Raw genomic sequence first — 48,085 nt, forward strand, 5'->3', positions numbered from 1 at the left:
GGCCACAAACGGCGCGCCCAAGTGTTTTGGCGGAATTGGCAGGCGATGGTAGGGCGCGGCACCTTGACATATACACGCACGATTGCGGGTCGAGGCGTGCTGCAAACGGCGCGATTAAAGAGTGCTGGGCATCAGTCTGAGACACACCTGCTTTGGAGATAACCTCTCTCATCGGTGCATCGGCTCGACACCGCTCGGTGGCGGGATAGTCATTCATCTTACTTGGAGGTTTCTATCTTTGAAAATCCGCAAGATGGGTAATTCCCCCATTTTTGCCCGTCCAGCCCGGCTCACCACAATAGACCCTCTACGAAGTTGGTCGTTTGCCGCAGTGGCATACCGGACGCACCTTCAGTACCGAGCAGGTCTGGATCGCGGCATCGCTGAACCGGTACTGGCGTCCACGCCTACCGCTTGGGGGCGGCATCCAGACGATCTCGGGATCAAACCAAACCGAAAGCGGTCTGTGCTGCTTCAGCGATACACTATACGAAGGCCAGTTCTTGGTCTTGTCGTTCGTCGGGGGCCAACTGCTCATGTCTTCCAGCTATCATGCTGGATTCATACAGTGAATCCCCGGCGCAATTCGTGCAATAAAGCCCCTTCGGGAGAAAAGGTCTATGATTGGCGTGTAATGTACCTCAAACATCCAGCTCTTCCACGAACTTCGCATTCTCCTGAATATACTGAAAGCGCAGTTCGGGTTTCTTGCCCATCAGGCGCTCGACCAGATCGCCGGTCTCGCCGGGTTCGTCCTCGTCGATGGTGACCCGGATCAACTTGCGGGTCTTGGGGTCCATGGTGGTCTCTTTCAAGTCCTTGGCGTCCATCTCGCCGAGACCCTTAAAGCGGCTCACGTCGATCTTGCCTTTGCCGCCCAGACCCTTCTCCAACCACATGTCGCGCTCGGCCTCGTCGAGGCAATAAACACGCTTGGCACCTTGGGTCAGGCGGAACAGGGGCGGGCAGGCCAGATAGAGGTGACCACCGTCAATAAGCGGGCGCATCTGGGTAAAGAAAAAAGTCATTAGCAGCGAGGCAATATGGGCGCCGTCGACATCCGCATCGGTCATAATGATGATCTTGTCATAGCGCAGATCGTCGAGGTTGAACTTGGTGCCGAGTCCCACGCCCAGTGCCTCGCAGAGATCGCGGATTTCGGCGTTTGACGTGAGCTTACCCGACGCTGCACCGAGCACGTTCAGGATCTTACCCTTGAGGGGCAAAAGCGCCTGATATTCACGGTGGCGCGCACCTTTGCCAGACCCGCCCGCCGAGTCGCCCTCGACGATGAACAATTCAGTGCCGGCGCGATCCTTGGAGGTACAGTCAGTGAGCTTGCCGGGCAGGCGCAGCTTCTTGGTGGCTGATTTGCGCTGGGTCTCTTTTTCTTGCTTGCGGCGCAGGCGTTCCTCGGCGCGCAGGATCAGGAAATCGAGGATGGCGCCGGCGGATTTGGTGTCGGCGGCGAGCCAGTTGTCGAAATGGTCACGCACCGAGTTTTCGACCATCTTGGCCGCGCCCTCGGAGGAGAGGCGATCCTTGGTCTGGCCGACGAACGCGGGATCAGCGATAAAACACGACACCAGAGCGCAGCCGCCCGCCATCAGGTCGTCGCGGGTGATATTTCCGGCCTTCTTATTGCCGACCAGTTCGCCGTAAGCCTTGATGCCCTTGAGGATTGCGGCCCAGAACCCGGCGACATGGGTGCCGCCCTCGGGTGTGGGGACGGTGTTACAGTAGCTCTGGGTGAACCCGTCGCGTGAGGGCGTCCAGTTGATCGCCCATTCCACATAACCCGGCTCGCCGAATTTTTCGCGGAATTCGACTTTGCCCGCAAAGGGCGCATCGGCATAGACAGAGGATTTGCCCAATACTTCAGTCAAGTAGTCGCGCAGACCACCGGGAAAATGGAAGGTGGCCTCTTGTGGAGTTTCCCCATCCGTGATGGCGGATTTCCAGCGGATCTCGACGCCCGAGAACAGATAAGCCTTGGAGCGCACCAGTTTGAACAAGCGTGCGGGCTTGAAACGGTGAGAGCCAAAGATCTCCTCATCCGCATGAAAAGTTACGGTGGTGCCGCGCCGGTTGGGGGCCGCACCGATTCTTTCCACACCGCCCAAGGGCTTGCCGCGTGAAAATCGCTGCTCAAACAACTCCTTGTTCTTGGCGACCTGAACCACCAGCGAGTCCGACAGTGCATTCACAACGGAAGACCCCACACCATGCAGACCGCCCGAGGTCTGATAGGCCTTGCCGGAGAATTTACCGCCTGCGTGCAGAGTACAGAGGATCACCTCTAGCGCGGATTTGTCGGGAAACTTTGGGTGCGGATCGATCGGGATGCCGCGCCCGTTGTCGCGCACGGTGAGCGAGTAATCCTCGTGCAGTTCGACCTCAATCCGGTTGGCATGACCTGCGACGGCCTCGTCCATCGAGTTATCGAGGATTTCGGCAACCATATGATGCAGCGCGCGCTCGTCGGTGCCGCCGATATACATACCGGGGCGTTGACGCACAGGTTCGAGACCCTCGAGGACTTCGATGGAGGAGGCGTCATAGGTGTCAGACGAGGACGGGCTCAGGAGATCGTCGGCCATGTGCGGGTCGCTGCTCTTATCGTTGGGTTTGATTGTCGTTCATTATGACGCATGTGGTCCGGCGGGGGAAGAGGCCAGCGTGCCCTTGTGGATAAGGGAGAGAAAGGCATTTGTGACCGCTGACGATAGGGTCACGGTCGCAGGGTTTGAACAGGAGGCTGTCTCAGAAGACCCATCTCTCCTTCAGGTATGGGTAGCGGTGGCGGATGATTCAAAGAGAATGTGTGGTTGATGGCCAGGGTTGGCGACAAACCGGTGCATACGTGGCGATATTGGCCTTGTGCTCACAAAAACTCTACAACTTGGCAGACCCTTAACAATTGAAATACCTCGTGATGGTAATAGCATGACTGCAGTATGCATGGGGGACACGATGGCTTGGATCGAGACTGTTGCGCTTAACGAGGCAACTGGAAAATTACGCAAGCTTTTTGATCGCGTGAGCGGCCCGGATGGGAGTGTCGACAATATTATGATGGCACATTCCTTGCGACCTCATTCGATGGAAGGGCATATGGCGCTCTATAAAAACGTCTTGCACCACAGCGGGAATGCGCTGCCCAAATGGGTGCTGGAAATGATCGGCGTTTGGGTGTCTTCGCTGAACGGGTGCGAATACTGCGTTGAACATCATTACCAAGGTCTGAGACGATTGATGCAGGACGATACACGCGCAGAGGCGATCCGGGCGGCTATCGAGGCGCGGGACATGAATGCGCTGCCCAAGAGCAAGCGAAAGAGCGGCGATGAATTATGCGCGTAAGCTCACAGAACAACCCGCCGATATGGATGAGGCAGATCTACGACCGCTCCGTGACGCTGGATTGAGCGATGGCGAAATTCTCGAGATCAATCAGGTTGTGGCCTATTTTGCCTATGCCAATCGCACGGTGTTGGGCCTTGGCTGTTCCACTAAGGGGGATGTTCTGGGGCTTAGTCCCGGCAATGGTGATGACCCGCAAGATTGGGGGCATCAATAGGGAAAACCAAGATCCAGATGGCGGAAATTGGCACAGCTCTGAAACCCGGCGTTTTGTTCTCTTGAGCGGCGGCAGAGCCTTGGCTAGGGTCCGGATATGCTGAAGCCTGTCGCCACTTTACTTGCACTTGCCGCCCCACTGCCGGTGTTGGCGCATCCGCATATTTTTGTTGATAGCGGCCTGAAGCTTGAGGTGGACGCAGAAGGCATAGTGCAAGCCGCCGAGGTGACGTGGGTCTACGACGATTTCTACACGCTTCTGGTCTTTGAAGATATGATGCTCGACAATGATCTGGATGGTGAGTTGACCCCGGCAGAGCTTGAGCGGCTCAAAGGGTTTGATTTGAACTGGGTCGAGGGGTTCGAGGGTGATCTTTACCTAAGCCAACAGGATCTTAACCTCCATCTTGGTGCGCCGGAGCATTTGAGCACTGAAGTGCGTGATGGGGTCATCATCACACGTCATCGGCGGTTGGTCACCGAAGAGACACCGGTGAAGGCTGAAGGCGTGACCGCACGGATGTATGATCCGACATATTATACTGCATATGATCTGAGCCAGGGAGTTGAAGTCACCGGACCATGTTCGGCGTCGATCACGCCGCCCAATCTCGATCAGGCCTATACGCTTGTCGAAGAGCTGCTCTATGCGATGCCAACGCAACAGGCCGAGGATGCTTTCCCTGAGGTCGGCTCGGCATTTGCGGCAGTGGTTTCACTGGATTGTGAGAGCTGAAGAAATGACACGCCACCTGCCGGGAATTATCGCAGCGATCACGCTGGTTGCCGTTGCTGTGCTGGCGATTTGGCTCTGGGGACTGGGCGGCGCGGATCAGGTTTTGCGCGCGGCTGCTGAGGCGCAGCGGGAGGCTCAGAACGCGATGGCGCGGGGGCTGCGGGCGCTCAAAGGTGGCCAACCCGGGGCATGGTGGGGCCTGATGGGCGTGTGTTTCGCCTATGGGTTTTTTCATGCTGCAGGTCCGGGCCACGGCAAGCTCGTGATCGGTGGGTATGGTCTGGGGCGTGCGGTGACACTATGGCGCCTGTCGGCGCTTGCAGTGGCGTCGTCACTGGTGCAGGCCGCAACTGCGGTACTGCTGGTTTTGGCTGGTGTGTGGATGTTCGACTGGGGGCGCGAGCGGCTGACTGCAACAGCTGAAAACCTCCTGGCACCGGTCTCATACGGGTTGATGGCGCTATTGGGGCTCTATCTGCTGTTACGGGGGCTGCGGCGCGGCTGGCGGCTCTGGGATGCGAGGCGGCACAGCCATGATCATCATGGCGATCATGGGCATCACGATCATCATCACACTCATGCGGATCACCACCATGATCATGGTCCGGGTGAGGTCTGCTCCAGTTGCGGTCATCGCCATGGTCCGACGCTGAGCGAGGCCGAGAACCTCAGATCATGGCGCGAGGCGGCGGCGATCATCTTCAGTATCGCGGCACGTCCCTGTACAGGTGCCGTTTTCTTATTGCTTTTGACATGGCGGCTCGACGTGCTTGGGGCCGGTGTGGCGGGCGCTTTTGCCATGGGGCTCGGCACCGCCAGTGTGACTCTCTGTGTGGCGCTTCTGGCGGCGGGAGTTCGGGGCGGACTATTGGCGCGTATGATGTCAGGAGATGGCACTGGAGGCGCGCGCATTGCCGCAGCCCTGGAGGTCTGTGCCGGTGGCTTGGTCTTGGCGCTTTGTTTGCAGCTCCTCTTGCGGAGCATCTGACCCTTTCTAAACGGACAGAACCGCTGAGCAGCCGCTATAGGCGGGCTCTCGCCGGTTTTCAGACTGCCTGATCTTTGTGCAATTGTATCGGTACGAAAAGCTGTCTTGTCGATACAGGGCACGCGTCCTAATGGCTGTGTCTCATGAAGGAGGCCGATACAATGGCAAGTACACAACCTGCAGATCAGATGAGCTATGGCGGGCATGTTCGCGCGCTGTCGATCCTTGGCCTGCCGCTGATTGGTGGCCACTTGGCGCAGTTTGCCATTGGTTTGACCGACACCGTCATGCTGGGTTGGTACGGTGTGAATGAGTTGGCGGCGGTGACGCTGGCGCAGTCGTTCTTCTTTGTATGGTTTATCCTTGGTGCTGGTTTTGCCTTTGCTGTGATGCCTATGGTCGCCTCTGCCGTGGCGACGGATGATCATCGCCGTATTCGCCGCTCCACCCGTATGGGGCTGTGGTTGTCAGTGGTCTATGGCGTGCTGTCGATGCCTTTGATGTGGTATTCGGAAGCCATCCTTCTGGCGGCAGGACAAGAAGCACAGGTTGCTGCGGATGCTGGTACCTATCTGCGGATCGCGGGTTGGGGGATTTTTCCAGCACTATTGGTGATGGTGCTGAAATCCTATCTGGCGGGACTGGAACGCACGCAGGTGGTGCTTTGGATCACGGTGATGGCTGCGGTGGTCAATTCAATCGTGAACTACGTGCTGATCTTTGGTCATCTCGGCTTGCCGGAGATGGGCCTGCAAGGTGCAGCACTTGCTTCATTGGCGACACAATCCGTTTCGGTTGTTGCTGTGGTGGCCTACGCCCTGTGGCGCTTGCCGGAACATGACCTGCTGCGCAATCTGCAACGCCCTGACTGGGAGATGATGCGTGAGATTGTGCGCCATGGTCTCCCCATCGGTTTGACAACTCTGTGCGAAGTCAGCTTGTTCTCCGCCTCTGCCCTGATGATGGGGTGGCTCGGCACGGTGCCACTGGCCGCGCATGGCATCGCGGTCTCAGTCGCTGGTCTTACATTCATGGCACATCTTGGGCTCTCCAATGCGGCGACCATTCGTGTGGGCAATGCGTTGGGCCGTGGGGATAAAGCGCATATGGTACGCGGAGCAATTGTCGTAACGGTGGCCTCTCTGGTGATCGCGGTGGCAACAGCGTTGGTGTTCTTTCTTGCGCCGGAACCTTTGATCCTGCTGTTCCTTGATCCAGATGATCCACAAAAACCCGAGATCCTCGCAATTGGTGTGTCCCTTTTGGCCATGGCCGGGCTGTTTCAGCTGATGGATGGCATGCAGGCGATTGCGCTGGGGCTGTTGCGCGGGTTGCTGGATACAGGCGTGCCAATGGTGATGGCAGCACTCAGCTATTGGGCGGTAGGGGTTCCGACCTCCTACATCCTCGGGTTTCGCGCGGAAATGGGCGGGGTCGGTGTCTGGATCGGGTTGATCCTCGGCCTCAGCACGGCGGGTGTTCTGCTATTGCTGCGTTTTTGGCTCCACGCACTACGGCGCGTCCAGACCCCTCCATCGGGGAATGTACCGCCGAGCGATGCGATGGCCGGCTCCGCCTAACGCGTGCTAGGCCGCTCAGCGTATTACGTACGTCTTTCATGAAAGGCCGATCGTGTGCGGCAGGGTTATCGATCCTGCTCCAGACGGTCGGCTTTTTTGCGCACCAGCACATTGCGCAGATCATGCATCGCCAACAGCAGCGTGTCGGTCACCGCATCAAGTTGATCGTCGCTGGCCCGTGATTGCGCCCACTGAGTGGTCAGGTTGAGGTGGTCTACCGTGCGCAGAATGTCATCAACCTCCCGATGCAGCAGCAGTTCTGTGCGTTCAATGACCCATGCTTCAATTGCGGCTTCATCTTCAGCGCTCAGGACAGTGTCGCCGTGGGGCTTTATCTCGCCTTTCCTGAGATTCACCACCGCGATTTGGTCCATTTCAATACGACGATTGCGGTTCTCGGTGTCGAGACGGAACACGATTGCACCGTTCTCGCGGATGCGAAAATAGTAGTCGGGTAAGGCAGTTGTCATGAAAACCCTGAAAGAGATTGGACAGTCGATTTAACGTATCAGGCCCGAGCTCTAGGGCAAAGGGGGCTAAAAATCGAAAAGAGGAATGGTTTTTGAGCGCCACTTGTTCGGGAGAGCTCCCGCCCATGCATGTCCCTTACCCAAGGGTAAGCGACATTGGCCCGGTTGGGCCGGGCGGCGGCCGCGCCGCAGGCGCGGCCGCCGCCCCACCGCGGTGCGCGAAGCGCAGCGCAAAACCTCATATGGTTCAAAATTTGAGGAATAGCCCGCGCAACCGAGCGCTGCCACGCAGCACTCGGTCCACGCAAAATCAGCTCAGCGCAGCACAGAACCGTTGAATGCGGCTACAGGCTTCTTTGAGCGCCTCGTCAGAGGTTGCGTAGCTCACGCGGAAATTTGGTGACAGGCCAAAGGCTGCGCCAAAGACCACCGCGACATCAGCTTCTTCCAGGAGGGCGCTTGCAAAATCCTCGTCGGTATTGATGACCACGCCTTTTGGGGTTGTCTTGCCGATAAGGCCAGCAATGGAAGGGTAGACGTAAAACGCTCCCTCCGGCACTGGGCAGGTGAGCCCCTCGATCTCAGACAACATCGACACCACAAGATTGCGGCGGCGTACAAATATCTTGTTGTTGCTTTCAAGGAAATCCTGCGGACCCGTCAATGCTTCCAGCGCTGCATATTGGCTGACGGAACAGGGATTTGACGTAGATTGCGATTGCACTTTACGCATGGCGGCAATCAGCGCCTCTGGTCCTGCGGCATAGCCAATCCGCCAGCCCGTCATTGCGTAGGCCTTAGAGACACCGTTGCATGTGAGCGTCCGGTCATAAAGGCCGGGTTCCACCTGCGCCGGGGTGCAGAACTCAAAGTCGTCATACGCAAGATGCTCATACATATCGTCGGTCATCACCCAGACATGCGGATGGCGCATCAGCACATCCGTCAGCGCCTTCAGTTCGGTACGAGAATAGCCGGCACCGGTTGGGTTGGACGGAGAATTAAAGATGAACCACTTGGTCTTATCAGTGATTGCAGCGTCGAGCTGATCTGGCGTCAGCTTGAAATTGGTCTCAAGGCTGGCCTCAACTGCCACGGGCGTGCCCCCGGCGAGAAGAACCATATCGGGATAGCTCACCCAATAAGGCGCGGGGATGATGACCTCATCCCCCGGATTTAGCGTCGCCATCAATGCATTATAGAGCGTCTGCTTACCACCCGAGTTCACGGTGACCTGCTCGGGGCGATACTCGAGACCATTGTCACGCTTGAACTTCTCGCAGATGGCTTGCTTTAGTTCCGGGATACCGTCGACGGCTGTGTACTTGGTTTTCCCCTCAGCGATGGCCCGCACCGCTGCGTCTTTGATCGATTGCGGCGTGTCAAAATCGGGTTCACCTGCGCCGAGGCCGATCACATCACGCCCCGCCGCCTTCAATTCGCGTGCTTTGTTGGTGACGGCAATGGTCGGAGAAGGCTTCACGCGGGAAAGTGTCGCAGAGAGAATGGACATGTCGGACCTCGGTTTGAATGTCATCTTCAAAACTCTTAGGGTGGCGCCAAACGGCAATCAAGTCGTCCACTTAGGAGAGACCGCATGACCGACATTATGAATGACTGGTATGGCCCCGATGCTGCGACTTTTGGCGATCGCGTTGCTGCCGCACGCGAAAGTGCAGGGATGACCCAAGGGCAGCTGGCCCGCCGCATGGGTGTGAAGAAAACCACACTGATCGGTTGGGAGCAGGATCTGTCTGAACCACGCGCCAATAAGCTCTCGATGCTGTCTGGCCTGTTGAATGTGTCGATGAGCTGGCTTTTGACTGGTGAGGGCGATGATCTTTCGGCACCAAGCGAGGATACGCTTGGGGAAGATATGGCAGCAATTGCACGAGAATTGCGTAGCTTGCGCGAAGACTTGCGCCAACAGGCCGAACGTGCCGGGCGTCTTGAAAAGACGTTGCGCCGTCTCGTCGCCACGCAGGAGTCCGCAGAATGATCGAGGCGCAGGCTGATCTGGAAGAGAGCCGTGAAATTCGCATCAAACGCTTGACGATGCGCTCCATGAGACGCGGCATCAAAGAGATGGATATCTTGCTGTCTGGTTTTGCCGCTGCGAATCTGGCTGAAATGACCGACGCGCAACTGGGTGAATACGATCACCTTTTGCGGGAAAACGATCAGGATCTTTACCAATGGGTAACGGGTCAGGCACCGGCACCGGAACGGTTTAACGCTCTGATCGATGAAATCTCTAGAACATACCAAAAATAAAAGAGAAATCCGGTTTAACGCATTTTCAGGAAATTCCAGTCACATTTGTCATGAAGCAATTTCGATTCGGAGATGCTGAATGAGTATGGAACGACCAATCAGCCAGCTGGACCGCAAAGGGTTCATGACTGGTTATCTTGATGCACTTGCACTGGTGGAGCGTCTGCACCGCTTGTTGTTGGATGTAATCAAGGACGAGTTTGAACGCGTGGGTGTCCTTGACATCAACGCGGTGCAGGCTCTGTTGCTGTTTAACATCGGCGACAATGAAGTGACTGCGGGGGAACTCAAAACCCGTGGCTACTATCAGGGTAGCAACGTCAGCTACAACCTGAAGAAACTGGTGGAGATGGGCTATATGCACCATCAACGCTGCGAAATCGACCGTCGGTCGGTTCGCGTTCGCCTGACCCCCCGTGGTCGTGAAATTCGCGACATCGTTGCGTCGCTGTTTTCACGTCATGCTGAGGGTCTGGAAAACAAAGGCGTAATCAGCGCCGAAGGGATCGAGGATATCACTGGTTCCCTCAAGCGTATGGAGCGGTACTGGTCTGACCAGATTCGCTACATCTATTAAAAACCGTTTTTCGGGCCGCAAGGTTCGTGGAACATGTAAGACAGTTTTACGTCTGCTCCTTTTGCCAATTTCGGCTCTGCCGAAAACAGCCAATTGGATTAAATCAGAAGGTAAATCTGTCAACCCGGTCAAACCAAACGCCGTGATACGGTTCAAATGGTAAGATGGGGGCGGTTGCAGAAGCAACCGAGGTACTGCCGAAGCCGGAGAATTCGGCAATCTGTCAGTTAAGAATGTAATACGTTGCTACCCATTGTTTCGGGTATGCTGCGACGGTGACCCCATGGGACACCCGACCAGTGCAGGAATGGTGCTGCAATACTGTTACTGAAGTTGCGCTCTCTCTTCTCGCGAGCGTGATTTGAACTGGGCGGTCCGTGATATTTGTCGCGGACAAGTCAGGTCTTTCAGCGAAAGCTGTCAATCAGCCCGGACTGGCATGAGCCAGATCCGGGCTGTTTTTACATCGGTTTAGAAAAGAACTCAGCGATCTCGTGCTGCACCTCGAAAGTGCGATCAGCCGAATATCTCAATAGGCGGCACACGCTTACCAGTGACCGGTGTTTTCCATACTTGCCCATGGCTCGGCAGCGGCAAGCGCCTCTCCTGCCTGCAGCAACTCGATAGAGATATTGTCAGGGGAGCGGACAAAAGCCATACGCCCATCGCGCGGCGGGCGGTTGATGGTGACGCCATTGTCCATCAGGTGCTGGCACATCTCATAGATATTATCGACCTCATAGGCGAGATGGCCAAAGTGACGGCTGTCCGAGGGCAGTTCATCATCGCCATCCCAGTTCCACGTCAATTCAATAGGAGCCTCTTCCTGGCCTGGAGGTGCCATGAAGATCAGCGAAAAACGTCCGCCTTCACTGTCGTGGCGGCGAATTTCCTTCAAACCCAGAAGTTCATAAAAAGCCATGGATTTTTCGAGATCTTTCACTCGGACCATGGTGTGCAGATACTTGAGCGGCATGGGACGTCCTTCTTTCCAGCAGTCAAAATAATACGGTGTCGTGGGTCAACCTAAGTTCTGAGGCTGGAATGTCGAGGGTGGCAGGGTAAACTGCTTGGAACTGTCCAGTTGGCGCGGTATCACCGGAGGGCAAACAGGAGGCCCGCGCCATGCAGCAATATCACGACGCCTTGCAGCATATCCTTGACCACGGGGTCGAGACGACGGACCGCACCGGTACGGGCACTCTGTCGTGTTTCGGCATGCAACAGCGGTATGATCTTGCCGATGGCTTCCCGCTGGTCACCACGAAAAAGCTGCACCTGCGCTCCATCATTCACGAGCTTCTGTGGTTTTTGTCCGGTGATACCAACATCAAATACCTGAAAGACAATGGTGTTTCGATCTGGGACGAGTGGGCGGATGAAAATGGCGACCTTGGGCCGGTCTATGGTTACCAGTGGCGCAAGTTTCCGCGACTTGAACTGGCAGAGGGCACTTTGGGGGATGAGCCGCTGTATCGTGCGGGCACGGTGGATCAGATCAGCGATCTGGTGGAAATGATCCGCAATAGCCCCGACAGCCGCCGCCTGATTGTGACTGCATGGAACCCTGCCGACGTTCCCGATATGGCGCTGCCGCCCTGTCATAGTCTCTGGCAGGTACGCGTATTGGGCGGAAAAATGCATCTGCAGCTTTATCAACGCTCCGCGGACATGTTCCTTGGTGTTCCGTTCAACATCGCGTCTTATGCGCTGCTTTTGCAGATGCTTGCGCATGTAACCGGCTATGAGGTTGGGACATTTGTGCACACCATGGGGGATGCGCATATTTACTCAAACCACATGGAACAAGTGAAGCTGCAACTGTCGCGCCGCCCGAAACAGCTGCCACAAATTCGCATCGCGCGGAATGTGACGTCGCTTTTTGATTTCAAATACGAGGATTTTGAGGTCATCGGCTATGATCCTGATCCCACCATCAAAGCGCCCGTCGCGGTTTGAACGCTCCAGATACATACAGGTACTTTCATGATCACACTTATCGTCGCTCGGGCTCGAAACGCGGCCATCGGCAAGGACAACGATATTCCGTGGCACGCGCCCGAAGATTTAAAAGCCTTTCAGCGCGAAACGCTGGGCGGGGCTATCATTATGGGGCGCAACACCTGGGACAGTTTACCCGTAAAGCCCCTGAAAAACCGGCTGAATATTGTTGTGTCCTCAAACCCGGATGCGGCTGAAACCGTAGTGAAAACGATCGAGGACGCCGTTGCCTTGGCGCGGCGCGAGGGCTATGCGCGTATCTATGGGATCGGTGGGGCAGGGATCTATAAAGGCATGCTGGAAATCGCGGACCGGTTGATGATAACCGAAGTCGCGCTTGATATTCCTGATGCAGATGCCTTCTTTCCGTCATTTGACGAAAGCCAGTGGCGTATCGGTGCGCGTCTGCCATTGAGAACGGAAACGCCAACCTGCGTCCTGACGGAATACCTGCGCAAGCCGAACTGACCCACGGCATGAAATCTGCGCGCCGGATTTGAGATTGTGGAATAGAAAAACTGCGCCCAAGCCACAGAAGCGTGGGTCGGACGCAGAGATCTTTATGGGGGAGGGGCCTTAAAGCGGGCGAATATCGCCGGCCATTTGTCGGCCATCTCGGCCTTCGCTCAGCTCATATCCCACTTTTTGGTTGTCAGCCAGGCCGGTCAGGCCAGAGCGTTCGACGGCGGAAATATGGACAAACACGTCCTTGCCGCCCTCATCGGGTTCAATAAAACCATAGCCCTTGGTGGTGTTGAACCATTTCACGGTGCCAGTTGGCATGTCCCGTGTCTCCTTCTCACTTGCACTTCACTTTGAGCATGCTCAAAGTACCTTTCAATCTCCCGTCCCGAGGCGAACAAACGACGCCCAAGTCCAGGTGATCCAAGCCCTTGGTTAACGCAGGCCCGTTTTAGTGTGGCACGGGGTTTTGAAAAATCAAAGGAAATCGGTGGGACTCTACCGTAAATTGTGTGAAACTTTCATGCGCAAGGGAAAGCTGAAGTGAAGCTCTATGGTCTGAAAACATGCGACACATGTCGCAAGGCACTGAAATCATTGCCTGCGGCTGATTTTGTGGATGTCCGCAAAGATGGAGTCCCGGCAGATGTGATGGAGCAAGCTTATGCTCAATTTCCAGACACATTGCTTAACACCCGCTCGACCACGTGGCGTGGCTTGAGCGAGGAAGAACGTGCAAGACCCCCACTGGAACTGGTGGCAGAGCATCCGAGTCTGATGAAACGCCCGCTGATTGAGGCTGAAGGGCGGTTTTTTCTCGGTTGGAACGCTGATGTAAAATCAGCGCTCGGCGTGGCCTGAGAAACCCTATTCTAGATAGAAAAACGGCGCGTCTGGTCGGTTCAGACGCGCCGTTTCTAAGGAGAAGGGATGCTACTTCAGGCCTGGGTTGCGGCGCGGCGGTGACGCAAGAGGGCATCAACCGATAGCGCGCCTGCACCTTTTACGACCAGAAACACCAGCACAAAGACCCACAACAGCCGTTGATCCATTATGACGCTGTCAGAAAAGCGATCAAACCATGCACCCAGTGTTTTGGTGTCCGTCGCGCCGTGCCCGTAAACATCGGTGAGAGACTGCACCACCACAAAACCGATCATGCCAAGAGCGGCGAGGCGCGTAGCAAGCCCGATCACGATCAGCAGCGGCAGCAAGAATTCGGCGTAAGTGCCAGCCATCACCACCAACCACTGAAAGATACCGAACTGCGACACGTCGTAGCCAGCGGCTTCGAGTTGTTTCGGGAAAATCTGGCTGTAGGCTCCGATTGAAGGGGAGAACAGTCCGAAGATCCCGTCTCCCAGCTTGGTCAGGCCGGAGTTCCAGTAATAAAGCAGCAAAACAGCTGCAAAGGTGAAACGGGCAAACAGCGGCATCAGCCAATTGCCCGCGCGCTCAATCAGGTTGAACGCGGCGTTATGCAGTGAAATCAACGCGGTCATGGGAAGTCCTATTGCGAGAGGTCGGTGAGGGCCAAGCCCTCGATCAGGAGCGCCAAGGGGGCGCTGAGGTCGAAATCAGGAAATTCATTTGTAGCGGCTTCGGTTGCATCTCCGAGTGTCTCGCCTGCCTGAAGCGCGGCAATCCAGACCGCACTGCCCTTGGGAAGCAGTTGCGGAATGGGGTCAAATTCGGGTCGAGTGATCAATAGGTCTTCGGCGCCAGCCTGCGGTTTAGGTGCGTTTGGCTCGGTGTTATAGCGCCAAATGGAGAAAATCGGCCAATCTGAGCGCATCAGGCCCATCGCGGGTGCAAAGTGCAGACGGCAACGCATCAAATCTTGGGGAGCCATCGCACCAAGGCGCGCGGGGTCCAACGGTGTGGCATCACCCGCATGGTAGCTGCGGCGCAGGGCAAGTTCCAATCGCGCCACATCGCCCAGATAACCCAGGTGGGAGAGCTGTTCGAGGTTTTCCAAAAGCTCGGGAAAGCCCGCGCCGTAATGCATCATCAACGGTGAGGACGGCGGATGGGCGCGCAGGTACATTGCGGCCAGACCGTCCATGTTCTGTTGTCCCAGAAGCTTCGCGATGACAGGAAACCCCTGATGCAAAGCCTCGGTAAGGGAGACGGCGACATTGTTGCGATAGACGCTAAAACGACGCCCCGCGGGCCGCGCGACGCCATCCATCAGCCCCTCGGGGACGGGTTCGCGCGCATCCAGAATGGCGCGGGTGAATTGCTCTTCGCGTGACATCAGGCCGGCACTCTGACTGCGTGCAGAGCATTCGCGGCGCGGGCCGCCTCGGCTTCCAGCACTGGCCAATCAGGCACATCGGTGTCCCATTCCACCAGTGTTGGTTTGGGCCCCGAGCGCACCAGCGTATGGGCCAGCAGCGACCAGACAGGATCTACCACTTCTGCGCCGTGGCTGTCGATCAGCAGCGGGCGGCCATGGTCATCTTCGTCTTCGTCATGCCCGCCCAAGTGAATTTCACCGATCAGATCAAGTGGATAGGCGTCAATATATTCCTGTGGCCGATACCCAAGATTGGTGGCCGAGACAAAGACGTTGTTCACATCCAAGAGCAACCCGCAGCCGGTGCGCTTTGCAATCTCATTCAGGAATGCTGGTTCTGCCCAGGTACTCTCAGCAAATGCGAGGTAGCTTGAAGGGTTCTCCAGCAGCATCTGCCGTCCCAACAGGTCTTGTACCTGATTGATGTGATCACAGACGCGAGTGAGCGTGGCATCCGTGTAAGGCAACGGCAGCAGGTCGTTGTAGAAATGAGTATCATGGGTCGACCATGCCAGATGCTCGGAAAAGCTCGCTGGTTTCAGCCAGCCGACAAGGTGTTTCAGCCGGGCGAGGTGATCTGGGTCAAGGGGACCTTCGCCACCGATCGACAGACCCACACCATGCACCGAAATTGGAAAGCGCTCAGACAGGTGACGCAATTGCGCCAAGGGACGACCGCCGTCGCCCATGTAGTTTTCCGCATGAATTTCGAGCCATTCGACCGTGCCCGCATCTTCCATGATTGCCTGAAAATGCTGAGGTTTATAACCGACACCTGCGGCGTTCGGCAGGCGAGAATGCTCTGAACGTGCGGGCATGGCGCACCTCTTTTCGATGAAGCGAAGGGAGAGAGACAGTCGTGTCAATCAACACGGAGCAGGTCGCGAGGGCGCGATTGTGCGCCCCCACGGAAATGTATCGCAGTGGATTATGCGGGCAGGTCGCGCTCCAGCGGCTCCAGAGAGCCGTTACGCGCCGTGCCGTCTGCCATTGCAGGCAGGTCCATATCGGCGCAGGTGCCTGCGTCAACGAGGGTCCATGCGTTGCCTTGATAATCAACGGTCGAAGTACCTGCGCAGGTCGTGCCGGGACCGGCGGCGCAGTCATTGTCGCCTGCAAGAGAGACGCCGTAGCATTTTTCTTTGGCCTGTGCGGATGCATGCGGAGCAGTAACTGCGGTCAGTGCTGCGGCAACAGCGCCGGCAACAGCAAGGGTTTTCTTAGTGGTCGACATACGCGTGTCCTCCTGAAGTGATATGCGTCGTCTTTAGTGACAAGTACACACTAACCGGGGATTGATGGGTAAACAAACTCACGAGCACGTGGCTCACGCCTGCGTCAGTCGATGTTAGAGAACGGCCACAGTTGAACCGTATATTTCCTCGGTTTTCGCGTGGTTGTAACAAAACGGCCCCCGATTGGGGGCCGTTCATTGCAGGAATCTCGAGAATTGTTACAGAAGATCCGGCGGCGTCGCGGCCTTCGCGAGCTCTTCTGTAACATTTGTGAGGCTTTCGACCTTGGTTTGCTTTTCGCCAAGGCGGCGCACCGAAACCGTGCGCTCTTCGACCTCGCGGTGGCCGACGGCGAGAATGACCGGCACCTTTCCCACGGAGTGTTCGCGGACCTTGTAGTTGATCTTCTCGTTGCGGATGTCGGCCTCGGCCCGCACACCGGCGTCGCGAAGGGTTGCGACGACCTCGTTCACATAGTCATCGGCCTCCGACGTGATCGAGGCGACAACCACCTGACGTGGTGCGAGCCAGAACGGCAGCTTGCCCGCGTGTTCTTCGATCAAGATGCCGATGAACCGCTCGAAAGAGCCCAATGTGGCGCGGTGAAGCATCAACGGGCGGTGCTTGTCGCCGTCCTGACCGATGTAAGTTGCATCCAGACGCTCGGGCAGGTTGGGGTCGATTTGCAGGGTGCCACATTGCCAGTCGCGGCCAATGGCATCGGTCAAAACAAACTCGAGTTTCGGGCCGTAGAAAGCGCCTTCACCCTCTTGCAGCTCATACTCGTATCCTGCCGCTTGGATGCCTGCGGCAAGCGCGGCTTCGGCTTGATCCCAGCTTTCTTCTGTGCCCACCCGTTTTTCGGGGCGGGTAGAGAGCTTTACGCGCCATTTTTCAAAACCGAGATCCTGATAGACCTTGGCGAGGAAGGAGACAAATTCCTTCGTTTCCGCCTCAACCTGCTCTTCAGTGCAGAAGATATGGCCATCGTCTTGGGTAAAGCCGCGCACCCGCATGATTCCATGCATCGCACCCGAGGGTTCATACCGGTTACAGGAGCCAAATTCCGCCATGCGCAGCGGCAAGTCACGATAGGATTTGAGACCCTGATTGAACACCTGAATATGGCAGGGGCAGTTCATCGGCTTTAGCGCGTTCACCGCTTTCTCGCGGGCGTGGTCCTCGTCGACCTCCACGATGAACATGTTTTCCTGGTAGTTGTCCCAGTGACCCGAGGCTTCCCAGAGTTTGCGGTTCACGACCTGCGGGGTGTTGACCTCGACATAGCCGCCCTTGTCCTGCATGCGGCGCATGTAGTCCTGCAAGGTGGTGTAGATGCGCCAGCCGTTGGGGTGCCAGAACACCATGCCAGGCGCTTCTTCCTGCATGTGGAAGAGGTTCATCTCGCGGCCCAGCTTGCGGTGGTCGCGCTTGGCAGCCTCTTCCAGCATGGTCAGATGCGCCTTGAGCTTTTCCTTGCCGGTGAAGGCGACGCCATAGATGCGCTGCAGCATGGCGCGATCGCTGTCGCCGCGCCAATAGGCACCTGCAATGGACATCAGTTTGAACGCGTCACCGGGCACCTGGCCGGTGTGCTGCAGGTGCGGGCCGCGGCAGAGATCCTGCCAATCGCCGTGCCAATACATGCGCAAGGGCTCGTCGCCGGGAATGGCGTCGATCAGTTCGACCTTATAGGGCTCGTTGTTGTCGGTGTAATACTGCACCGCACGTGCGCGGTCCCAAACCTCGGTGGTCACCGGCTCGCGCTTGTTGATGATCTCTTTCATCTTCTTTTCGATGGTGCCGAGATCTTCGGGCGTGAACGGTTCGGCGCGGTCGAAATCGTAGTACCAGCCATTTTCAATGACCGGACCGATGGTGACCTTGGTGTCTGGCCATATCTCTTGCACCGCGCGCGCCATGATATGGGCGAGGTCGTGGCGGATCAGCTCATTGGCCTGCGCCTCGTCCTTGATGGTGTGGATGGCGATGGCGGCATCCTTGGTCACGGGCCATTGCAGGTCCCAGTGCTGACCGTCCACGGTGGCGGAGATCGCTTTTTTGGCAAGCGAGGTGGAGATGTCGGCAGCGACCTCGGCAGGGGTAATCCCTGCGTCGTAGGAACGTGCGTTGCCATCGGGGAATGTGAGGGAAATCTGGGCCATAGGCTGGCTCTCCTCGTCGGTTTGGCGCCCACTGAACGCCCGGTTGCGGGTTATATGTGTGTTTGCTGTTTGGCCGAGGGGGCGGATAAGGTCAAGGTGTCGGTTGGAAAATTGCTGACAGTGTGGGCGAGGGGCGCTGCCCCTCGCGCTCCCCGGGATATTTCGCGTTAGAAGAGGTGGAGAATTGGCGAATCTCGCTCCGCCGTGGCATGTGGGGACGACCAAGGCTTTAGGGAGAATGCAAATGGCGCCGCAGTATCTGGACACCGCTGAAGGACGACGTATTGCCTATCACAAGACCGAAGGGCAGGGGCCCTGCGTGGTGTTCTTAGGCGGATTGAAATCCGACATGGAGGGCACCAAGGCGTTGTTTCTGGAGGAGTGGGCCAAGGCGCGCGGCCAGGCGTTCCTGCGGTTCGACTACTCCGGGCATGGCGAGAGCTCAGGTCAGTTTGAGGAGGGCTGCATCGGCGATTGGCACGCAGACACGCTGGCGGCGGTGGATGCATTGACCGAAGGTGAGATCGTGCCGGTTGGCTCCTCTATGGGCGGTTGGCAGGCACTCTTGCTGGCCAAAGCGCGGGCAGCGCGGATCAAGGGGATGGTGACCATCGCGGCGGCACCCGATTTCACTGAGGATGGCTATTGGGCCAATTTCACCGACGCGCAGAAGGCGGAGCTGGAGCGCCATGGTCGGGTGGAATTGCCAAGCGACTATATGGAACCTTATGTGGTGACCAAGCGGATGGTGGAAAACGGACGCCAGAATCTGGTGTTGCGCGGCGATTTGAATTTACCGTTTCCTGTGCGCTGTCTGCAAGGGACAGCAGACACAGCGGTTTCTACCGACACAGCATTGCGACTGCTGGATCATGCGACCTGCGAAGATATGCAACTGACGTTGGTAAAGGATGCCGGTCATCGGTTTTCCGATGAGGCCTGCTTGGCGCTTATTGAAAAAGCGGTTGAGGAGGTTTGCTGCGGGAATGCGAATTAAATGTTCGCTTTTTGTTCATGCATGAGGTAGCAAGAAAGCGCGTTAATTGTATGTGAGAGGATTGAACAATGGAGCAACGAATTAGCCTGATCACGCTTGGGGTGCGTGATATGGAGGCCTCAGCGCAGTTTTATGAAAGCCTGGGCTGGAAGCGTGTTGAGAGCGAAGAAGGCATCATTGCGTTCGATCTGATTTCTCAAACGATCGGGCTTTATCCGCTGGAGAAACTGGCTGAGGATATGAACCTGCCTGTTGAGGACCTCGGAACTGGGGCCATGACCCTGAGCCATAATGTGCGCAAAGCCGAAGACGTCACAGCACTCATGGAGCGCGCGCGCGCGGCGGGAGCCTCGGTGCTGCGTGAGGCAGGGGCTGTGTTTTGGGGTGGCACCATCGGATATTTCCGCGCGCCGGATGGGCATATCTGGGAAGTAGCGCATAACCCCTATTCACCACTTGCCGAGAACGGTGCGTTTCGGTGGGCTGGGTATTGAGGAAGACACACATCCTTAACCAATTTTGCGCAAAATAAAAAAGTCCTTGCTGCCCCGCACTTTGGGACGTGTAGTGAACCCAAGCGCCACAGATAGGCGCATGAAATACGGGCAGATGTATATGATTGAACCAGCGCAGTTGTTGGCGCATCCTTTGGTGGTTGTGCCGGGATTCATGAGTGATGGACGGGTCTGGGAACCCCAGATCCGATTATTGTCACGGCACGTGCCGGTGACGGTTGCGCCGGTTCTCAATGCTGACAGGGTCGAGGATGTTGCCGCCTCGCTGTTGGTTCATATGCCTGAAAAGTTCACTGTCGTTGGTGCCGGGCTTGGCGGTTCGATCGCCATGGCAATGCTGCAGGAGGCGCCGGATCGCATAGCAGGGATTTGCCTGATCGGATCGACGCCGCTGCCTGAAACCCCTGCCAAAGCGGCAGAACGTGAACCATGGATTATCCGTGCCCGTTCCGGGCGATTGCGCGGCGTGATGGAAGAAGTCATTCCGGCATCAGCACTCGCGCCGGGACCGTTGCGGCATCAGGTGATGGGGCAGCTTGCCGATATGGCAGAGGATCTTGGGGCGGATGTTTTTGTATCCCAAAGTCGCATGTTGCAGCGCCGGTCGGACCAACAGGCCACATTGATGCGGGCGGATCAGCCTGGATTGGTGATCTGTGGCGTTCATGACCAAATCATCCCGGTGAAACGGCAGTTGTTCACTGCGGAACTGATGAAAAATGCCCGGATCGAAATGATCGAGGATGCTGGTCATCTGCCTTTGATGGAACAACCGGATCGGGTATCGGCTATTTTACACAACTGGATTGTTGGTGAACACGGGCGACAGCCCGAGCGCGAAGAAACCCTTGATCCCCTGCCCGAACCTGTCTGGACAAGCCGCCGGTCCCGGCGGCGTCCCGTGGCTGTGGAAACTCCAGCAGTGGACAGTACCGCAGCTACTTCGGAGCCCGTTTCCGAAGACGTCCTGCAATTGACCTCTGAATATCGCGCGAGCGCCTGATATTAGGTTTAAGAGTCTTTTGTCAGAGCCTTGCGTTCTGCTTTTGACAGGACCCGTGGCTGCGCCACGGGCAACCCGCTTTCGATGTCAAAAAGGGGTGTCTGTCGCCAGCGTCCAGATACCCAAGCAGAAATCATCCGGCTTGCGAGCTTCATGGTCATCCGAGCGGCCCCCTCGTGGCGCGGGGGTTTGCCTACCTGCGGAATGAAGGCTTGCGCCACGACTTTTCCAAGCCGATCAGGCTCTGCAAAAAGCGCACTGCGTAGAGCGATGAAAGGCAGCCGGGGTTTGCGCAAGCTGTTGAACATAGGCGTACCGCAACACCCAGCGTACCAACGATATAGCCCTCTTGGCGACAATTGCAGCAGTTGTAAATGCTCTGCGCCCTGATCAATTTTGACCATGTCGGGGTTCAGTTGTAGCAGGTCCACGCCGCTGTCTTTTGGATCCGGCGCGCCGTGATAAAGCTCAACCGCGCGACAGTCCGCGCAGTGGCAGACTATGCGTGTCCCCTGTTTTACTGCAGCCGCATCAATATGTCCGGAGAGGCTGCCACAAGCACATGAAAAACCGAGAGCGTCGGGTGATGTGCTGGGCATAGGAAGCTCCTCTATTTGGCTGCAGTCTTACTTGGCTGTTTGCGCGAGGACTTTCGGGTGTTTGCATCCATGAAGTCAATCACCAACGGGCGAATGTTGTTGCGCCAGGACCGACCTGCAAAGATGCCATAGTGCCCTGCATCGGGTTCGACATGGCTGGCCTTTTTCGAATCGGGCAAGCCGGTACAGAGATCAAGCGCGGCGATGCACTGACCGGGGGCAGAGATATCGTCCTTGGCCCCTTCAACAGTTTTGACCGCGACATCGGTGATCTTGCCAATGTCGACCTTATGACCCTGCACGGTGAACTCGTTCTTGGCGATCTCACGGTTCTTAAACACCCGCTCTACGGTTGAGAGATAAAACTCCGCAGGCATATCCATTACTGCGAGATATTCATCGTAAAAACGGTTGTGCGCGTCGTGATCAGTGGCCTCACCGCGGCTGACGCGCAGGATCTGCTCCGAAAATGCCTTGGAATGGCGGTCCATGTTCATCGACATGAATGAAGCCAGCTGCAGCAGGCCGGGATAAACCGCACGGCCCACACCTTTATATTTGAAACCGACACGCTGGATCATGGTTTGCTCGAGTTGGCCCATGGTGACGCGGTGGCCAAAATCGGTGACATCGGTGGGCGTTGCATCGGGATCGACCGGACCGCCGATCAGTGTCAGCGACGAAGGCTGCGCTTTAGGGTCGATCTCCGCCAGATAGGCCGTGGCCGCGAGAGTCAGCGGCGCGGGCTGACAGACGGCAACCACATGGGTATCGGGACCGAGTTCACGCATGAAGTCAACGAGGTAGAGCGTGTAATCCTCCACATCGAACTTGCCCGCAGAGACCGGAATATCGCGGGCATTGTGCCAGTCTGTCACGTAGACTTCGCAGTTCTCGATCAGGCTTTTGACGGTAGAGCGCAGGAGCGTCGCGTAATGGCCGGACATCGGAGCAACAACCAACACCTTGCGCGGCTGCTCGGCGCGGTCGGTTACCCGGAAATGAATGAGATCGCCAAAAGGTTTTTCGACAACGGTATCGACTTCTACCAAATGGTCCTTACCATCAGGCAGGGTGGTGGCCGGAATACCCCAGTCGGGCTTGGCTACCATTCGCTCAAAACTGCGTTCTGTAACCTGCCCCCATGCGGCCATCCAGCTCAACATTGGATTGGGGAGCGCCGCAAAGGCAGGGTAGGAGGCCATGGACAGCGCCGTCGCGCCAAACCACTGGTTCGCGTTACGAACCGTCTCCATCAGGTCGTAGGACATCATGTAGCGCATGCGCGTCTCCTTGGCGGTGCTTTTCGTGCCGCGGTTTGGGTTCATCTTTGCCGACTCAAGTCGGGGGATTCGGACCTTTCGCCGCTTTGCCGTAGAATGGCAGGGCAAGTATTCTGCACAGCAGAAAGATTAAAAGGGTTTCCTTAAGATGACAACAACGCACAAGGATATAGACGCACCATCCGCGGAACAGATTGACCAACTTAAGGAAAATCTGGTGCGGGTGGAGCACCTGTCGAAGCGTTTGATGGATGTTTTGGCGCAGAAGAAGACCCACAACCCCGGTTTGGACGCTCCGAATCAAGAACTTTTCGCGCGTGCAGCATCCTCCTATTGGGCGGCGATGGCGCAAAATCCCACACGGTTGCTGGAACAGCAGGTGCAGTATTGGGGAAAGTCGGTTCAGAACTTTGCCGAGGCCCAGCAAATCATGGCTAGCGCGTTGAAATCTGATGAGATGGAAACCCAAACCGCAGAGCCGCCAAGGTCGACTGATCGCCGCTTCTCCAACCCGATGTGGGAGACCAACCCTTATTTCAAATTCCTGCGTGATCAATATTTAACCAATGCAGAAGCCATCCGCACTGCCGTCGAGGAGGTCGAGGATCTGGACCGCGTTGACCGGCAGCGGCTGGGATATTTTGCCGATCAGATCATCAACATGATGGCCCCCACAAATTTCCTTGCGACCAACCCGGATGCGTTGGAAAAAGCGCTGGAAACCGATGGGCAATCCTTGATCGACGGGTTGGAAAACCTCGTCGCGGATCTAGAGGCCAATGATGGTGAATTGATCGTACGTCTCGCGGATGAAACGGCCTTTGAAATCGGTCGCAATATCGCAACCACCCCCGGCGAGGTGGTGTTTAGCAACCGTATGATGGAGCTGATCCAATATAGCCCCACCACGCAGACGGTGCATGAAACACCGATCGTTTTGTTTCCGCCTTGGATCAACAAGTTCTACATTCTTGATCTGAAAGAAAAGAACAGTCTGATCAAATGGATCACCGATCAGGGTTACAGTCTTTTTGTCGTGTCATGGGTCAACCCGAACCACGACTATGCCGACGTAGGTATGGAAGATTATATCGAGGAAGGGTTCCTGAAAGCTATTGAGGTGACCAAGGAAATTTGCGGTACCAAGCAAGTCAATGCGGTTGGCTACTGCATCGCGGGAACCACGCTCAGCCTGACGTTGTCGCTCCTGAAGCAACGTGGCGATAAATCGGTGAAGTCCGCAACCTTCTTTACAGCGTTGACAGATTTCTCCGATCAGGGGGATTTCACACCTTTCCTGCAAAATGACTTTGTCGACGCGATTGAGGCTGAAATCGGCGAGGATGGCATCATGCCGCATTACATCATGGCGCGTACGTTCTCTTATTTGCGCGCCAATGACTTGGTCTATGGCCCGGCAATCCGAAGCTACATGATGGGGGAAACACCGCCTGCGTTCGACCTGCTGTTTTGGAATGGCGATGGTGCCAATCTGCCGGGTAAGATGGCCGTGCAATATTTGCGGGGGCTGTGTCAGGATAATCGGTTTGTGACCGATGGATTCGAACTCTTTGGTCACACGCTGCATGTGCGTGACGTCGACGTGCCGCTGATGGCGATCACCTGCGAGACGGATCATATCGCTGCGTGGAAGCAATGCTATCGCGGTGTGCAGCAGATGGGGTCGCGGTCAAAGAACTTTATCGTCAGCCAGTCCGGACATATCGCGGGTATCGTTAATCCGGTGAGCCGCAACAAATACGGCCATTACGTCAACGACGATCTAAAACTGGACGCGGACGCATGGATGGATGAGGCCGGTTTTCATGAGGGGTCATGGTGGCCGCGTTGGGAGGCATGGCTCAAGAAACGCTCGGGCAAGCAAGTGGAAGCTCGCGCGCCGGGTACACATAAATCCTACCCGGTTCTGGGTTCGGCTCCGGGGCAATATGTGCGCGCAAAAGCGCGAGGCTAACAAAAATCCTGCCCCGCTGTCAGATCTGCGGGGCAGGTGCCCTGGTCATAAAGCTCTGTGATCTTTAGCGGATCAGCTGCGGGCGTATGCGAATTTTGCGGCGCAGCTCCTGCGGCATATGACGGTTGAGGCGTGTATTGATAACGCCAAACAGTCCGATGATCACCAGTGTCAGCAGGATGAAATAGAACGCCAAAATTGGATAAGGCACAAAGGGGTTGAAGGTCTTATCCGCGAAGTAGTTGGCGTAATAGAGCGCATCCCCCTTCTGTCGCCACGCGGGAAAGCCCGAGAAGAACACCAGCGTTGTGGCATGAAAGAGGAAAATCGCCTCGTTTGTGTACGACGGCCACGCCAGCCGCATCATCGTGGGCCAGATCACCCGACGAAAGCGGCTCCATCCCGACAGCCCATAGGCATCGGCGGCCTCCAGATCCCCTTTGGGGATTGAGCGCAGCGCACCATAGAAGATCTCGGCAGAATAGGCGGAGGTGTTGAGGAACAACACGATCAAAGCACCAAGCCACGCGGCCGAGAGCGGATCAAAGATTGGCGACACACTCTTGAGCGACAGGAACACGAAGTAGGCGAAGAAGAACTGGATGAACAGCGGTGAGCCACGGAACACGAAAATGAACCCATTGGCAGGCGACCGCAGCCAGCGTTTCGGAGAGTTTTTGGCCACTGCAAGCGCATTGGCAAAGAAGAACCCAGTGACGATTGCAATAACGCCGAAGTAGACATTCCAGATCAGGCCGGAGCCGATCAGCACGAACTGGTCGCACAGGGTGAAATCACTGCGTGGCAACAGCCGTTCACCAAACCCCAGAGAGCGTAGCGCATAGGCTTGAAAGGTTTCAAAGCAGCTCATATGGAGGCTCCTTCCGTCTTGCGCAGTGCTTCTCCGGCCAACGTGGCCTGACCATGTGAAAGACGGCGAGAAATGCGCGCCAGTACGATTTCAGAGACTTTGGTGAAGGCAAGGTAGAAGACCAGAAGCGCGAAGAAGTACCACATGCGCCAGTCGCCATGTGGATAGTCAGTAAAGCGCGTGGTTTTTGAGCCGCCCAATTCGCGTGCCCAGTAGACGATGTCTTCGACACCCAGCAGGAACAACAATGGTGTTGCCTTGATCAAGACCATCCAGAGGTTGGATAGCCCCGGCAGCGCATACACCCACATTTGCGGCACAAGCACACGCCAGAAGGTTTGACGGGTGGTCATCCCATAAGCCTCAGCCGTTTCGATCTGCGCGCGCGGCACGGCACGCATCGCGCCAAACAGGACGTTTGCGGCAAAAGCGCCAAACACAATGGCAAAGGTCAATACCGCAAGGCTGAAACCATAGACTTCATGCATCCACTGAGGCGCGGTATTCAGCGGCATCTTGGCGACCTGACATACAAGGAAGTCATTGCCCTGCCGGATCGGCTCGTCCCAGTCGGGGCATTTCACCTTGTGGCGGAGCCATTCGATCCCTTGGTCCAAGGCGATGACAAAAAACAGGAAAAAGGCGATGTCCGGTACGCCCCGCACAATGGCGATATATCCCTTGCCGAACCATGCCAGCGGTAGAAAACGTGACCGGGCGGCGCTGGCACCAAAGAAGCCGAAGGCGAGCGCCAGAGGCGCGGTGATCGCCAGCAACAATAGGACCGTCCCGAAAGACAGGTAAAAGGCCCAATGCTTGCCGGTTGTGAGATAGCAACTCAGCCACTGGAAGCCCTCCAGAGTGGCCGGATCAGAGCAATAGGAAAAAATGGCGAGCCTCGTCTTCTGATGGGGAGCGGGCGCTAGCGCAAAGGGGCTGCGCTGGCAAAAGTGGAAAGGGGGCCGATGCCCCCCTCCCGTGTTTCAGTTAGGGACCGGGGCGATCAGAACTTGCCCTCGATCTCCCATTTGTCGAGCATCTCGTTGAGGGTGCCGTCTTCTTTCATTGATGCAATCGCTGCGTCGAATTTGCCGCGCAGTTCATCGTCGGATTGACGGAACGCCATGCCGATGCCACCGCCCAGATAAACGTCGCCAAGGAAGACGAGATCGGTTTCTTCAACGATCGGCGCAAGGAAGTCCTTGTCGGCCATAACCACGTCCACTTCGCCGGAATTCACGGCAGCAATGGTTTCGTCCGGCGTCGGGAATTCAACGAGGGTTGCGCCGGATTCAGCCACGTGCGCGGCTTGAATGGTGCCGGACTGGGCTGCAACGACGCTTGCGTTCACGTCGAGCCCTTCAGACTTTGCCGCATAAGCGGATGGCGAGGGCAGGGTGTAACCTTCGGTGAACGCAACAACTTCTTTGCGCTCATCCGTGATCGACATGCCTGCGATGATGGCATCGTAGTTGCCCGACAGCAGGTTCGGGATGATCGAATCCCAGTCGTTGGTGACCCACTCGCAGGTCAGCTCGGCACGTTTGCACAGCTCATCGCCCAGCTCGCGCTCGAACCCGTCAACTTCACCAGCATCGTTGATGAAGTTGTAGGGAGGGTAGCCGCCCTCGGTGCCGAGGCGAATGGTGTCGGCCATTGCGAAGGTTGCGGACAGTGCCAGAGCGGCAGAGCCAAGAAGCAGAGATTTCATGTGGTAACTCCCGTTATAGTGTTGGTCTGGTTTTTGGTTATTGGGCCTGTCGCGTGGACGACAGGAAGGCCCGCAGCCGTTCGCTGCGGGTATTTCCAAAGATCTCGTCAGGGCAGCCTTCTTCTTCGATCAGCCCCTTGTGCAGGAACACGATATGATCGGAGACATCAGCCGCCATACGCATGTCGTGAGTGACGATAAGCATGGTGCGGCCCTCGCTGGCGAGGTCCTTGATGACCTTCACGACCTCTTGCTCCAGCTCGGGGTCAAGGGCAGAGGTCGGCTCGTCAAACAAGAGCGCCTCCGGCTCCATGCAGAGCGCCCGCGCAATCGCGGCCCGCTGTTGCTGGCCACCGGACAGCTGCGCAGGATAGACGTCGCATTTGTCACCGATTCCCACTTGGTCGAGATACCTGCGGGCGGATTTTTCAACCTCTGCGCGGTCGCGCTTCAGCACTGTCAGCGGTGCTTCCATCACGTTTTGCAGAATGGTCATATGGGACCACAGGTTGAACTGCTGAAACACCATCGACAAATTGGTGCGGATGCGCAGCACCTGCTTGGGATCTGCAGGCTGGCGGGTGATCCCACTGCCACGCCACGAAATTGGCTCGCCTTTGAACAGGATATCGCCCTGCTGACTGTCTTCGAGCAGGTTGCAACAGCGCAGAAGCGTGGATTTGCCGGAACCGGAAGAGCCGATCAGAGACACCACATCGCCCCGCTTGGCGGTGATATCCACCCCTTTGATCACTTCCAAGTCGCCGTAGGATTTATGCAATCCGCGGATTTCGAGTACAGGGGTTTCGTCGGTCAAGGTTACATCGTCCGGCTGTTATGTGAAGTGGCCCCTATTGGACCAACTTTCCGGTCGATTGCAATGCGCAAAGGGGGCGCGAGAGGGGGTAAAACGGCAATTTCGCTACGGAAACTGCCGGAAAGGGCAAAGTTACCCCTGATGCCCACCCATGAGGCGCACGCCGACGCGCAGCGGATTTTAGCGCGCGCGCGCAAGGCGGTCCATCACCAAGGTTGGCCCCGGAGGGGTTGGCACCGCGAGGTAGTCACTTGGTGTTGTCGCGATGATTTTTTTCAGATGCAGGGTTTCGCGGTGCTCGGGCGCCAGCGTGTCCAGTGCGCGTTGCAAAGCAGACAGGATCGCGCCTGCATCCTGCGAAAGCGCGGTGATGAATGGCAGGGCTGGCGTGGGTTCGGTGCGTTCCAATTCGCATAGGGACGACACCAGATCAGGTTCATAGTCTTGCAGCATCTGATAGGTCAGCGCGTCGATACTGGCAAAATCTGCGCGCCCCTCCGCCACGGCCTCGGCCGAGGCCTGATGACTGCCTGTTTCCAGTAATTCGCCCGGCAACATATCGTCTGCGCGCATCCGCATCATCGCCGCAGCCCAGCCTGATTGCGATATCGGGTCATTATAGGCAAAACGACTTCCGGCGAATTGCGTCAACGCAGTGCCCTTGCGGTCGGCTGCGGCAATCATCACGCTGTTGTAATGTCCTTCGGGGCACCCCGGCAGACCATAATCAGGTGTCCCCACAAGTTCGACATCGCCATAAAGACGAGCGCGATAGGGCAATCCGCAGGTCTGCGCTAACAACAAATCCGGCGAGCGCCAAGCCTGCCACAGATCCATGTCACGTGTGAGAGCTTCGGGCCCTTGTCCAATTTCCGCGCGAATGGCGGCCCAAAACGCATCATTTGCTGCTGCCGTCTCTTTGCGGTCATACATAGGCAGTAGGGCGATCATGCGCGGCTCTCCGCCCGCTTGCGCGCCATTGCACTGTCGACGTCATTGACGCCCAGAAGGTTGGCGGCAAGGCGGATCAGGGCATCCTCTTCGGCGTCACGTTTGCCATCTGCAAGGGCGACCTGCCAAAGGGTTTCCACCACCCCTGTGCGGTCCTCATAAGGGACTGCGTCTTTGATCGCGCGTGTGAAGCGCACCGTGTCAGGTGCCTCGGCCTCTAGCCCTTCGCCTTGTTCCCGCAGGATTTGCGCGGCCCCGGAATCCAATTGGAAGCGGCTGCGCAGGATGCGATCAATTCGGTCGCGCTCGGTATCAGAATAACTTTCATCCGAACGCGCAAGGCGTACCAGCAATGCCGTCAAGGCAAGGCGTGCGTCCTCGTCTGGCAGGATCGCGGGGGCAGGGGCCAGCAGCTTATCCAGAAAATCCTTGAATATCATGCATCCCCCTGCGGCACTGGTTGCGTGTCCAATTTTGAGCGTGCCCGGGCGCGGGCACGTTTGTTGTCAATCACCGACAGGCCCATGGCCTTGCAGGCATCGTTGACGATTTCGATCTCGCCTTCGTGCTCGCGATTGTCCGCCAGCACAACTTCCCACAGCGCATCCAACGCCGCGAGACGCTCTTCGAGGCCGGTGGTTTCGCGGATCAGGCGGCCAAATGTATCCGTCTCCGGTGCGGCGGCGTGCAGTTTTTCACAAGTTGCGCGCACCTTGGCGGCCTCAAGCGCGTTGTGGCCGTAAAGGCGCGCCAGAATGCGGTCGATCAGGCTGATCTCTTCCACAAGATAGGCGCGGTCGGACTGTGCAATCCGCACCAACAGTGCCCCTAACGCCAGTTCTGCGTCCGGATCAGGCAGGTTCGGGCTTTGCGATGGGCGAAAGGCCTGAAACAGCTTTTTCAGCATCAAAAACTCCCCTTCGGCGGCATCAGCCGTCGTAGCCTTCGATTATTTCCATATCGCCGGTCGAAACCGGATCTCTGAGCGCCTTGGCCTGCTGGTATGCGACGCTATCATAGCAGGCTTTGGCCGTGGCGAAGTTCTCAAACTCAATCACAACAGTGCGCGCGCGCATCTGTCCTTCGCGCACTTCTTTCGTCCCACCTCGGACCAGAAATCGTGCACCATACTCGCGAAAAGGAACTGCATTGGCATCAATATACGCCTTGTAGCGCTCCATGTCGTCAATATCGACATGTGCGACCCAATACCCTTTGGCCATGTTCTTTCCCCACCTTCTCCGGGCCGGTGACCGGCCTCTATCGTTTCGCGTTCCAAGCTGAACCAGAACACGGGCTTTGGCAATCACCACCTATAGGCGATTGTCGATAATTTCACGGGGAAAGGCCCTCGGTGTGCAGCTTGGGTGCAGAACCTTACAAAACAAAACGCCCGGAACCAGTGTCCGGGCGTTTTGTTTAACGTACTGCAGCCGCATCAACCGATTTCAGCAAGGCGGGCGAGTGCCTCTTTGAGCTTGGTTTCTTCCTCTTCGCGCGCAGCAAGGTTTTCGCGGGCCTCTTCAACCACCTCATCAGGGGCCGAGGCCACAAATTTGGGGTTGTTCAATCGACCACGCAGACCGCCGAGTTCCTTTGCGAGCTTGCCGAGGGATTTCTCCAGCCGCGCCTTTTCGCCGTCGATGTCGATGATGTCGGCCAGCGGCAGCAGGAAGGACGCACCGGGTGCAGAAATCGATACGCAGCCCTTGGGCGCGGTCTCGACCTTGCTCAGGCTCTCAATGCGCGCAAGGCGTTTGATCAGCGTCTCATTGGCGTCCCACGCGGCCTGACCTGCAGCGTCGATGTTGGAAACCAGCATATCCACATAAAGCCCGGCAGGTACATGCATCTGGGCGCGGGCAGAGCGGGTGTTCTCGATGACCGAGATCACCCAGTTCATCTCGGCATCCGCTGCGGGCTTCACCAGATCGGCGGCGGTGTAGGTCGGCCAGTCCGCATGCACCAGCATCTTGGCGCGCGTGCCTGTCGCGCGCCAAAGTTCCTCGGTGATGAAGGGCATGATCGGGTGCAACAGGATCATGCACTGATCCATCACCCAACGCATGGTAGCGCGGGTTTCGGCCTGTGCCTCGGTATCATCGCCTTGCAGCAGCGGCTTTGACAGCTCCACATACCAATCGCAGACCTTGCCCCAGACAAACCCATAAAGCGCCTGTGCCGCGTCGTTGAAGCGGAAACCCTCCATGGCCTCGTCCACCGCCTCGCGCACGCGGGCAGTTTCGCCGATGATCCAGGCATTGACGGCGGCCTTGGGGGCGAGCTGGTCGACGGCCAGCTGCGGCACGGCGTCGGTAAAGACCTCGTTCATCTCGGCAAAGCGCACGGCGTTCCACAGCTTGGTGCCGAAGTTACGATAGCCGGCGATGCGCTGCATATCCAGTTTCAGCACGCCGCCAAGGCTCGCCATCGCCGCATTGGTGAAGCGCAGCGCGTCGGCGCCGTATTCCTCGATGATTTCCAGCGGGTCGACCACATTGCCGGTGGATTTCGACATCTTCTTGCCCTTGGCGTCGCGCACGAGGCCATGCAGGTAGACGGTGTCAAAGGGGATGCGCTCCTGCACCGGCAGGTCTTCGTCCAGCACTGCCAGCTGCATCATCATCATCCGCGCAACCCAGAAGAACAGGATGTCCTGACCGGTGACCAGCGTCGAGGTCGGGAAATACTTAGACGTCTCCTCGGTCCATTCCGGCCAACCCAGGGTGCCAATCGGCCAGAGGCCGGAAGAGAACCAGGTGTCCAGCACGTCGGGGTCGCGGAACATCGGCACCTGCATCGGCCCCTCAAAGCTCCGGATGGTGCCTTCGGTGCGCACATCCATCAGCTTGCGCTGTTCCGCGAGGATTTCGACCGCTTCCTGCTGATCTGCAACAATGCGGAACTCGGTGCCCTCGGCGGATTGCAGGCGGGCCTTTTCAAGCGCTTCCTCTTCGGTCGCGGCACAGATCGGATACCAGTCGTCCTCACCCGGGACGTACCAGACCGGGATCTGGTGCCCCCACCACAGCTGGCGCGAGATGCACCAGGGCTCGATGTTTTCCAACCAGTGGAAATAGGTCTTTTCGCCCGACTCCGGCAGGATCTTCACATCGCCATCGCGCACGGCATCCAGCGCCGGGCCCACGACCTTTTCGGCGTCGACGAACCATTGGTCGGTCAGCATCGGCTCGATCACCACCTTGGAGCGGTCGCCAAAGGGCTGCATGATCGGCTTGTTCTCAACCATCGGCACCGTCTCGGTAACCTCGGTCTCGTTGCCGTCCTCGTCTTTCACCTTGCTGGTGACGGTCTGCATCACCGCCAGACCCTCGTCGGTGATTTCCTGTACCACCAGTTTGCGCGCCTCAAAGCGGTCCAGTCCGCGCAGGTGATCGGGGACGAGGTTGATGGCATCCACCTCGTTCTCGGTGAACTCCGCACCTTTGGCATGGGCCTGAGCTTTGGCGGCCTCATTGGCGTAGGGGGCGCCGTCGGCACGCATCGCGCCCTTCATGTCCATCAGGCGGTACATGGGAATACCGCCGCGTTTGGCGACCTGATAGTCGTTGAAGTCATGCGCGCCGGTGATCTTCACCGCACCGGAGCCAAAGTCCTTGTCCGGGTAGTCATCGGTGATGATCGGGATCAGGCGGCGGTGTTCCTTGGGGCCGACCGGGATTTCCACCAGCTTACCAACGATAGGCGCGTAGCGCTCGTCCGAAGGGTGCACCGCAACCGCGCCGTCGCCCAGCATGGTTTCGGGCCGGGTGGTGGCGATGGAGATATAGTCGCGCTCTTCCTCAAGTGTGACGTTGCCGTCTTCGTCCTTCTCGACATAGGTGTAGGTCGCGCCGCCCGCCAGCGGGTACTTAAAATGCCACATGTGGCCGGCGACCTCGATATTTTCGACCTCAAGGTCGGAGATCGCGGTCTCGAAATGCGGGTCCCAGTTCACCAACCGCTTGCCGCGATAGATCAGGCCCTTGTTGTACATCTCCACAAAGACCTTGATGACAGCATCGTGAAAGTTGGGCGAGTTCTCATGCCCGGTGCGGGTGTCCCCCGCCGCACCCGCCATGGTGAAGGCGGTGCGACCATAGTCGCAGGACGCGCCGAGGCGCTTGAGCTGGTTGATGATGGTGCCGCCGGACTGTTCTTTCCATTCCCAGACTTTCTCCAAGAACTTCTCGCGCCCCAATTCGCGACGCGAGGGTTGCTGGGTTTCCGCCAGCTTGCGTTCCACCACCATTTGGGTGGCGATGCCGGCGTGGTCGGTGCCGGGCTGCCAGAGCGTGTCGAACCCCTGCATGCGCTTCCAACGGATCAGGATATCCTGCAACGTGTTGTTGAAGGCATGACCCATGTGCAAGACGCCGGTGACGTTTGGGGGCGGGATCATGATGCAATAGGTGGACGCACCGGGCTTGGCGTTTGCGCCTGCGGTAAAGCAGCCCGCCTTTTCCCAAGCGTCAAACAGGCGGCTCTCCGCCTCGGCTGCGTTAAAGGTCTTGTCCAGTGCCATGTCAGATGCCCCGTGCGTCGCGTCTTGAAATCTCAGATGGCGGGCCAAAGCCCGCATTTGGTCCTCCAATAACGAATGCCGCTTCAAAGGGAAAGTGTCGAACCATCGTGGAAAACTTTGCAGATCTTGCAAGCTGGGTGTGCGCCGATAACCCGCTATTAAGTCTTATTTGAAATAAAGGTCGCTAAGGGACGCAGCCCACCCCACTCACCACTCCCAACTGCGCCCCCCTCCATTTGAAAGTCCCGGTTCTCGTGCCCGGTCAGGTCTGACGCGTATCCCGCGAACCTGACCGGGTACACGAGGTCCGGGGCTTTTTTGTTCTGGGTGCGTTATGCGTCTTGTTGGCGGTGATACACTAGGGAGTTGCTCCCACCCCTTTGCAGTGCCCCCTGCCAGGCCCACACAAAGCGTTGGGCCCAGCGGGCGCATCGCGCAGCGCAATACCTCAAGTACCATCGCATCGAGGTTCACTGTGACCATGCATCAGGTGATAGCGGCTGGAATTTTCTCTCAGCATTGTCACGCGATCACTGGACAAGCCTGTCTCGCGCATTAGGCTCCGCCTGAGCTGAGCGCAGGCAGAGGGAGCCATCTCATGAACCAACGCGTCGAGAAATTTGGAAAAAGTCAGCCGCTCGCACGGGTGGAGGATCAGCGTCTGCTGACAGGTCAGGGTCGCTACATCGAAGATACGATGCCACAGGGCGCGTTGCGGGCCTTTGTCTTTCGCAGCCCCGTCGCCCATGGTGAAATCACGACACTCAACGTCGAGGATGCGCGCGAGGCGGATGGTGTTCATCTGGTGATCACGCAGGCCGATCTGGTTGAGGCCGGTATTGAGGCCCATCTGGACGGGGTGGTGGTGAATAATATCGACGGCAGCAAGGGCGCGGCTCCCGAGCGCCCCGTGCTGGCGGGTCATCGTGTGCGTTACGTCGGCGAGCCTGTGGCGGTGGTTATCGCTGAGACCATGGAACAGGCCCGTGACGCGGCTGAGATGATTGAGTTCGATTATGATGATCTCGACGTGAAACTGGGCCTGACAGTGGGGGGACCCCAGATCCATCCGGAAGCGCCGGACAATCGCGCCTTCAACTGGGGTCTTGGCGATAGGGAGGCGACAGAAGCTGCCTTTGCTCAGGCCGCCCACAGAGTGAGCCTGCAGGTGGCCGACAACCGGATCATCGTAAATTCGATGGAACCACGCGGTTGCCACGCCACTTGGGAAGATGGACGGATGCATTTTCACTACGGCGGGCAAGGTGTCTGGGCCATGAAAGAGCAACTGGCCAAGAAATTACATCTCTCAGAAGACAATGTGCATGTGGTGACGCCGGATGTGGGCGGCGGCTTTGGCATGAAGGCGATGCCGTATCCAGAATATTTTGCAGTGGCGCATGCGGCGCGGGTCCTCAATCGGCCAGTTGGCTGGATGTCGGATCGTACCGAAGCAATGCTGAGCGACAACGGCGGGCGAGATCTGACCTCTCTGGCTGAATTGGCCTTTGATGAAAATCTGAAAATCACGGCTTACCGTGTCCACACGCAATGTAACCTTGGGGCTTATAACTCCCACTTTGGTCAGCCTATCCAGACGCAGCTGTTTTCGCGCGTGCTTGCAGGGGTTTACGACATTCAGACCGCCTGGCTGGAGGTCGATGGCATCTATACCAACACCACGCAGGTGGATGCCTATCGCGGCGCCGGGCGACCAGAGGCCATTTATGTGCTTGAGCGGGTGATGGACCGGGCGGCGCGGGATCTCGGTGTTGATCCGATGGAACTGCGGCGCAGGAATTTCATCGCCCCGCAGAAGTTCCCCTACAAGACCGTCACCGATGAAACCTATGACGTAGGCGATTTTAATCTCGTGCTCGACCGGCTGGTGCAAGAGGGCGACCTGGCTGGATTTGAAACCCGGCGCGCAAAGGATGCGGCGGAGGGACGTTACCGGGGCGCGGGCCTTTGTTACTATATCGAAAGTATTTTGGGCGATCCTTCAGAAACCGCAGACGTCGAATTTCTGGAGAACGGCCGGGTGAACATCTATGTGGGCACGCAGAGCAACGGACAAGGACACGAAACTGTCTTTGCCAAGTTCCTTGCGGACCAGACCGGCATTCCTGTCAGCGCGATTGAGGTCATCCAAGGCGACAGTGACCGTATTGCCAAGGGCGGCGGTACGGGCGGCTCTCGGTCTGTCACGACGCAGGCCAATGCAACCCTGGCCACGGTCGATAAGATGGTGGCGGCCTTCACACCCTTCCTTGCGGAGGAAATGGGCGTTGAAGAGGATGCTGTCGACTTTGATGGTGAGACCTTCCGCGCACCGGGGTCGAACCTGACACCAACGGTGCTCGAAGCGGCGGGTCTTGCACGTGAAAGGGGGCGCACAGACCTGTTGCGCCATCAGGCGGAGGCCTCATTGCCGGGGCGGTCTTTCCCCAATGGTGCACACCTCGCGGAGGTCGTGATCGACACGGAGACCGGACAATCGCGGGTGGACCGCTATACGGTGGTCGATGATTTTGGTAATCTGATCAACCCGATGCTTGCCGAAGGTCAGGTTCATGGCGGGGTCGCGCAGGGCCTCGGGCAGGCGATGCTCGAGCATGTGGTCTATGATGCCGATGGCCAGTTGCTCACGGCAACGTTCATGGACTACGCAATGCCCCGCGCTGAGGATATGCCTTGGGTTGGCTTCACGTCCGAACCTGTGCCCTCCACCCAGAACCCTATGGGCATGAAGGGCTGTGGCGAGGCGGGGACCGTTGGCGCGCTGGCGGCCGTGGCCAATGCGGTTCAGGACGCGCTCTGGGATCAGGGCATCCGGCAGGTGGACATGCCGTTCACACCGGTCAAACTATGGGAGTTGATCAAGGATGTTCCTCAAGCGGCTGAGTAAATCAGTTCTGGGATTGTTCGGACGGCCTCGGCTGCTGTCCGCACAATCCTCAGAAACCGCTCAACGCGGTCCGCAATGTCATGTGATCATCCTTGACGGCACTATGTCGACGCTGGAGCCGGGGCGTGAAACCCATGCCGGGACGGCTTATCGCCTGTGCAAGGAAATGGGGCCACGGGTCTCAGTCTACTATGAGGCGGGCGTGCAATGGAGCGCGTGGAACAAAACCGCAGACGTCATGATTGGACGTGGCATCAATCGCAAGATCCGCCGCGCTTATGGCTATCTCGCATCGCGCTATCGCCCCGGTGATAAAATCTACCTTCTGGGCTATTCGCGCGGCGCATATGCAGTGCGCTCGCTTGCGGGGATGCTTGGCGCAGTTGGGCTAGTGCGGACCGAGTTTGCCACGGTGCGCCATATCCGCACGGCCTATCGCCATTATCAGATGGGCAGTGGTACAGAAATCCGTGCCGCCTTTCGCGATGCCTATTGCCACCCAGAGGTTGAGGTGGAAATGGTCGGCGCATGGGACACAGTCAAAGCGCTTGGCTTTCGTTTACCGCTATTGTGGCAATGGTCCGAGGTGCGTCACGCCTTTCATGACCACAAACTCGGCTCTCATGTGAAGGCGGGGTATCATGCGCTTGCGCTGAATGAGACGCGCGATGTCTATACGCCTGTGCTGTGGAAAACGACGCCCGATTATTCCGGCCAGCTTGAACAAGTCTGGTTTCGCGGAGCCCATGGCGATGTGGGTGGCCAGCTCGGGGATTACGATGCGGCGCGTCCACTGGCGAATATACCGCTTGTCTGGATGCTGGAGCGGGCGGAGATGTCAGGTCTGCCTCTACCACGCGATTGGCGCATGCGTTTTCCGGTTGATCCGGATGCGCCCTCGGTGGGAACGTGGTCGGGTTGGGGCAAGATTTTCCTGATGCGCAGTCGCCGTAAAGTTGGACAAGATCCAAGTGAGAAAATCCATCCCAGCGTTCAGGTGGGGGATTCACCTAAGAAATCGGGGAATTGGCTGAATATGTTTATGCGTCAGACCCGTCTGTGATGAGCGATTGGCGCGGGTTCGAAATTCAGACCTGCTTGACCATTTCGGTCGCCGTAGAAAAGCCAAAAATTGGCGCGGCCAGCCCGAGTTTTTTCACGTCTTGGACCACAAAACCCTCTCGCTCATAGAGTGCACGCGCCCGCGGATTGGTGTCGATGACATCCAGTCGGACCCGTTGTAGCTGAGAATGCGCGGCATGACCCATGATCGCGTGCAAGAGCGCCGTGCCCACACCCAAGCCGCGCGCCTGAGGTTCAACAAAAATCCCATCCATCAAGAGGGTTCCGTTCTCGCACGCGCGCTCCAGAGTGCTGACCAACAGGCCACGCCAGGCCGCTCCAAACAGGCCATAGACTTGATGCAGATCATCGAATTCGCCTCCGATAAAGCTGCCATTGGGGGTTTTGAAGCCGGCCGCACCGAGAAAGTCACCAGATGCAGAGACGGCGCTGATTGCGTGATCGGGCTGCAGAACACGCTCAACAAAGGCGATGGCCTTCTGTTCTGGTCCAAGCGGGTAGCGCAATTTGCGTGAAAACGCCTGCCAATATCCGCGCGCGGCTTGGGCGCGATGCTCCGGTCGCAGGCCCGATTCAATGACATATTTTGCGGACTCGCCGTTTGAGATTGTCATGATGCCTCCCTAAATCCAAAGAGATATGGATTTTCATAAGGCGGTATTCAATTGAAGAGACGCATTTTCATCGGCGCAGGCGTTGTTGCCTGTTTGCTGGCAGCACTCGTGTTCTGGCGTTTAGTGGATCATGATCTGGGGTGGCGTAACAGTGCTGCATTTCAATTTCGCACGCTTGAAGGCGAGGTTTCAGGCACGCTCTGGCTACCCGATGATGCACCGCGTGCGGCGATTGTGCTGGTTCACGGGGACGGGCCGCAGGATCGCACCTCAAACGGGGGGTATGCGCCCTTGATCAACACTTTGCTGGATCGCGGAATTGCGGTCGCGGCGTGGGATAAGCCGGGCATAGGTGCGTCTGCAGGGGATTGGTTGATGCAGTCGATGGCGGACCGTGCAATGGAAACCCGCGTGGCGCTGGCAGAGCTGGATTTACGATTTGAAAACATACGGGTTGGGGCAATGGGGTTTTCGCAAGCAGGCTGGGTGTTGCCACAACTGGAGCCCGAAGTCGCAGATTTCCTTGTGCTGGTTGGGCCAGCAGTTTCGTGGCAAGCGCAGGGTGCCTATTATACCCGGACGCGGCTAGTGCGAGAAGGGCGCGGCACAGAAGAGATCGAGCAGAGACTGCGTGACGCGGCAAAACAGGATGAGATATTATTCTCCGCCGATCGCCCACCTGCGGATTTGCCAGAGGATATGACACCGGCGCGCTGGCGCTTCATCCGTATCAATCGCACGGTTGATGCCAGTGCTGATCTTGCAGCGCAAACCTTGCCTGTCTTGGCGATTTGGGGGGCGAAAGATCTGAATGTCGATGCGCAGGCAGATGCTGCGGCTTACCGAGATCTATTAGCAGATCGAGCTGCTGGCACTCAAATCCAGCTTTGGCCGGAGGCCACTCATGGGTTACTTCGGGCGGGCCCCTATAACTACCAACTGGTCGATGAATGGCCGTGGCATGCAAAGCTGCGCTTTTTCTTTGAGGGGCGGCACGCCTTTGCACCGGGGGCGTTGGATATGATTTCCGACTGGATCTTGGCCCAATCAGCGGACGATCCCTGAGAGGTGGATTGGCCCGTTAGATCACGGGGCAACTTTCATCACGATACAGGTGGTCGACCCCGTCGCATAGAGTTTGCCATCCTCGACCCCACGGATTTCGCCATGAGCAACACCCGTCGAGCGCCCGACGTGATCGATTTCGCCCCAGCAATCAATGGTCATGCCAAGTGGGATGGAGCGTAAGATATTGATCTTGAATTCAAGCGTTGTGTAGACGGACCCTTTCGGCACACGGGTCATCACAGAACAGGCCATGGCACTATCCAGATCATGGTATTGATTAGAACACCAACTTATGGAAGGTTCTACGGATGACAATCAAAGCCTACTCATATCTACGAATTTCAAGTGACCGCCAGAAGCAAGGCGGGGGGATAAAGAGGCAGATGGAAGCCTCTGCAAAGTGGGCCGAAGATAACGGTTACGAGCTTGCAGAGACAATTGCGGACGAAGGCTTGTCTGCATTTACTGGCACTCATGCCAAGAGGGGCGGGTTTGCACGGTTCCTTGCGGCGGTTGACAGTGGGGCAGTAGCGCGAGGCTCTATTTTGATCGTGGAGTCTCTTGATCGCCTGTCCCGCGAAAAAGTTATGGATGCGTTCGACCAATTCCGCGACATCGTTAAGCGCGGTATCCACATCGTGACGCTGGTGGATGGTCAGGTTTACTCCGAAGACAGCATGAACCAGAACATCGGGCAGCTTTTTATGAGCCTTGGTGTGATGCTGCGTAGTCACGATGAAAGTGCTACCAAGAGTCAGCGAGGCAAGGCAGCTTGGCAACAGAAGAGAGCGGCGGCTGCGGAGAGCGCGAAGATTTTGACGAAAAACGCGCCAGCGTGGTTGGAATTGAATGAAGATAGAAGTGGTTTCCTCGTCAAACAGCCACACGGTCAAACGATCCAAAAAATATTCGACCTATCAATAAATGGCATGGGAGCATACTCTATCACTCGTTTCCTGAACGAGAATATTGAAAAATATCCCACTATGGCGAATGGAAGTAGTTGGAACGATGCATACGTTATCCGCATTCTTAAAAACCCTGCGGTCCTTGGTAAGTTGACCTTGACCGAGAAGATAGATGGTAAAAGAGTCCCAACTGGCGAGGTGGTAGATGGATACTATCCAACTATTATTAGCACTGAGGACTTCTCTTTGGTCCAAGCTGAGTTGAGGGAAAGAAAGACCGGGGCAGCAGGGCGAAAGGGAGAGCATTTCGCTAATCTATTCAGTGGCATCGCTGAATGCGGAAATTGTGGTGGCGGTATGCTTCACCGCAATAAAGGGAAAGAACCGCGCGGATATCGGTTCCTTCGCTGTTCGAACAGCTTGAAGGGCAACGGGTGCAACTGCCCAGCTTGGCGCTACGATGAGTTTGAAAGCCAGTTCATTAATTTTGTTAAAGATGTCAGCTTTGCAGAAGTGTTTTCAGGAAAAACGGCTGACACTCAGATGGTTGAGCTAAGAGGTAGGAAGGCGGTTGAACTGGATAAGATCGCACAAGCGGAGCAAAAGTACCTTGCTTTGGTTGAACAGTTCACAGACGCAAATCTGCCTGAAATGTTGAAAGAAAGCCTGATCAAAAAGAGTGTAGAACTTGAAAACGAAATAGTTGCAGCAAAAGAAGCTGTCGAGACTATTGATGCCGAGTTGACTAAATTATCGACATCAAACGTTGAAGCTGACCAAAGTGAATTTTTGGAGAGTTACGAACAACTTTTGAGTGGCGATAAAGATAAACTGCGTGAAGTGCGGTTTGCCATGCACAGTATATTACGCCGCAACATCGATAGCATAAGTGTGAACAACGGCACCTATTTCGAGCCATGGGAAGAGATACCAGATAGCCTGCGTGCTGAACTGGCTGGTAAGGGTATAATATCACAAAATGACATTGAAGGTTACTTGTCCAAGCCGCACGGCAAGCGGCTGCGTGATAAACATGATCGTCATTTTCTAGTTCATTTTAAAAATGGTGTGCGGCGGCGAGTAGGTGCTGAATATTCATTGTTGGATGTTAGTAAAAGTGATTTGGCATTGATTGAAAAGTTTGAGAGTAAATAAAGAAAAGGCCACCTTTAAGCGGGTGGCCTTTTGTTATCCTAGTTCTGGGTCTCGAATGTTTAAATTAAAATCGGTTAGTAGATCGGTGTCATTCCACTGTTCCAAACAAGCCAAACAGCATTCATAGACCAATCCCTGAAATTCTATTTTTTCACTTTTATGCTCTTCCATAATTTTTGTGCATTCATTGATTTTATTAGCTGACTGCCAAACTCTCAAAAATATCATCTTCAAAATCTCTTGTTCGTCTTTAATAGTTCTTTTCATCATATTTCCTCATGAACAAATGCCACTATGTCTGGGTGAATGCGCTCACATCGTGTAATAACATCTTCCACCTCTTGCGAAAACTGCCACATCGGTTCGCCCGCTTGTTGCTCAAAATGAAAATTAAGTAGTTCGATTGCCAACGTGGCTATGTTTCGTTTTCTATCTTCTCTCATATATCCTTTCTCTATTTTACAAATTTTCTATCTTGATAGTCTGGGCTGGCTTCCATGAACGTTTGCAGGCGGTCATAGACCCAATCGCGCAAAGTCTCAGTTTTGAAGCTGGCCAAGGTGGTTACGCGCACATCGTCGGCCTCAACCGATTTCTTCGATATAATGGTGCGCTTGGCGGTGACGATCTTATAGATGTGGAAGTTCAAAATCGTCTTCCTCAATGCGGTTCAACAGTTCGTCATAATCCACCCCGGCGGCTTCACACTTCTTCCTAAAAGCGGCGCTGCGGTGGCGGGCTGCTTCAATCATGTTCGCTTGTTCAGTTTCATACTCGTTGAGCGGGTGTAGTGGGTGTCTTGTCATGTGATGTCTCCTTTGTTCTTGTTGTGCATCTATTTATAAAATCGCGTTGCTTGCCCGAAAAAACAAAAGAACCGCCACCAATGACGGTGACGGTTCAGTCGTGTAACGAGTATAATGAGGGCGGTTCAGGGACCTCAGTGACAGTTGATTTTGTCAGTAATTACGTGTTTATACTACTATGATTAAAAAAGGACTAAAGAATGACCGACCTATCACAAATGTCGATGGACGAACTGCTTAAATTTCAGGCTGACATTGAAGAGGTGATGAAAAGCAAGAAAGCCGAGGAACTGAAGTCGGTTCAAGAAGAGCTTCTTTTGCTCGATCACAAAGCGCAGCAGCTTGGTAGCTCCGCGCTCGAACTGCTGGGCGGCAAAGGTGGCAAATCGGCGAAGACCAAAGCACCCGCACGATATGCGCATCCTGAGAATCCGGCTGAAACTTGGTCTGGTCGCGGGCGTTATCCTGAATGGGTGAAAGATCACATCGAGAACGGTGGCGACAAGGATGATTTCTTAATCAAAAAAGACTAACCTCCATCGACCATGGTGGATGTGGAAGGCCCCTCACTGTGATAGTGGGGGGCTTTTTGCTAATAATTGGCCATAGTCTGTCTCAGTTGATCCACATGGCCCCTTGCCTGTTCGATCAAGTGGCGGTCATTGCTACTGCGGTTGCTCTGCCAGATGAGATAAGCGCCTGCTGCGATGATGGCGGGTAGTAGTGCTATCATTGTAGTCCCTCCAAAAGTTCTATCTGAAATGCTTCTTTGGTGCCGTCGCTGATGCCCATGTCAACAGCGTCATCAAAATCGATGCGATAGGCGGCAAATTGTTCTTTAAAAAATTGTTCTGCCTTGTATGCAGCAGGCCGATCTGGGTGGACGGTGTAACGAACAAGCTCAACTGCCGCGCGGTTCTTCGACGCGATGTTCTGTAAGCGATACTGCAACAGACGCGATGAGCCTGCTTTGACCCATTGCTGGCCGTCTGCCATGGTCACTTTCACAATATACGTGCATGACGCCTCTTCGCGGTTCCTGCGTCCACCAGCTTCACAGTGACGGCAGCGCACCGATGAGCGTGTCAGGTTGCTTGCTCCAAAGGTGCTGACCTCTCCACACTCCAAACAGCGACAATCAACGTGGGCTTGGCTGTTTGGGCCGCTGTTGTCGGTGTAGTGCGTGACATACTCAAATCCGCGCTCTAAGGCCGCTGCTGCGTAATAATCAGCGGTCTTGTTCTTCTTGCAGACCGGGCAAGGTGGCGCGATCCTATACCGCCCCATGAAGCGCTCGAATTGGTGCCCATGCTCACATTCGAACGTGTAGCGAAAATCTCGGTGCTTTAGAGGTTGGCCGTTCTTATCAGTGCGGTCATCGCGTGTTTTGATCACATGATTGCCCGAAACAATTTTGTGGCCGTTCTTTTCAGCCACTGCTTGGTGTTTCGGTAATATCTCGTTTAAATCCATTTTGTATTATCCTGTCTTATCTCCTTTCCATGCATTTATTTATATGTTTTTATTATTGCTGATGTGGTGTAGTGGGGAGATAATGCAGAATAATGTTCTTTAATTAATGGGGTTTGGCGGGTTTTGTTCTTTCTGCTCGGCCTATTGACTGACTTTAAAATTTCTTGGTGTAGAATCCTGTGGGCATGCACGCCATCTCAATATGAACTCGTGGCGTTGTTTCATGTTTTATCTCGAAGTGTTCGTTAGCCATTCTCTCGATATGCGAGTTTAGTAGACTGATGTATGTGGACTTGTTCAGATAACGGCTATAGCGCCAAGCGTTTCGGTGTTTCTTACTCATACGGCTCCACACCTTATCAACAACGTCATACATTTGCTCAAAGCTGTATATAGTTTTGCCGCTCGAATTGATTGCAGTGTGCAAAATGTCAAAATAGTCTTGTTGCGCTCTAATGGCGTCGTTAGGGCTGTAGCCAATGAGATATTCCATTGCCATGTTGGTAATGCGATGCTTAATGTTAACATCATCTTCCATTGCTTGCAGAGAGCGTAGAGCTTGCACCGCCTTATCACTGATGAAGACGGAAACGGACTTCTCAACTCGCTTAGTGATTGGGTTGTGGATAAAGTGACCGCTGGCGAACTTCGCTTTGATGTTAAGGTAGTCAGAGCTAACAGCCTCACTACCTCGGGTGCTGCCAAGGTGAGCGGTTTTGATTTCCATATATTCTTCAAGTGAAAGGACTGTATGAAACGCTTTCCATGCATCAACAACTTCTTGCTTGTTGGTGGTTCGTAACAGTGTCTCTGCTTGGCACTCGTAAAATTTCTCACGTCCATAGCTGGGAAAGAGTAGTCCGGGTGCCATGATGAAAAGGCCAGTCAAAACCTTGCCATCAGTAATTTTTGTATATTTTATGAGTTTATATTCAATCTGTCCGTTAGACATAAAAATCCTCGTTAGTGCTAAACTAAGAGGATAGGGAAATTCTGTTATTCTCTTAGTGGTTAATGTTGATCGCTTTCGTTAAGGTCATATTTGTTGGTCATGTAAGAAATATTCTCAGTGTTGGTCTTAAGCGGCGGTGAGGAAACTGGCCGGTCTCCCCACGCCTAAACCAAAAATATTCAACCGAAAGTGCGCTAACACTAAGAGTCTTTCTTCACGGATATTTAGTAACAAACATCACAAAACAGGGGAGCTAACCCTGAATTTTAATATGAATTATTGTGATAATATCCAAGTAGAACATTAGGAATCTTCATAACGCCTACAGGGCAATTTTATCTGATGTTATGTAGTGGGGCAATAGAAAAAAGCTGACGGTATAATTATTTCAATTTAACTGGTTTAATGAAAATAATACGGAAATTTGCGATTTATCTTGTGGTGGAAGCTACGATGATGTATAAATACATTTGTCGAATGGCGCTAAAACGTTAGGCGACAGAAGTGACAAGAGGGCGCTAAAACGTCAGGCTATCACTTCATTAGAGAAAGGGTCGCTTAGTGACCTTCTTATCTCTTGATGCAACCTTGTAGAAGCTTAGCTTTTACGGGATTTTTTCTCGTTTCTTGTTGTATCTTTGTTGCCTTGAACCTCTGGAATTGATATCCAGTAAACAAGATTGAATTATTATAAAGTAACAAAAGAAAATCAACAAATATGCTTTAGCATTCACGAGCCAGCCACGGCTGGTGAGGGAATTACATCTAGACTTATTGTTACTAATGAGCTTTATGTAATTCTCGCTCCGCTCGAATGCTAAAGCGCTTATTTGATCTTTTACTAAAGTGCCAGTTAATTGAAATACTTGTAAGCGAAGCAAACCCGAAGGGTTTTACATCTATTAACATTAAAGCTACTAATGAACTTTATGCAGTTTCTATTCCTCCATTGGCCCTAAGTGTGTCTTGTAACAGGATAGACATTATTGAACCCATCAGTGAAATCACTGGTGGGTATTATTGTTACTTCACCAGTGACCTGAACTGTTATTCAGAATGAAATCACCAGTAAACGAACTGTTATTCAAGAAATAGCACTTGTGGCTTCACCAGTTACAATGAACCTTTATTCTGAATCCCACAGGGACATACCGTTCCGCAATGTATGCAATTGTGTACAATTGGTGCGTAAACCGCTTGCGGGCCATACCATTCCGTTCCGCGCCAGCCGCATTGTCAGAGGTGGTTTACACGAGCGTGAGCATCGCCATAGTAGCTTCTTGACGCGCCGATAGGGCCACAGATTTGATTTACTTAAGGGAACATAACATGAAGAAATTATTGGTTTCCACGGCTCTTGTGCTAGCTGCACCAGCGAGCGCAGAACAGAAGCCTGTGTACACTCAAGAAATGATTGATCGGTGTTCTTCAAGTACTTACCAGAGCACCTGCCTAAAGATCGAGTTCTTATCTAACCTGTACTTGCAAGAAGCGGGTTCCGCATATGGTACTGCCGCATCAGCGCTTATTGACGGATGCAGGGAGGTTAACGAGCGAACAGATGCAGCAGCATACTGTGTTCGTAGCAGCATCGAAGACGCGCACACCTTGAACGATATGATAGGAGCGAACGCGGTCAAGGATGTCTGCAAGCGGGGCATTGCTGAGCAGCCAAATAAGTTGGAACTGATCCGTGAAAGTTTCCGTCGCAAACGTATCGCCTACGGGATCGAATATAACTTGCGGGAAAATAACGGGTTCTACAATTATCCGAGCGAACATTGCACTCCTAAACCGCAGGAAGAGGCTGTGACGCCAGCGCCTAAAAAAGTACTGGACTGTGAAGAAGGCAGGGCCGTGCAGGCACACTTTAAGACTGCTTCTGATGTTGTGATGCATGAAGAGGTGGGGGCTTTGGTCAAGCAAATAAATGCTGACGTAACCAGCGAGGTTACGTTGTGGTCAGAGAATGAACGTGCCAACGGCTTAGGTCTCTACTTCCTCAAAGAAAAGCACCCTGAGCAATATCAACGCGTTGTAAGTGCCTTTGTGGCGTCTTTGGCTACAGACCCGGAGATGAAGGACAATCCGTTTGCTGCAATGGGACCGCTTTTCGTTGCTGGTATGTTTGAGAAGCAAGCGAACGAGGTGTACTCAGAGTTTCAGAGTAACTGCCAGACTGGTGATGATGATGTTGAAGGGGCATTGTCAGAAGCGTTGAAAAATTAACTGCAACAAGCTCATTTCGAGTGGGTGCCTACTGGCAACGATTGTGGAACAAGAAGGGGCATAGTGTAATAACTGTGCCCCTTTATTCATATCACCAAGGTAGTTGCCAATGTGGTCCATCTTTGAAACTTTTCCAATCACCACCCCATTCAATTTCTATACCAAGCTGTAGAGCAGCGGTCTTCATAGCTGTTGCTATCGGGTAATATTGGTCCCAGTCCTCAATATTTGGTACCCCGTCACCATCAAAATCGCCATGAAAGGGGTAGGGTATCATGTCCACTGCATGTCCGGTTAGATGACGGCTGTTCATTGTAGTGCTGGCACCAGACGCATACAGCCGCTTCTGTCTATCCAATGACCTCACCCCTTCAACGACTGTGAAATCTTGGTCAGTTATGGTGATTGCCAGTTCGACTACTCGTTGAAGGTCTGGTGCTACTCCAATGAGATTGTTTCGTGACCTTGTTCCTAATTTATACATGATAAAAAATATCCTCTTGTTATTGTGAGGATATTTATTGGTCTATTTTAGACCCCGATTTTTCGACTTTAAGCAAAAACACCCCCATTGGACCCCCTTGAAACGTGCCTCAACACCCCATTTAGGCCCTTAATTCGACCATTGGGAGCACCTATTTTTTCGATTAAGGGTATACCCAAGGGAAAGTGCCGTTTTTCACGAAAATGGGTGAATTCACTAAATAGCCTCATCAAGAGAGGTTATTTTATGTGGATATATCAAGGAAAGGAATTTACTAGCGCGGACATCCCAGAAGGGGCAGAAGGATTCGTATATATTATTACTGATGGCAACGGTAAGAAATACATCGGGCAGAAGCGATTTTATTCTAAAAGAAAATTGCCACCATTGAAGGGCAAGTCTCGTAAGCGCACTAAGATAGTTGAGAGTGACTGGCTTACCTATTTCGGTAGCTCGGCCAATGTGGCTGCACGATTAGCACAAGAAGGGGCAGACGCCTTCACCCGAGAGATACTGCATATTTGTTTCAGCAAAGGAGAACTTCACTATATTGAGACAAAAGAGATAATATTGCGTGACGCGCTGCTACGTGACGACTACTACAACGGCATCATACAATGCAGAATAAACCGGGTGCATTTGAAGAATATGGTGGCCTAGCCCTTTTCCTTCTGCATGACCTTCAAGACCTCATCGCGCACCTTGTCGCGCGCGTCTTCCATGGTGCTAACTCGCCCATGAACTGCCGGGTAACACCACGTCGCCCAAGTCCAGGGCGGGAAATCGTTAAAG

General features: G+C 55.3%; 49 protein-coding genes and 3 pseudogenes (1 of these 52 cut by a window edge). 22 read left to right on the forward strand and 30 right to left on the reverse strand.

The genetic code is table 11. The features are described 5' to 3' along the window. Positions 1 to 162, forward strand: partial view of a DEAD/DEAH box helicase family protein gene (locus tag K529_RS21230; RefSeq protein ID WP_005613801.1) — the final stretch only. Its footprint begins 2,175 nt before the window's first position; 162 of the gene's 2,337 nt are visible here — the last part of the coding sequence; the start codon falls outside the window, past its left edge; the stop codon is at positions 160 to 162. A gap of 134 nt (positions 163 to 296) precedes the next feature. Here the strand turns inward: K529_RS21230 and K529_RS23350 are convergent. Continuing rightward, a pseudogene (locus K529_RS23350) lies at positions 297 to 538 on the reverse strand (transposase); the annotation flags it as partial. A 103-nt stretch (positions 539 to 641) separates the two neighbouring features. Continuing rightward, complete coding sequence (gene parE / locus K529_RS21235; protein WP_005613798.1) at positions 642 to 2,600, reverse strand: DNA topoisomerase IV subunit B; 1,959 nt, start codon at positions 2,598 to 2,600, stop codon at positions 642 to 644. 373 nt (positions 2,601 to 2,973) lie between these two features. On the opposite strand from parE, the pseudogene K529_RS21245 reads away from it, so the two are divergent. The 4 genes and pseudogenes from K529_RS21245 to K529_RS21260 all read left to right on the forward strand — a co-directional run bounded on the left by K529_RS21245 (position 2,974) and on the right by K529_RS21260 (position 6,883). Further along, a pseudogene (locus tag K529_RS21245) lies at positions 2,974 to 3,580 on the forward strand (peroxidase-related enzyme). Positions 3,581 to 3,676: 96 nt separating this feature from the next. Next, entirely contained in the window at positions 3,677 to 4,315 is a 639-nt protein-coding gene (locus K529_RS21250; protein WP_005613794.1) for a DUF1007 family protein, read from the forward strand. Positions 4,316 to 4,319: 4 nt separating this feature from the next. Continuing rightward, the gene (locus K529_RS21255) at positions 4,320 to 5,303 is read left to right on the forward strand and encodes a nickel/cobalt transporter (RefSeq protein ID WP_005613792.1); all 984 of its coding nucleotides are present in this window, start codon (positions 4,320 to 4,322) and stop codon (positions 5,301 to 5,303) included. A 161-nt stretch (positions 5,304 to 5,464) separates the two neighbouring features. Continuing rightward, positions 5,465 to 6,883 carry an MATE family efflux transporter gene (locus K529_RS21260; RefSeq protein WP_005613790.1) on the forward strand — a complete coding sequence of 473 codons (1,419 nt, stop codon included), beginning with the start codon at positions 5,465 to 5,467 and terminating at the stop codon, positions 6,881 to 6,883. Between the two features lie 65 nt (positions 6,884 to 6,948). Here the strand turns inward: K529_RS21260 and K529_RS21265 are convergent, their stop codons facing one another. Continuing rightward, a complete protein-coding gene (locus K529_RS21265) occupies positions 6,949 to 7,353 on the reverse strand; it encodes a hypothetical protein (RefSeq protein WP_005613789.1) in 405 nt (134 codons plus the stop codon). Positions 7,354 to 7,663: 310 nt separating this feature from the next. After that, a complete protein-coding gene (locus K529_RS21270; protein ID WP_005640078.1) occupies positions 7,664 to 8,866 on the reverse strand; it encodes a pyridoxal phosphate-dependent aminotransferase in 1,203 nt (400 codons plus the stop codon). 84 nt (positions 8,867 to 8,950) lie between these two features. On the opposite strand from K529_RS21270, the gene K529_RS21275 reads away from it, so the two are divergent. From K529_RS21275 to K529_RS21285, 3 genes are all read left to right on the forward strand, one after another. Continuing rightward, entirely contained in the window at positions 8,951 to 9,352 is a 402-nt protein-coding gene (locus tag K529_RS21275) for a helix-turn-helix domain-containing protein (protein ID WP_005640082.1), read from the forward strand. Further along, complete coding sequence (locus tag K529_RS21280) at positions 9,349 to 9,627, forward strand: succinate dehydrogenase assembly factor 2 (protein ID WP_005640084.1); 279 nt, start codon at positions 9,349 to 9,351, stop codon at positions 9,625 to 9,627. Before K529_RS21275 ends, K529_RS21280 begins: the two co-directional genes overlap by 4 nt. A gap of 79 nt (positions 9,628 to 9,706) precedes the next feature. Next, positions 9,707 to 10,204, forward strand: coding sequence for a MarR family winged helix-turn-helix transcriptional regulator (locus tag K529_RS21285; protein ID WP_009178464.1), 498 nt, complete (start codon positions 9,707 to 9,709; stop codon positions 10,202 to 10,204). Between the two features lie 547 nt (positions 10,205 to 10,751). Here the strand turns inward: K529_RS21285 and K529_RS21290 are convergent. Beyond that, positions 10,752 to 11,180, reverse strand: coding sequence for a VOC family protein (locus K529_RS21290; protein ID WP_005640090.1), 429 nt, complete (start codon positions 11,178 to 11,180; stop codon positions 10,752 to 10,754). A gap of 149 nt (positions 11,181 to 11,329) precedes the next feature. On the opposite strand from K529_RS21290, the gene K529_RS21295 reads away from it, so the two are divergent. After that, positions 11,330 to 12,163: a thymidylate synthase gene (locus tag K529_RS21295; RefSeq protein WP_005640095.1), complete on the forward strand. Its 834-nt coding sequence runs from the start codon at positions 11,330 to 11,332 to the stop codon at positions 12,161 to 12,163. A 27-nt stretch (positions 12,164 to 12,190) separates the two neighbouring features. Next, entirely contained in the window at positions 12,191 to 12,673 is a 483-nt protein-coding gene (locus K529_RS21300) for a dihydrofolate reductase (protein WP_005640098.1), read from the forward strand. Positions 12,674 to 12,781: 108 nt separating this feature from the next. Here the strand turns inward: K529_RS21300 and K529_RS21305 are convergent, their stop codons facing one another. Further along, positions 12,782 to 12,988: a cold-shock protein gene (locus K529_RS21305; RefSeq protein ID WP_009178415.1), complete on the reverse strand. Its 207-nt coding sequence runs from the start codon at positions 12,986 to 12,988 to the stop codon at positions 12,782 to 12,784. Positions 12,989 to 13,210: 222 nt separating this feature from the next. On the opposite strand from K529_RS21305, the gene K529_RS21310 reads away from it, so the two are divergent. Next, positions 13,211 to 13,528 (forward strand): ArsC/Spx/MgsR family protein, encoded by a 318-nt coding sequence (locus K529_RS21310; RefSeq protein ID WP_005635681.1) that lies wholly within the window; start codon positions 13,211 to 13,213, stop codon positions 13,526 to 13,528. A gap of 77 nt (positions 13,529 to 13,605) precedes the next feature. Here K529_RS21310 and K529_RS21315 read toward each other — a convergent pair whose 3' ends face one another. From K529_RS21315 to thrS, 5 genes are all read right to left on the reverse strand, one after another. Next, entirely contained in the window at positions 13,606 to 14,169 is a 564-nt protein-coding gene (locus K529_RS21315; protein WP_005635682.1) for a DoxX family protein, read from the reverse strand. Between the two features lie 8 nt (positions 14,170 to 14,177). Continuing rightward, a complete protein-coding gene (locus K529_RS21320) occupies positions 14,178 to 14,924 on the reverse strand; it encodes an HvfC/BufC N-terminal domain-containing protein (RefSeq protein WP_005635684.1) in 747 nt (248 codons plus the stop codon). Continuing rightward, entirely contained in the window at positions 14,924 to 15,784 is an 861-nt protein-coding gene (gene bufB, locus K529_RS21325; RefSeq protein ID WP_005635686.1) for an MNIO family bufferin maturase, read from the reverse strand. The genes K529_RS21320 and bufB overlap by 1 nt, the downstream gene beginning before the upstream one ends. 110 nt (positions 15,785 to 15,894) lie before the next feature. Further along, positions 15,895 to 16,200, reverse strand: coding sequence for a BufA1 family periplasmic bufferin-type metallophore (locus tag K529_RS21330; protein ID WP_005635688.1), 306 nt, complete (start codon positions 16,198 to 16,200; stop codon positions 15,895 to 15,897). Positions 16,201 to 16,419: 219 nt separating this feature from the next. Next, positions 16,420 to 18,366 (reverse strand): threonine--tRNA ligase, encoded by a 1,947-nt coding sequence (gene thrS, locus K529_RS21335; protein ID WP_046002718.1) that lies wholly within the window; start codon positions 18,364 to 18,366, stop codon positions 16,420 to 16,422. Positions 18,367 to 18,610: 244 nt separating this feature from the next. Between thrS and K529_RS21340 the strand changes: the two genes are divergently transcribed. The 3 genes from K529_RS21340 (at position 18,611) to K529_RS21350 (ending at position 20,881) form a co-directional block, all read left to right on the forward strand. Next, a complete protein-coding gene (locus K529_RS21340; protein ID WP_005613664.1) occupies positions 18,611 to 19,363 on the forward strand; it encodes an alpha/beta hydrolase in 753 nt (250 codons plus the stop codon). Between the two features lie 68 nt (positions 19,364 to 19,431). Next, a complete protein-coding gene (locus K529_RS21345) occupies positions 19,432 to 19,857 on the forward strand; it encodes a VOC family protein (RefSeq protein ID WP_005613665.1) in 426 nt (141 codons plus the stop codon). Positions 19,858 to 19,957: 100 nt separating this feature from the next. Next, on the forward strand, positions 19,958 to 20,881 hold the full coding sequence (locus K529_RS21350) for an alpha/beta fold hydrolase (protein WP_005613667.1): 924 nt from the start codon (positions 19,958 to 19,960) through the stop codon (positions 20,879 to 20,881). 8 nt (positions 20,882 to 20,889) lie between these two features. Here K529_RS21350 and K529_RS21355 read toward each other — a convergent pair whose 3' ends face one another. Next, positions 20,890 to 21,480, reverse strand: a complete 591-nt coding sequence (locus K529_RS21355; RefSeq protein WP_005613669.1) for a DUF6151 family protein — start codon at positions 21,478 to 21,480, stop codon at positions 20,890 to 20,892. Positions 21,481 to 21,491: 11 nt separating this feature from the next. Further along, the gene (gene phaZ / locus K529_RS21360) at positions 21,492 to 22,763 is read right to left on the reverse strand and encodes a polyhydroxyalkanoate depolymerase (RefSeq protein ID WP_005613670.1); all 1,272 of its coding nucleotides are present in this window, start codon (positions 22,761 to 22,763) and stop codon (positions 21,492 to 21,494) included. Between the two features lie 148 nt (positions 22,764 to 22,911). Here phaZ and K529_RS21365 point away from each other — a divergent pair, with 148 nt between their 5' ends. Next, entirely contained in the window at positions 22,912 to 24,738 is a 1,827-nt protein-coding gene (locus K529_RS21365) for a PHA/PHB synthase family protein (protein ID WP_005613671.1), read from the forward strand. Positions 24,739 to 24,802: 64 nt separating this feature from the next. On the opposite strand, the gene K529_RS21370 is transcribed toward K529_RS21365, so the two are convergent. From K529_RS21370 to K529_RS21410, 9 genes are all read right to left on the reverse strand, one after another. Then, positions 24,803 to 25,609 carry an ABC transporter permease gene (locus K529_RS21370; RefSeq protein WP_005613672.1) on the reverse strand — a complete coding sequence of 269 codons (807 nt, stop codon included), beginning with the start codon at positions 25,607 to 25,609 and terminating at the stop codon, positions 24,803 to 24,805. Continuing rightward, complete coding sequence (locus K529_RS21375) at positions 25,606 to 26,499, reverse strand: ABC transporter permease (RefSeq protein WP_074712595.1); 894 nt, start codon at positions 26,497 to 26,499, stop codon at positions 25,606 to 25,608. The genes K529_RS21370 and K529_RS21375 overlap by 4 nt, the downstream gene beginning before the upstream one ends. A 113-nt stretch (positions 26,500 to 26,612) precedes the next feature. Further along, complete coding sequence (locus tag K529_RS21380) at positions 26,613 to 27,320, reverse strand: transporter substrate-binding domain-containing protein (protein ID WP_005613674.1); 708 nt, start codon at positions 27,318 to 27,320, stop codon at positions 26,613 to 26,615. 37 nt (positions 27,321 to 27,357) lie between these two features. Beyond that, positions 27,358 to 28,137, reverse strand: coding sequence for an ABC transporter ATP-binding protein (locus tag K529_RS21385; protein WP_005613676.1), 780 nt, complete (start codon positions 28,135 to 28,137; stop codon positions 27,358 to 27,360). Between the two features lie 180 nt (positions 28,138 to 28,317). Beyond that, positions 28,318 to 29,088, reverse strand: a complete 771-nt coding sequence (locus tag K529_RS21390) for a phosphate/phosphite/phosphonate ABC transporter substrate-binding protein (protein WP_005613678.1) — start codon at positions 29,086 to 29,088, stop codon at positions 28,318 to 28,320. Next, positions 29,085 to 29,528, reverse strand: coding sequence for a tellurite resistance TerB family protein (locus K529_RS21395; protein ID WP_005613680.1), 444 nt, complete (start codon positions 29,526 to 29,528; stop codon positions 29,085 to 29,087). Before K529_RS21395 ends, K529_RS21390 begins: the two co-directional genes overlap by 4 nt. Further along, positions 29,525 to 29,995 (reverse strand): tellurite resistance TerB family protein, encoded by a 471-nt coding sequence (locus K529_RS21400; protein WP_005613682.1) that lies wholly within the window; start codon positions 29,993 to 29,995, stop codon positions 29,525 to 29,527. The genes K529_RS21395 and K529_RS21400 overlap by 4 nt, the downstream gene beginning before the upstream one ends. Before the next feature lie 22 nt (positions 29,996 to 30,017). After that, positions 30,018 to 30,311: a DUF1330 domain-containing protein gene (locus tag K529_RS21405; RefSeq protein WP_005613683.1), complete on the reverse strand. Its 294-nt coding sequence runs from the start codon at positions 30,309 to 30,311 to the stop codon at positions 30,018 to 30,020. 215 nt (positions 30,312 to 30,526) lie between these two features. Then, the gene (locus K529_RS21410; protein WP_040641577.1) at positions 30,527 to 33,613 is read right to left on the reverse strand and encodes a valine--tRNA ligase; all 3,087 of its coding nucleotides are present in this window, start codon (positions 33,611 to 33,613) and stop codon (positions 30,527 to 30,529) included. 598 nt (positions 33,614 to 34,211) lie between these two features. On the opposite strand from K529_RS21410, the gene K529_RS21415 reads away from it, so the two are divergent. Both K529_RS21415 and K529_RS21420 read left to right on the forward strand, forming a co-directional pair. Beyond that, complete coding sequence (locus K529_RS21415) at positions 34,212 to 36,521, forward strand: xanthine dehydrogenase family protein molybdopterin-binding subunit (protein ID WP_005613687.1); 2,310 nt, start codon at positions 34,212 to 34,214, stop codon at positions 36,519 to 36,521. Then, on the forward strand, positions 36,499 to 37,584 hold the full coding sequence (locus tag K529_RS21420) for a DUF2235 domain-containing protein (RefSeq protein WP_009178488.1): 1,086 nt from the start codon (positions 36,499 to 36,501) through the stop codon (positions 37,582 to 37,584). The genes K529_RS21415 and K529_RS21420 overlap by 23 nt, the downstream gene beginning before the upstream one ends. 25 nt (positions 37,585 to 37,609) lie before the next feature. Here the strand turns inward: K529_RS21420 and K529_RS21425 are convergent, their stop codons facing one another. Continuing rightward, positions 37,610 to 38,218 (reverse strand): GNAT family N-acetyltransferase, encoded by a 609-nt coding sequence (locus K529_RS21425; RefSeq protein WP_005613690.1) that lies wholly within the window; start codon positions 38,216 to 38,218, stop codon positions 37,610 to 37,612. Positions 38,219 to 38,269: 51 nt separating this feature from the next. Here K529_RS21425 and K529_RS21430 point away from each other — a divergent pair, with 51 nt between their 5' ends. Beyond that, complete coding sequence (locus K529_RS21430; RefSeq protein WP_005613691.1) at positions 38,270 to 39,283, forward strand: alpha/beta hydrolase; 1,014 nt, start codon at positions 38,270 to 38,272, stop codon at positions 39,281 to 39,283. Between the two features lie 21 nt (positions 39,284 to 39,304). Here K529_RS21430 and K529_RS21435 read toward each other — a convergent pair. Further along, positions 39,305 to 39,550 (reverse strand): annotated as a pseudogene (locus K529_RS21435) (PaaI family thioesterase); the annotation flags it as partial. A gap of 44 nt (positions 39,551 to 39,594) precedes the next feature. On the opposite strand from K529_RS21435, the gene K529_RS21440 reads away from it, so the two are divergent. Further along, positions 39,595 to 41,349, forward strand: a complete 1,755-nt coding sequence (locus K529_RS21440) for a recombinase family protein (RefSeq protein WP_005613693.1) — start codon at positions 39,595 to 39,597, stop codon at positions 41,347 to 41,349. A 33-nt stretch (positions 41,350 to 41,382) separates the two neighbouring features. On the opposite strand, the gene K529_RS21445 is transcribed toward K529_RS21440, so the two are convergent. From K529_RS21445 to K529_RS23585, 3 genes are all read right to left on the reverse strand, one after another. Further along, positions 41,383 to 41,619: a hypothetical protein gene (locus K529_RS21445; protein WP_065328018.1), complete on the reverse strand. Its 237-nt coding sequence runs from the start codon at positions 41,617 to 41,619 to the stop codon at positions 41,383 to 41,385. Between the two features lie 184 nt (positions 41,620 to 41,803). Next, positions 41,804 to 41,998, reverse strand: a complete 195-nt coding sequence (locus tag K529_RS21450) for a hypothetical protein (protein ID WP_005613695.1) — start codon at positions 41,996 to 41,998, stop codon at positions 41,804 to 41,806. Then, entirely contained in the window at positions 41,979 to 42,155 is a 177-nt protein-coding gene (locus tag K529_RS23585; protein ID WP_157859746.1) for a hypothetical protein, read from the reverse strand. The genes K529_RS21450 and K529_RS23585 overlap by 20 nt, the downstream gene beginning before the upstream one ends. Before the next feature lie 200 nt (positions 42,156 to 42,355). Here K529_RS23585 and K529_RS21455 point away from each other — a divergent pair, with 200 nt between their 5' ends. Beyond that, complete coding sequence (locus K529_RS21455) at positions 42,356 to 42,688, forward strand: H-NS histone family protein (RefSeq protein WP_005613696.1); 333 nt, start codon at positions 42,356 to 42,358, stop codon at positions 42,686 to 42,688. Between the two features lie 196 nt (positions 42,689 to 42,884). On the opposite strand, the gene K529_RS21460 is transcribed toward K529_RS21455, so the two are convergent. Both K529_RS21460 and K529_RS21465 read right to left on the reverse strand, forming a co-directional pair. After that, positions 42,885 to 43,628, reverse strand: coding sequence for a hypothetical protein (locus K529_RS21460; RefSeq protein WP_005613697.1), 744 nt, complete (start codon positions 43,626 to 43,628; stop codon positions 42,885 to 42,887). A gap of 154 nt (positions 43,629 to 43,782) precedes the next feature. Beyond that, on the reverse strand, positions 43,783 to 44,580 hold the full coding sequence (locus K529_RS21465) for a hypothetical protein (protein WP_005613698.1): 798 nt from the start codon (positions 44,578 to 44,580) through the stop codon (positions 43,783 to 43,785). A 1,329-nt stretch (positions 44,581 to 45,909) separates the two neighbouring features. Here K529_RS21465 and K529_RS21470 point away from each other — a divergent pair. Then, positions 45,910 to 46,809: a hypothetical protein gene (locus tag K529_RS21470; protein ID WP_005613699.1), complete on the forward strand. Its 900-nt coding sequence runs from the start codon at positions 45,910 to 45,912 to the stop codon at positions 46,807 to 46,809. Between the two features lie 91 nt (positions 46,810 to 46,900). Here K529_RS21470 and K529_RS23355 read toward each other — a convergent pair whose 3' ends face one another. Further along, positions 46,901 to 47,293, reverse strand: coding sequence for a M15 family metallopeptidase (locus K529_RS23355; protein ID WP_005613700.1), 393 nt, complete (start codon positions 47,291 to 47,293; stop codon positions 46,901 to 46,903). A 246-nt stretch (positions 47,294 to 47,539) separates the two neighbouring features. Here K529_RS23355 and K529_RS21475 point away from each other — a divergent pair, with 246 nt between their 5' ends. Beyond that, positions 47,540 to 47,953, forward strand: coding sequence for a hypothetical protein (locus tag K529_RS21475; RefSeq protein ID WP_005613701.1), 414 nt, complete (start codon positions 47,540 to 47,542; stop codon positions 47,951 to 47,953). Positions 47,954 to 48,085: the final 132 nt, after the last annotated feature.

The sequence above is a fragment of the Tritonibacter mobilis F1926 genome (genome assembly GCF_000376545.2).
Taxonomy (GTDB): Bacteria; Pseudomonadota; Alphaproteobacteria; order Rhodobacterales; family Rhodobacteraceae; genus Epibacterium; species Epibacterium mobile.

Bases quoted from the DNA above. Each gene is read 5' to 3' on its own strand.
- parE (WP_005613798.1), bottom strand. From the start codon at position 2,600: ATGGCCGACGATCTCCTGAGCCCGTCCTCGTCTGACACCTATGACGCC.
- K529_RS21250 (WP_005613794.1), top strand. From the start codon at position 3,677: ATGCTGAAGCCTGTCGCCACTTTACTTGCACTTGCCGCCCCACTGCCG.
- K529_RS21255 (WP_005613792.1), top strand. From the start codon at position 4,320: ATGACACGCCACCTGCCGGGAATTATCGCAGCGATCACGCTGGTTGCC.
- K529_RS21260 (WP_005613790.1), top strand. From the start codon at position 5,465: ATGGCAAGTACACAACCTGCAGATCAGATGAGCTATGGCGGGCATGTT.
- K529_RS21265 (WP_005613789.1), bottom strand. From the start codon at position 7,353: ATGACAACTGCCTTACCCGACTACTATTTTCGCATCCGCGAGAACGGT.
- K529_RS21270 (WP_005640078.1), bottom strand. From the start codon at position 8,866: ATGTCCATTCTCTCTGCGACACTTTCCCGCGTGAAGCCTTCTCCGACC.
- K529_RS21275 (WP_005640082.1), top strand. From the start codon at position 8,951: ATGACCGACATTATGAATGACTGGTATGGCCCCGATGCTGCGACTTTT.
- K529_RS21280 (WP_005640084.1), top strand. From the start codon at position 9,349: ATGATCGAGGCGCAGGCTGATCTGGAAGAGAGCCGTGAAATTCGCATC.
- K529_RS21285 (WP_009178464.1), top strand. From the start codon at position 9,707: ATGAGTATGGAACGACCAATCAGCCAGCTGGACCGCAAAGGGTTCATG.
- K529_RS21290 (WP_005640090.1), bottom strand. From the start codon at position 11,180: ATGCCGCTCAAGTATCTGCACACCATGGTCCGAGTGAAAGATCTCGAA.
- K529_RS21295 (WP_005640095.1), top strand. From the start codon at position 11,330: ATGCAGCAATATCACGACGCCTTGCAGCATATCCTTGACCACGGGGTC.
- K529_RS21300 (WP_005640098.1), top strand. From the start codon at position 12,191: ATGATCACACTTATCGTCGCTCGGGCTCGAAACGCGGCCATCGGCAAG.
- K529_RS21305 (WP_009178415.1), bottom strand. From the start codon at position 12,988: ATGCCAACTGGCACCGTGAAATGGTTCAACACCACCAAGGGCTATGGT.
- K529_RS21315 (WP_005635682.1), bottom strand. From the start codon at position 14,169: ATGACCGCGTTGATTTCACTGCATAACGCCGCGTTCAACCTGATTGAG.
- K529_RS21320 (WP_005635684.1), bottom strand. From the start codon at position 14,924: ATGTCACGCGAAGAGCAATTCACCCGCGCCATTCTGGATGCGCGCGAA.
- bufB (WP_005635686.1), bottom strand. From the start codon at position 15,784: ATGCCCGCACGTTCAGAGCATTCTCGCCTGCCGAACGCCGCAGGTGTC.
- K529_RS21330 (WP_005635688.1), bottom strand. From the start codon at position 16,200: ATGTCGACCACTAAGAAAACCCTTGCTGTTGCCGGCGCTGTTGCCGCA.
- thrS (WP_046002718.1), bottom strand. From the start codon at position 18,366: ATGGCCCAGATTTCCCTCACATTCCCCGATGGCAACGCACGTTCCTAC.
- K529_RS21340 (WP_005613664.1), top strand. From the start codon at position 18,611: ATGGCGCCGCAGTATCTGGACACCGCTGAAGGACGACGTATTGCCTAT.
- K529_RS21345 (WP_005613665.1), top strand. From the start codon at position 19,432: ATGGAGCAACGAATTAGCCTGATCACGCTTGGGGTGCGTGATATGGAG.
- K529_RS21350 (WP_005613667.1), top strand. From the start codon at position 19,958: ATGAAATACGGGCAGATGTATATGATTGAACCAGCGCAGTTGTTGGCG.
- K529_RS21355 (WP_005613669.1), bottom strand. From the start codon at position 21,480: ATGCCCAGCACATCACCCGACGCTCTCGGTTTTTCATGTGCTTGTGGC.
- phaZ (WP_005613670.1), bottom strand. From the start codon at position 22,763: ATGCGCTACATGATGTCCTACGACCTGATGGAGACGGTTCGTAACGCG.
- K529_RS21365 (WP_005613671.1), top strand. From the start codon at position 22,912: ATGACAACAACGCACAAGGATATAGACGCACCATCCGCGGAACAGATT.
- K529_RS21370 (WP_005613672.1), bottom strand. From the start codon at position 25,609: ATGAGCTGCTTTGAAACCTTTCAAGCCTATGCGCTACGCTCTCTGGGG.
- K529_RS21380 (WP_005613674.1), bottom strand. From the start codon at position 27,320: ATGAAATCTCTGCTTCTTGGCTCTGCCGCTCTGGCACTGTCCGCAACC.
- K529_RS21390 (WP_005613678.1), bottom strand. From the start codon at position 29,088: ATGATCGCCCTACTGCCTATGTATGACCGCAAAGAGACGGCAGCAGCA.
- K529_RS21395 (WP_005613680.1), bottom strand. From the start codon at position 29,528: ATGATATTCAAGGATTTTCTGGATAAGCTGCTGGCCCCTGCCCCCGCG.
- K529_RS21400 (WP_005613682.1), bottom strand. From the start codon at position 29,995: ATGCTGAAAAAGCTGTTTCAGGCCTTTCGCCCATCGCAAAGCCCGAAC.
- K529_RS21405 (WP_005613683.1), bottom strand. From the start codon at position 30,311: ATGGCCAAAGGGTATTGGGTCGCACATGTCGATATTGACGACATGGAG.
- K529_RS21410 (WP_040641577.1), bottom strand. From the start codon at position 33,613: ATGGCACTGGACAAGACCTTTAACGCAGCCGAGGCGGAGAGCCGCCTG.
- K529_RS21415 (WP_005613687.1), top strand. From the start codon at position 34,212: ATGAACCAACGCGTCGAGAAATTTGGAAAAAGTCAGCCGCTCGCACGG.
- K529_RS21420 (WP_009178488.1), top strand. From the start codon at position 36,499: ATGTTCCTCAAGCGGCTGAGTAAATCAGTTCTGGGATTGTTCGGACGG.
- K529_RS21425 (WP_005613690.1), bottom strand. From the start codon at position 38,218: ATGACAATCTCAAACGGCGAGTCCGCAAAATATGTCATTGAATCGGGC.
- K529_RS21440 (WP_005613693.1), top strand. From the start codon at position 39,595: ATGACAATCAAAGCCTACTCATATCTACGAATTTCAAGTGACCGCCAG.
- K529_RS21445 (WP_065328018.1), bottom strand. From the start codon at position 41,619: ATGATGAAAAGAACTATTAAAGACGAACAAGAGATTTTGAAGATGATA.
- K529_RS23585 (WP_157859746.1), bottom strand. From the start codon at position 42,155: ATGACAAGACACCCACTACACCCGCTCAACGAGTATGAAACTGAACAA.
- K529_RS21455 (WP_005613696.1), top strand. From the start codon at position 42,356: ATGACCGACCTATCACAAATGTCGATGGACGAACTGCTTAAATTTCAG.
- K529_RS21460 (WP_005613697.1), bottom strand. From the start codon at position 43,628: ATGGATTTAAACGAGATATTACCGAAACACCAAGCAGTGGCTGAAAAG.
- K529_RS21465 (WP_005613698.1), bottom strand. From the start codon at position 44,580: ATGTCTAACGGACAGATTGAATATAAACTCATAAAATATACAAAAATT.
- K529_RS21470 (WP_005613699.1), top strand. From the start codon at position 45,910: ATGAAGAAATTATTGGTTTCCACGGCTCTTGTGCTAGCTGCACCAGCG.
- K529_RS23355 (WP_005613700.1), bottom strand. From the start codon at position 47,293: ATGTATAAATTAGGAACAAGGTCACGAAACAATCTCATTGGAGTAGCA.
- K529_RS21475 (WP_005613701.1), top strand. From the start codon at position 47,540: ATGTGGATATATCAAGGAAAGGAATTTACTAGCGCGGACATCCCAGAA.